The 56,706-nt window shown below is 59.3% G+C and carries 52 protein-coding genes, 2 tRNA genes and 1 riboswitch (1 of these 55 running past the window's edge); of the genes, 36 read left to right on the top strand and 18 right to left on the bottom strand.

Annotated elements, in window-relative coordinates; genetic code table 11:
• Positions 1-65: 65 nt before the first annotated feature.
• Positions 66-692 carry a guanylate kinase gene (gene gmk / locus GKO01_RS04555; protein WP_099285966.1) on the top strand — a complete coding sequence of 209 codons (627 nt, stop codon included), beginning with the start codon at positions 66-68 and terminating at the stop codon, positions 690-692.
• Here the strand turns inward: gmk and GKO01_RS04550 are convergent.
• Together GKO01_RS04550 and GKO01_RS04545 are read right to left on the bottom strand one after the other, a co-directional pair.
• Entirely contained in the window at positions 682-1,626 is a 945-nt protein-coding gene (locus GKO01_RS04550; protein ID WP_244901324.1) for a slipin family protein, read from the bottom strand. The genes gmk and GKO01_RS04550 overlap by 11 nt on opposite strands.
• A gap of 5 nt (positions 1,627-1,631) precedes the next feature.
• Positions 1,632-2,072, bottom strand: coding sequence for a GntR family transcriptional regulator (locus GKO01_RS04545; RefSeq protein ID WP_099285965.1), 441 nt, complete (start codon positions 2,070-2,072; stop codon positions 1,632-1,634).
• A gap of 160 nt (positions 2,073-2,232) precedes the next feature.
• Between GKO01_RS04545 and hisG the strand changes: the two genes are divergently transcribed.
• The 10 genes from hisG to GKO01_RS04495 all read left to right on the top strand — a co-directional run bounded on the left by hisG (position 2,233) and on the right by GKO01_RS04495 (position 9,780).
• The gene (gene hisG, locus GKO01_RS04540) at positions 2,233-2,958 is read left to right on the top strand and encodes an ATP phosphoribosyltransferase (protein ID WP_373319084.1); all 726 of its coding nucleotides are present in this window, start codon (positions 2,233-2,235) and stop codon (positions 2,956-2,958) included.
• Complete coding sequence (gene hisD, locus GKO01_RS04535) at positions 2,958-4,250, top strand: histidinol dehydrogenase (RefSeq protein WP_099285964.1); 1,293 nt, start codon at positions 2,958-2,960, stop codon at positions 4,248-4,250. The genes hisG and hisD overlap by 1 nt, the downstream gene beginning before the upstream one ends.
• Positions 4,250-4,690: a hypothetical protein gene (locus GKO01_RS04530; RefSeq protein WP_099285963.1), complete on the top strand. Its 441-nt coding sequence runs from the start codon at positions 4,250-4,252 to the stop codon at positions 4,688-4,690. The genes hisD and GKO01_RS04530 overlap by 1 nt, the downstream gene beginning before the upstream one ends.
• Positions 4,691-4,817: 127 nt before the next feature.
• A complete protein-coding gene (locus GKO01_RS04525; protein WP_099285962.1) occupies positions 4,818-6,122 on the top strand; it encodes a DEAD/DEAH box helicase in 1,305 nt (434 codons plus the stop codon).
• A gap of 166 nt (positions 6,123-6,288) precedes the next feature.
• Positions 6,289-6,507 (top strand): translation initiation factor IF-1, encoded by a 219-nt coding sequence (gene infA, locus GKO01_RS04520; RefSeq protein ID WP_007282896.1) that lies wholly within the window; start codon positions 6,289-6,291, stop codon positions 6,505-6,507.
• 13 nt (positions 6,508-6,520) lie between these two features.
• Positions 6,521-7,177 (top strand): Maf family protein, encoded by a 657-nt coding sequence (locus GKO01_RS04515; protein ID WP_099285961.1) that lies wholly within the window; start codon positions 6,521-6,523, stop codon positions 7,175-7,177.
• A complete protein-coding gene (locus GKO01_RS04510; protein WP_099285960.1) occupies positions 7,174-8,217 on the top strand; it encodes a ribonuclease E/G in 1,044 nt (347 codons plus the stop codon). The genes GKO01_RS04515 and GKO01_RS04510 overlap by 4 nt, the downstream gene beginning before the upstream one ends.
• Positions 8,214-8,393 (top strand): DNA gyrase inhibitor YacG, encoded by a 180-nt coding sequence (locus GKO01_RS04505; protein ID WP_062032836.1) that lies wholly within the window; start codon positions 8,214-8,216, stop codon positions 8,391-8,393. The genes GKO01_RS04510 and GKO01_RS04505 overlap by 4 nt, the downstream gene beginning before the upstream one ends.
• A gap of 60 nt (positions 8,394-8,453) precedes the next feature.
• Positions 8,454-8,529: transfer RNA gene (locus GKO01_RS04500), tRNA-Phe, on the top strand.
• 228 nt (positions 8,530-8,757) lie between these two features.
• Positions 8,758-9,780 carry a bile acid:sodium symporter family protein gene (locus GKO01_RS04495; RefSeq protein WP_099285959.1) on the top strand — a complete coding sequence of 341 codons (1,023 nt, stop codon included), beginning with the start codon at positions 8,758-8,760 and terminating at the stop codon, positions 9,778-9,780.
• Here the strand turns inward: GKO01_RS04495 and GKO01_RS04490 are convergent.
• From GKO01_RS04490 to GKO01_RS04475, 4 genes are read right to left on the bottom strand one after another with little or no spacing between them, the layout of a single operon-like run.
• The gene (locus GKO01_RS04490; protein ID WP_099285958.1) at positions 9,705-10,475 is read right to left on the bottom strand and encodes an ABC transporter ATP-binding protein; all 771 of its coding nucleotides are present in this window, start codon (positions 10,473-10,475) and stop codon (positions 9,705-9,707) included. The genes GKO01_RS04495 and GKO01_RS04490 overlap by 76 nt on opposite strands.
• Before the next feature lie 10 nt (positions 10,476-10,485).
• Positions 10,486-11,472, bottom strand: coding sequence for a FecCD family ABC transporter permease (locus GKO01_RS04485; protein ID WP_099285957.1), 987 nt, complete (start codon positions 11,470-11,472; stop codon positions 10,486-10,488).
• A complete protein-coding gene (locus GKO01_RS04480) occupies positions 11,469-12,284 on the bottom strand; it encodes an ABC transporter substrate-binding protein (RefSeq protein ID WP_167383429.1) in 816 nt (271 codons plus the stop codon). Before GKO01_RS04480 ends, GKO01_RS04485 begins: the two co-directional genes overlap by 4 nt.
• Positions 12,285-12,318: 34 nt before the next feature.
• A complete protein-coding gene (locus GKO01_RS04475) occupies positions 12,319-14,277 on the bottom strand; it encodes a TonB-dependent receptor plug domain-containing protein (protein ID WP_244901323.1) in 1,959 nt (652 codons plus the stop codon).
• A 107-nt stretch (positions 14,278-14,384) separates the two neighbouring features.
• Positions 14,385-14,591: riboswitch (cobalamin riboswitch) on the bottom strand.
• 158 nt (positions 14,592-14,749) lie between these two features.
• On the opposite strand from GKO01_RS04475, the gene GKO01_RS04470 reads away from it, so the two are divergent.
• The 6 genes from GKO01_RS04470 (at position 14,750) to GKO01_RS04445 (ending at position 24,706) form a co-directional block, all read left to right on the top strand.
• Entirely contained in the window at positions 14,750-15,517 is a 768-nt protein-coding gene (locus GKO01_RS04470) for a sulfotransferase family protein (RefSeq protein ID WP_244901322.1), read from the top strand.
• Positions 15,518-15,742: 225 nt separating this feature from the next.
• Entirely contained in the window at positions 15,743-18,259 is a 2,517-nt protein-coding gene (locus GKO01_RS04465) for a TonB-dependent receptor (protein ID WP_099285955.1), read from the top strand.
• A 157-nt stretch (positions 18,260-18,416) separates the two neighbouring features.
• A complete protein-coding gene (locus GKO01_RS04460; RefSeq protein WP_099285954.1) occupies positions 18,417-18,920 on the top strand; it encodes a DUF892 family protein in 504 nt (167 codons plus the stop codon).
• A 49-nt stretch (positions 18,921-18,969) separates the two neighbouring features.
• On the top strand, positions 18,970-20,220 hold the full coding sequence (locus GKO01_RS04455) for a metallophosphoesterase family protein (RefSeq protein ID WP_099285953.1): 1,251 nt from the start codon (positions 18,970-18,972) through the stop codon (positions 20,218-20,220).
• Complete coding sequence (locus tag GKO01_RS04450; RefSeq protein ID WP_099285952.1) at positions 20,220-23,630, top strand: AAA family ATPase; 3,411 nt, start codon at positions 20,220-20,222, stop codon at positions 23,628-23,630. Before GKO01_RS04455 ends, GKO01_RS04450 begins: the two co-directional genes overlap by 1 nt.
• A gap of 209 nt (positions 23,631-23,839) precedes the next feature.
• Positions 23,840-24,706: a helix-turn-helix domain-containing protein gene (locus GKO01_RS04445; RefSeq protein WP_174694232.1), complete on the top strand. Its 867-nt coding sequence runs from the start codon at positions 23,840-23,842 to the stop codon at positions 24,704-24,706.
• Here the strand turns inward: GKO01_RS04445 and rfaE1 are convergent.
• The 5 genes from rfaE1 to flgE form a co-directional block, all read right to left on the bottom strand.
• Positions 24,692-26,131: a D-glycero-beta-D-manno-heptose-7-phosphate kinase gene (gene rfaE1 / locus GKO01_RS04440; protein ID WP_099285951.1), complete on the bottom strand. Its 1,440-nt coding sequence runs from the start codon at positions 26,129-26,131 to the stop codon at positions 24,692-24,694. The two genes, GKO01_RS04445 and rfaE1, sit on opposite strands and share 15 nt — an antisense overlap.
• Positions 26,132-26,260: 129 nt before the next feature.
• Positions 26,261-28,132 (bottom strand): molecular chaperone HtpG, encoded by a 1,872-nt coding sequence (htpG, locus tag GKO01_RS04435; RefSeq protein ID WP_099285950.1) that lies wholly within the window; start codon positions 28,130-28,132, stop codon positions 26,261-26,263.
• Positions 28,133-28,210: 78 nt separating this feature from the next.
• On the bottom strand, positions 28,211-29,272 hold the full coding sequence (locus tag GKO01_RS04430; protein ID WP_099285949.1) for a flagellin: 1,062 nt from the start codon (positions 29,270-29,272) through the stop codon (positions 28,211-28,213).
• Between the two features lie 2 nt (positions 29,273-29,274).
• Positions 29,275-30,807 carry a flagellar hook-associated protein FlgK gene (flgK, locus tag GKO01_RS04425; protein WP_099285948.1) on the bottom strand — a complete coding sequence of 511 codons (1,533 nt, stop codon included), beginning with the start codon at positions 30,805-30,807 and terminating at the stop codon, positions 29,275-29,277.
• Positions 30,808-30,832: 25 nt separating this feature from the next.
• Positions 30,833-32,140 carry a flagellar hook protein FlgE gene (gene flgE / locus GKO01_RS04420; protein WP_244901321.1) on the bottom strand — a complete coding sequence of 436 codons (1,308 nt, stop codon included), beginning with the start codon at positions 32,138-32,140 and terminating at the stop codon, positions 30,833-30,835.
• A gap of 246 nt (positions 32,141-32,386) precedes the next feature.
• On the opposite strand from flgE, the gene GKO01_RS04415 reads away from it, so the two are divergent.
• The 5 genes from GKO01_RS04415 (at position 32,387) to GKO01_RS04395 (ending at position 38,933) form a co-directional block, all read left to right on the top strand.
• Positions 32,387-33,685 carry an MATE family efflux transporter gene (locus GKO01_RS04415; RefSeq protein ID WP_099286102.1) on the top strand — a complete coding sequence of 433 codons (1,299 nt, stop codon included), beginning with the start codon at positions 32,387-32,389 and terminating at the stop codon, positions 33,683-33,685.
• A gap of 312 nt (positions 33,686-33,997) precedes the next feature.
• Positions 33,998-35,689 (top strand): aspartate-alanine antiporter, encoded by a 1,692-nt coding sequence (gene aspT / locus GKO01_RS04410; protein WP_099285947.1) that lies wholly within the window; start codon positions 33,998-34,000, stop codon positions 35,687-35,689.
• A 23-nt stretch (positions 35,690-35,712) separates the two neighbouring features.
• Positions 35,713-37,302 carry a bifunctional aspartate transaminase/aspartate 4-decarboxylase gene (locus GKO01_RS04405; RefSeq protein WP_099285946.1) on the top strand — a complete coding sequence of 530 codons (1,590 nt, stop codon included), beginning with the start codon at positions 35,713-35,715 and terminating at the stop codon, positions 37,300-37,302.
• Between the two features lie 80 nt (positions 37,303-37,382).
• Positions 37,383-38,375 (top strand): hypothetical protein, encoded by a 993-nt coding sequence (locus GKO01_RS04400; protein ID WP_099285945.1) that lies wholly within the window; start codon positions 37,383-37,385, stop codon positions 38,373-38,375.
• A gap of 210 nt (positions 38,376-38,585) precedes the next feature.
• Positions 38,586-38,933: a hypothetical protein gene (locus GKO01_RS04395; RefSeq protein ID WP_099286101.1), complete on the top strand. Its 348-nt coding sequence runs from the start codon at positions 38,586-38,588 to the stop codon at positions 38,931-38,933.
• Positions 38,934-38,952: 19 nt separating this feature from the next.
• Here the strand turns inward: GKO01_RS04395 and GKO01_RS04390 are convergent, their stop codons facing one another.
• Entirely contained in the window at positions 38,953-40,872 is a 1,920-nt protein-coding gene (locus GKO01_RS04390; RefSeq protein WP_099285944.1) for a dipeptidyl-peptidase 5, read from the bottom strand.
• Between the two features lie 150 nt (positions 40,873-41,022).
• Here GKO01_RS04390 and GKO01_RS04385 point away from each other — a divergent pair, with 150 nt between their 5' ends.
• Both GKO01_RS04385 and GKO01_RS04380 read left to right on the top strand, forming a co-directional pair.
• Complete coding sequence (locus GKO01_RS04385; RefSeq protein ID WP_174694244.1) at positions 41,023-41,622, top strand: DedA family protein; 600 nt, start codon at positions 41,023-41,025, stop codon at positions 41,620-41,622.
• A 24-nt stretch (positions 41,623-41,646) separates the two neighbouring features.
• Positions 41,647-42,618, top strand: a complete 972-nt coding sequence (locus GKO01_RS04380; protein WP_099285943.1) for an SDR family oxidoreductase — start codon at positions 41,647-41,649, stop codon at positions 42,616-42,618.
• Between the two features lie 102 nt (positions 42,619-42,720).
• Here GKO01_RS04380 and hemJ read toward each other — a convergent pair whose 3' ends face one another.
• Genes hemJ through hemE form a run of 3 tightly spaced genes read right to left on the bottom strand, consistent with a single transcriptional unit; the run spans position 42,721 to position 44,938 of the window.
• A complete protein-coding gene (gene hemJ / locus GKO01_RS04375; RefSeq protein ID WP_099285942.1) occupies positions 42,721-43,167 on the bottom strand; it encodes a protoporphyrinogen oxidase HemJ in 447 nt (148 codons plus the stop codon).
• Positions 43,164-43,868 carry an HAD family hydrolase gene (locus tag GKO01_RS04370; protein ID WP_099285941.1) on the bottom strand — a complete coding sequence of 235 codons (705 nt, stop codon included), beginning with the start codon at positions 43,866-43,868 and terminating at the stop codon, positions 43,164-43,166. The genes hemJ and GKO01_RS04370 overlap by 4 nt, the downstream gene beginning before the upstream one ends.
• Complete coding sequence (gene hemE / locus GKO01_RS04365; RefSeq protein WP_099285940.1) at positions 43,865-44,938, bottom strand: uroporphyrinogen decarboxylase; 1,074 nt, start codon at positions 44,936-44,938, stop codon at positions 43,865-43,867. Before hemE ends, GKO01_RS04370 begins: the two co-directional genes overlap by 4 nt.
• Before the next feature lie 353 nt (positions 44,939-45,291).
• Between hemE and GKO01_RS04360 the strand changes: the two genes are divergently transcribed.
• The 5 genes from GKO01_RS04360 (at position 45,292) to galE (ending at position 48,982) form a co-directional block, all read left to right on the top strand.
• Complete coding sequence (locus GKO01_RS04360) at positions 45,292-45,903, top strand: Maf family protein (protein ID WP_099285939.1); 612 nt, start codon at positions 45,292-45,294, stop codon at positions 45,901-45,903.
• Positions 45,904-46,007: 104 nt separating this feature from the next.
• A tRNA-Ala gene (locus tag GKO01_RS04355) sits at positions 46,008-46,083 on the top strand.
• Between the two features lie 57 nt (positions 46,084-46,140).
• Complete coding sequence (locus GKO01_RS04350) at positions 46,141-47,355, top strand: AGE family epimerase/isomerase (protein ID WP_244901319.1); 1,215 nt, start codon at positions 46,141-46,143, stop codon at positions 47,353-47,355.
• 111 nt (positions 47,356-47,466) lie between these two features.
• Positions 47,467-47,904, top strand: coding sequence for a DUF2501 domain-containing protein (locus tag GKO01_RS04345; RefSeq protein WP_099285937.1), 438 nt, complete (start codon positions 47,467-47,469; stop codon positions 47,902-47,904).
• Positions 47,905-47,992: 88 nt separating this feature from the next.
• Complete coding sequence (galE, locus tag GKO01_RS04340; protein ID WP_099285936.1) at positions 47,993-48,982, top strand: UDP-glucose 4-epimerase GalE; 990 nt, start codon at positions 47,993-47,995, stop codon at positions 48,980-48,982.
• On the opposite strand, the gene GKO01_RS04335 is transcribed toward galE, so the two are convergent.
• Positions 48,979-49,455: a YbaK/EbsC family protein gene (locus GKO01_RS04335; protein ID WP_099285935.1), complete on the bottom strand. Its 477-nt coding sequence runs from the start codon at positions 49,453-49,455 to the stop codon at positions 48,979-48,981. The two genes, galE and GKO01_RS04335, sit on opposite strands and share 4 nt — an antisense overlap.
• A 106-nt stretch (positions 49,456-49,561) precedes the next feature.
• Here GKO01_RS04335 and GKO01_RS04330 point away from each other — a divergent pair, with 106 nt between their 5' ends.
• The 4 genes from GKO01_RS04330 (at position 49,562) to GKO01_RS04315 (ending at position 52,389) form a co-directional block, all read left to right on the top strand.
• Entirely contained in the window at positions 49,562-49,969 is a 408-nt protein-coding gene (locus GKO01_RS04330) for a lytic transglycosylase domain-containing protein (RefSeq protein ID WP_099285934.1), read from the top strand.
• A gap of 75 nt (positions 49,970-50,044) precedes the next feature.
• Positions 50,045-50,920 carry a metal ABC transporter solute-binding protein, Zn/Mn family gene (locus GKO01_RS04325; protein ID WP_099285933.1) on the top strand — a complete coding sequence of 292 codons (876 nt, stop codon included), beginning with the start codon at positions 50,045-50,047 and terminating at the stop codon, positions 50,918-50,920.
• Positions 50,907-51,596, top strand: coding sequence for an ATP-binding cassette domain-containing protein (locus GKO01_RS04320; protein WP_099285932.1), 690 nt, complete (start codon positions 50,907-50,909; stop codon positions 51,594-51,596). The genes GKO01_RS04325 and GKO01_RS04320 overlap by 14 nt, the downstream gene beginning before the upstream one ends.
• Entirely contained in the window at positions 51,583-52,389 is an 807-nt protein-coding gene (locus GKO01_RS04315) for a metal ABC transporter permease (protein WP_099285931.1), read from the top strand. Before GKO01_RS04320 ends, GKO01_RS04315 begins: the two co-directional genes overlap by 14 nt.
• Here the strand turns inward: GKO01_RS04315 and GKO01_RS16460 are convergent.
• Entirely contained in the window at positions 52,376-52,504 is a 129-nt protein-coding gene (locus tag GKO01_RS16460) for a hypothetical protein (protein ID WP_264815894.1), read from the bottom strand. The two genes, GKO01_RS04315 and GKO01_RS16460, sit on opposite strands and share 14 nt — an antisense overlap.
• A 119-nt stretch (positions 52,505-52,623) precedes the next feature.
• Between GKO01_RS16460 and GKO01_RS04310 the strand changes: the two genes are divergently transcribed.
• The 3 genes from GKO01_RS04310 to GKO01_RS04300 all read left to right on the top strand — a co-directional run bounded on the left by GKO01_RS04310 (position 52,624) and on the right by GKO01_RS04300 (position 55,708).
• A complete protein-coding gene (locus GKO01_RS04310; RefSeq protein WP_167383428.1) occupies positions 52,624-54,108 on the top strand; it encodes a sugar porter family MFS transporter in 1,485 nt (494 codons plus the stop codon).
• A gap of 35 nt (positions 54,109-54,143) precedes the next feature.
• On the top strand, positions 54,144-54,587 hold the full coding sequence (locus GKO01_RS04305) for an HIT family protein (protein ID WP_099286098.1): 444 nt from the start codon (positions 54,144-54,146) through the stop codon (positions 54,585-54,587).
• A 218-nt stretch (positions 54,588-54,805) separates the two neighbouring features.
• Positions 54,806-55,708 carry a GNAT family N-acetyltransferase gene (locus tag GKO01_RS04300; RefSeq protein ID WP_167383427.1) on the top strand — a complete coding sequence of 301 codons (903 nt, stop codon included), beginning with the start codon at positions 54,806-54,808 and terminating at the stop codon, positions 55,706-55,708.
• A gap of 100 nt (positions 55,709-55,808) precedes the next feature.
• Here GKO01_RS04300 and GKO01_RS04295 read toward each other — a convergent pair whose 3' ends face one another.
• Positions 55,809-56,706, bottom strand: the 3' portion of a protein-coding gene (locus GKO01_RS04295; RefSeq protein ID WP_099285929.1) for a glycosyltransferase. It continues 41 nt past the right edge of the window; 898 of the gene's 939 nt are visible here — the last part of the coding sequence; its start codon lies beyond the right edge, outside the window; the stop codon is at positions 55,809-55,811.

Below are 56,706 nucleotides of genomic sequence, written 5' to 3'. Positions count from 1 at the left end.
GCCCCTTTCACGCTAGACGCTTCCGCAGAACAGTCCCGTCCAGTTCATTCTTCCAAGGAGACCCCATGACCCAACTGCCTCGCCGTGGCGTCTGTCTGGTGATCTCGGCCCCGTCTGGTGCGGGCAAGTCCACCATTGCCAACGCCCTGCGCGCTTCGGAGCCAACCCTGCGCCATTCCGTCTCGGTTACGACGCGCGGGCCGCGTCCGGGCGAGGTCGAGGGTGTGCATTACCATTTCCGGGATATCGCGGAGTTCCGCCGCATGGCTGCGGATGATGAGCTTCTGGAATGGGCGGAAGTCTTCGACCGGGGTTATGGCACGCCGCGCGCACCAGTTGAGGAAGCACTGGACGCCGGACATGACATGGTGTTCGATATCGACTGGCAGGGACACCGCCTTCTACGCGCGGCTCTGCCGGACGATGTGGTGAGCCTGTTCGTTCTGCCGCCTTCGCTGGAAGAACTGGAACGCCGGCTGAACAAGCGCGCTTCGGACCATCCCGAAGAAATCGCCAAGCGGATGCAGGCGGCGCTGAACGAGATTTCCCATTGGTCCGAATTCGATCACACAATCATCAATTCGGAGCTGGACACAGCGATTTCGCAGGCGCGCTCCGTCCTGACAGCCGCGCGGCTGTCAACGCGACGTCAGCGCAATCTGCCCGACATGGTCGCCAGCTTCAGCCGCTGACTTCACCGGTCGCAGCCGGGGCACCTGCATCCGGCTGGACGGTCTGCATCGCGGCGGCGAAGGCGGTTGCGGATGTCATGGCATCCGCCATGGTCGTCGGCATCAGGATGGTGGTGCCGCGGTTCTTGTTCATTTCAAAAATACGGTTGATCTGAAGGATCTGGAGCGCGATCGGCGCGGCTTCGTAAGTCTTGGCCGCCTGCGCCAGTTCATGCGCCACTTCCCGCTCCGCCGAAGCAAGGGTGACGCGGGCAGCACGCTCGCGCTCGGCCTGCGCCTGACGGCTCATGGCGTCCTGAAGGCTGTCAGGGAGCTGCACGTCGCGGATTTCGACGGACTGAACTGTAACGCCCCATTCGCGGGTCTTGCTTTCGATGAGGTCTCGCAGTTCGCCGTCAATGCGGCGACGGTCTTCCAGCAGCGTGGCCAGATCCGAACTGCCGACAACCTCGCGCAACGTCGTGAGCGCGACCATCGAGACCGAGCCCTCGTAATTGTCCAGCTCCGTGATGGCCCGCAGCGGATCATGCACCATCCAGAACACGACCGCGTCCACATCCACCGGCGTCGTATCACGCGTCAGGGTCTGACGCGTATGCACGGGCACCGTGCGGATGCGTTGGTCCACAACGGCGTCAATCTGATCGAGGAAGGGAACGATCAGGAACAGGCCCGGACCACGCAATCCCTGAATCTTTCCTGCCCGCAGGACAAGAACGCGCTGCCAGGAATTGCACATCTTGAGCGACAGATGCACGAGCAGGGCGAGCACAAAGCCACCGATAACCCAGCCGGGTTGTCGCGTCAGAGCTGTCAGCCCGGCCGAGATCAGAAAAACGACCGCTGCGATGGAGGCCGAAATCGTGTTGAGGGGCAGTTTCCGCTTCATGGATGGCACCAGCGACATGGAAGGAAGCACGGGAAAATCCGGCATGGACATCAGCCTTTGGCAGAGCCGCTCTCGGGCTCGGATGAGGTGGGAGGCAGACCGAGAAGATCGCGCATGGCGATGACGACCGCTTCGGGATCAAGCCCCGCGGCCTGACTGCGGGCGATGGTGGAGGCCGCGAGCGCCCGGGCTTCCGCGGCTTTGAGCGCGCCGTCCGGCTGTGGCGGCGTGTCGCTGACGAAACTGCCCCGGGCCCGCAGCGTCCGGATCGCGCCCATTCGTTCAAGCTCCGCATAGGCTCGCTGGACGGTGTTGAGATCCACCCGCAGATGAACGGCGAGCGCGCGCATGGTCGGCAGGCGATCTTCGGGTTTCAGCAGACCCGCACCGATGGCGGCCAGCACGCGCTCGCGGATCTGAACGCGTAGCGGCAGGGCGCTGGCCTCCGAAAGTGAGGTGGGGAAGAGTAATGTTTCTATGTCAGCAGACATGCATACAAGAGTGATCCGCTTTCGGAACGTCCGTCAAGAAGATTCCGTGTCAAAGTCCACTCAAGACCGTTTGAAACCGCGCAAGGCTTGGGAAGACTCCGGCTTCGTGATATGCGCTGCCGTTCCCAGTGCCTGCGGACAGCCAAGGACCAGACGTCGCATGACAGCGCTCCAGACCGACCCCCCGATCATGACCCGGAACGGAACGGACGCAACCGCGCATCATCATACGCCGCTGATCCTCGCCCTTCCGAAAGGCCGCATCCTCAAGGCGCTGGCTCCGGTCCTGACGCGAACGAGCATCGAGCCCGACCCGGACTGCCTGACCGAAAGCAGCCGCCGCCTGCGCTTTGGCACATCCGATCCGAATCTGGATGTCGTGCGGGTCCGTTCCTTCGATGTCGCGACGTTCGTGGCGTATGGCGGTGCGGATATCGGCGTATGCGGCGCAGATGTGCTGATGGAATTCGACTATCCGGACATCTATGCGCCGCTCGATCTGGGCATCGGGGGCTGCCGCATTTGCGTGGCGCGCCCAAAAACCATGATCGAAGATCCCGCAACGGGTCAGTCCCGTCTGCGGGTTGCCACAAAATACCCGACCATTGCCCGCCGTCACTTCGCGTCCCGCGCCATCAATGCCGAGATCGTGCATCTGAACGGCGCTATGGAACTCGCACCGACGCTGGACCTGGCGAGCGTGATTGTTGATCTGGTCGATACCGGCTCCACCCTGCGCGCCAATGGCCTGATGGAAACCGAGACCATCGCCCATGTCACGAGCCGCCTGATCGTCAACCGCGTCGCGCTCAAGACCCGGCCTGAAGAAATCAGCGCCCTGATCGAACGCTTCCGTACAGCCCTCGCCACGGAAGGTGCGGTCTGATGAAACGCCTCGATACGTCCGCAGCTAATTTTTCCGCAGACTTCGCAACACTCCTCGCCGCGCGTGGCAGCGACGAACGCAGCGTGGCCGAACCGGTCCGTGCGATCCTCGCAGACGTCCGCAGCCGGGGCGACGAGGCCCTGTGCGACTATACCGCCCGGTTCGATCGGCTGACCCTGCCTGCTGACAAACTCCGCATCAGCGCCGAAGAAATCGCCTCCGAAGCCGCGCGCGTGCCCTCGAACCTGATGGACGCCCTCCGCACCGCCGCCCGCCGGATCGAGACGTTTCATGCGGCCCAGATGCCCAAGGATCTGGACTTCACGGATGAGGACGGCATCCGCCTCGGGATGCGCTGGACCCCGCTGGATGCGGTCGGGCTTTATGTTCCGGGCGGCAAGGCGGCCTATCCGTCCTCCGTGCTGATGAACGCCCTGCCCGCTCGTGTGGCGGGTGTGAAGCGGCTGGCCATGTGTGTCCCGGCCCCGGACGGCGTGCTGAACCCGCTGGTTCTCGCGGCCGCGCAGCTTTGCGGCGTGACGGAAATCTACCGTATTGGCGGCGCGCAAGCCGTCAGCGCCATGGCGTTCGGCACGGACCTTATCGCCCCGGTGGACCGCATCGTCGGGCCGGGCAATGCGTATGTCGCAGAAGCCAAGCGGCAGGTCTTTGGGCATGTCGGCATCGACAGCATCGCCGGGCCGTCCGAAGTCGTGGTCGTCGCCGACGGGCAGAACGATCCGCGTCTGGTGGCCCTCGATCTGCTCGCACAGGCCGAACATGACGAGCAGGCTCAGGCCATTCTCGTGACAACGGATGCCGCTTTTGCCGAACGTGCCGCGGAGGCCGTCCGCAAAGAGCTGGAAACCCTGCCCCGTGCCGCCATCGCTTCGAAAAGCTGGGACGATCATGGCGCGGTCATTGTCGTACGCTCGCTTGAGGAAGCCGCCGAGATCGTGAATGCGCTGGCGCCCGAGCATCTGGAAGTCATGCTCGACGCCCCGCGTGACTTCTCGGCGATGGTCCGCCATGCGGGTGCGATCTTCATGGGCCGCAACTGCCCCGAAGCCGTGGGCGACTATGTCGGCGGTCCGAATCACGTCCTGCCGACCAGCCGTACGGCGCGGTTCGCCTCCGGTCTGTCGGTGTTCGACTTCATCAAGCGCACCACCACCATCGAAACCGACGCAGCCGGTCTGCGCCGGATCGGCCCGGCCGGTGTGGCTCTGGCGACCGCCGAAGGACTGGACGCCCATGCCCTCAGCCTGTCAGCCCGACTGGAGAAGAACTGATGGCCCGCCTGTCGATCGGTGACCGTGTTTCTGACCTCAAGGGCACGCATGACGGCAGGCTGGTCGATATCGACGGCACCACCGGCTATGTCGAGCAGGCCAATGGCGTGGAGGTCGAGTTCCCGCTGAGCCAGCTCAAGCCTTATGAAGAACCGAAAATCGCCGAAGAGCGCACGCTCTCCGGCCCCCTGCGGGACCGTCTTCTGAATCCGGCGCAGAAAGCGCTTCTGGCCTCCGTCCCCGCCACTCTGCTGGCCGCGATTGCAAAAAGCTATGACGCGGGGAGTGACGGCCCGGGGTCGCGCACGCCGTTTGCAGCCCTTCCGGAGTCCAAACGGCTTGAGGCCATCCGCATTTATCTGCCGTCCCTGCCGCAGAGGCTTCTGGCGTCACATATGAATCTTGTCGTCGCCATGCGCGATATTTCCAAACTGTCCTGACGGGCTGAGTCTGCATGCTTTTCGGTCGCGTTGACGGCGGGAAGCATCATTCGTACAAGCCCGCTTTCTGAATCCGCGAAGCCCCATCAGGCGCAGCTTTACTCAGCGCCGGAGGCGCCGCCTTATTATGTCCGTAACTTTTGCCGATCTCGGCCTTACGCCCACAATCCTTCGTGCTCTGGACGACGCAGGCTACGTCAAGCCGACGCCCATTCAGGCCCAGTCCATTCCGTTTCTGCTGGAAGGCCGCGATCTGCTCGGACTGGCACAGACCGGCACGGGTAAAACAGCCTCTTTCGCGCTTCCTTTGCTGCACCGGCTTGCCGAAACCCCGCGCCCAGCCCCTAAGAACGGCGCGCACATTCTGGTTCTGGCGCCCACGCGCGAACTGGTTTCGCAGATCGCGGACGGATTCGAGAGCTTCAGCCGTCACCAGCCCGTGCGTGTCACCACGATTTTCGGCGGTGTCAGTCAGGTCCATCAGGTCAAGGCGCTTGAAGAGGGCGTGGACATCATCGTCGCCGCACCGGGCCGCCTGCTGGACCTGATTGAGCAGGGCCTGTGCGATCTGTCGCAGCTTGAGGCGCTGGTGCTGGATGAAGCCGACCAGATGCTCGACATGGGCTTTGCCAAGCCGATCGAACGCATTGTCGCAACACTCCCCGCAGACCGGCACACGGTGCTGTTTTCCGCGACCATGCCGAAATCCATTACGGCCCTCGTCGAGAGCCTCCTGCGCGACCCGGCCAAGGTCGAAATCGCACCGCCCTCCACCACGGTGGACCGCATCGCGCAGTCGGTCATGTTCCTTGATGCGTCCAACAAGAAAGCGGCCCTCCTGTCCCAGCTTCAGACGCCGGGCATCGGTCAGGCCGTCGTCTTCACATTGCAAAAGAACATCGCCAACGAGGTCTGCACCTTCCTGACGGAGTCCGGCATCACGGCGGAAGCGCTGCACGGCAACCGGTCGCAGGGCCAGCGCGAGCGGGCGCTGAACGCATTCCGCGAAGGCGACGTTCAGGTTCTGGTGGCGACTGATATCGCGGCGCGCGGCATTGACGTCGATACGGTCACGCATGTCATCAACCACGACCTGCCGAGCCTGCCGGAGAGCTATGTCCACCGGATCGGCCGCACGGGCCGTGCGGGCCGCAGCGGTTTTGCCATTACGCTGTGCGATGCAGAACAGCGCGCCTGGCTCCATGCCGTGGAGCGTGAGATCGGCCGGACTCTGGACGTTCATGACAGCCATGAATGGCACTGCGAAAAGGCCCGGAACTCCACCATGCGCCCGCCCGTCCTCGGCGGCGGTCCGGTCAAGCAGGTCAAGCCGCAGAAGGTGCGCGAGCGCCGCGTCTGGACCGAAGAGGAAAAGATGGCCGCCCGTGCCGCGGCTCAGGGTGGAGCGCAGGCCGCTGGCAAAGCCTCCTGAAAACCACGTCGAGCCGGCATAAAAACCGCAAGAATCCCGGGACAGGGGCCGGTCGCGCTTGACCTTTCGGCTGACAGTCCGCACATAGCGGGCTGGATTTTCTGGCTCCGCACCGGAGCCACTGCCGCGCGCAGATCATTACCCTGTCCCTGAAGCAAGGATTCACATGTCAAAAGAAGACCTGATCGAGTTTACCGGCACCGTCATGGAACTGCTCCCCAACGCCATGTTCCGCGTCACGCTCGACAACGAGCACACCATCCTCGCCCATACGAGCGGCAAGATGCGCAAGAACCGCATCCGCGTTCTGGCCGGTGACCGCGTCAACGTCGAAATGACGCCCTACGACCTGTCCAAGGGACGGATCACGTTCCGCTTCAAGTAAGACAGTCCGCCGCATGACCGCATCCCCGTCTTCCGCAGAAGGGTCATCCGGCCTTTTGGACCGTCCGAAGCTCGTTCTGGCCTCCACCTCCCCGCGCCGCCTGAGCCTGCTGGAACAGATCGGCATCGTGCCCGACGCCGTCGTCAGCGCCGATATCGACGAAGAACCGCGCCCCGGCGAACTGCCGCGCCCGCTCGCGCAGCGCCTCGCCCGCCAGAAGGCGGAGCATGTGGCCGCGCAACGCACGGATGCCGCATTGGTTCTCGGCGCGGATACCGTGGTGTCCGTCGGTCGGCGCATCCTGCCGAAAGCCGAAGATGAAAAGACGGCCCGCGCCTGCCTGAAGCTGCTGTCGGGCCGTCGGCACAAGGTTCTGACCGCTGTTGTCCTGCGCCCGAGCGCGGGCTGGCCGCAAGGCAATTCCTGCGAGCGGCTGGTGGAAACCTTCGTCATTTTCCACCGCCTGACGGACGCACAGATCGACGCCCTGATCGCGCAGGGGGATTGGAAGGGCAAGGCGGGCGGTTATGCCATTCAGGGCGCTGCTGGCGCCCATATCCGCCAGATTGGTGGCAGCTATTCGGCTGTTGTGGGGCTGCCTTTGTTTGAAACCGCGCAGCTCCTGCGCGGACAACTGGTGGGTAAACCTTCGGGTGGCTGGATCGCATGACTGAAATCCGCGCAGCCTGTTCTCCGGGCGAAGTGCGGATTGCCGTTACCGACCATGACACGCTGCTGGACGTCGCACTCTGGCGTCCCGGCTGCCCGGATGGTCTGGAAGACTGGCACGTTGTCCGCGTCCAGAAGGCCGCCCCGGCTCTGGGCGGCGCATTCGTCCTGCTCGAAGACGACCAGAGTGGTTTTCTCCCCACACGCGATGCCCTGATCGAAGGCACTCTGCTCGCAGCCCGCGTCAGTCGCTCGGCACAGAACGGGAAAGGTCTGCGTCTGCGTAGGGCCGAAATGCCTGCCGAAGCCCCTTCCGCTCCGAAACTTCTGGAACGCGGCCCGACCCCGTTGGACGAACTGGCGGACCGTTATCGGGATGCGCCAATTTTCGTGGATGATCCGGGTATTGCCGCAAAACTGCCTGTGCGGCTGCGTCCGCGCCTTCAGCGCTGCCAGCGGGCGTTCGATGGGGCGCTTGAGGCCGATTTCGACAGTCTTGGCAGTTCTGAAGCCGATCTGGGCCTGCTGACCGCTAGTTTTTTTCCGACTCCCGCCCTGATCGCCATCGACCTCGACAGCACTGGCGCTCCTGACTTCAAGAGTAATGTCGCAGCCTTTCCAAACCTTGCCCGGCAGATCCGTCTGCGGAACCTCTCAGGCACGATTCTGGTAGATCCGGCGGGTGTAAAGACGCGCAAACGCCCCGCGCTGGTCGCATTCCTGCGCGAAGCCCTGTCCGACGATCCACTCAAGCCGGATGTTCTCGGCGCAACGCCGTCGGGGCTAATGGAACTGACGCGCCCGCGCCGTCGCCCGCCCCTTCATGAACTTCTATCTTCTCCACAGGGTCTGGCCCTGTCCATCCTGCGGACGATCCTGCGCGAAGAGCGCCCCGGACAGACGCTGACGGCCTCGATCAGCCTCATCAAGGCGCTGGAAAGTGATCCTGAAGCTCTCGCTGATTTCACGTCCCGGCGCGCGCGAACGTTAGACCTTGTCCTTGACCCCAACGCCTCCCCTGCAAGCTGGAGCCTGTCATGAGCGAGTCCACCTGCCCGATCTGCCACCGCCCCACAGATCCCCAGTTCCGCCCATTCTGCTCCCGGCACTGTGCAGACGTCGATCTGGGCCGCTGGTTCAGCGGAACATACCGCGTTCCGTCCTTTCGTCAGGACAATGACGAAGAACAGGACGAATATCGCGACGGAGAGGGTTGATCCCACCGCAATCATAAGCTACATCCCATCTCCGCAACGGGGTTCGCCCTGAAGCTCGGTGCCCAAGTAGCTCAGTTGGTAGAGCATGCGACTGAAAATCGCAGTGTCGGTGGTTCGATTCCGCCCTTGGGCACCATATTACTCCCTCAAAATGATTATCCTGCACAGCATTTCAGAGTGGCGGAATACGTGCGACTTCTGAGACCATTACGGTCTTGATCTGCGCCCGATACGGGGCGTCGTCATGATGAGCCTTTTCGTTCGACGCAGAGGGATAAAAACCTACAGGCGCTGGACAGACAACAAACAGGATATGACCTCCAGGACCGTTGCATGTCCGGGTCGGATGCGGACATAGTGCGGCATGAAGCGCCTTGACCCTTTCCTCTTCTCCCTGATCTGCGCGATTGCGCTGGCCTCCATCCTGCCCTGCCGCGGACAGATGGAGCATATCCTTCAGCATGTCGTGACGATCCTCATCACGTTCATGTTCTTCTTTCAGGGCGCGAAGCTCGAACGTCACGCCATTGTGGACAGCGTGAAGGACTGGAAACTTCAGGGTAGCGTTCTGCTCTGCACGTTCGCTCTGTTTCCTGTGCTTGGGGTCGGGCTGCATCTGCTGTTCCGGGCGGTTTTTCCCGATGCGCTGTTTGGCGAGGAACTGTGGTCGGGCGTGCTGTTCCTGTGCTGCCTGCCGTCCACCGTGCAGTCTTCCATCGCACTGACCTCCATTGCGAGGGGAAATGTCACGGCGGCGATCTGTGCTGCGACGGTTTCCAATATTGCGGGTATCGCAATGACGCCGCTGCTGACCGGGCTGGTGCTTGGACATGTGGGGGCGGAGCACTCGCCGCTGGGTTCCATCCTCGACGTGAGCAAAGAGCTTCTGCTGCCCTTCGCGCTGGGACAGATCCTTCAGAAATGGGTCGGGCCGATCGTGCGCAAGCACAAGATCCTGATCTCGTTTACCGATCGCGGATCTATCGTTGTCGTGGTCTATACCGCGTTCAGTTCCGCCGTGGTGGAGGGGATCTGGCATCGCGTTTCGGGCGCGCATCTTCTGGAGGTCGCATTGCTCGACAGTGCCATGCTGGCGCTGGTTCTGGGGCTGTCGCAGCTGATGGGCAAAGGACTGGGACAGACAACATCAAACTGCATCGCGCTTCAGTTCTGCGGATCGAAGAAGTCTCTGGCGTCAGGCGTGCCGATGGCGAGCGTCATTTTTCCGGCAGCATCGGTCGGCATTATCGTGCTGCCGCTCATGATTTATCACCAGATCCAGCTTTTCACCTGCACGCTGCTGGCCCGGCGCTATAGCACGCGATTCCTCGATACCAGCGACCAGGGGACGACGACCTCTCCGCAGCGCCGCACCGCCACACCGTAAACCTCAGCGAAGAGCGCGTCCGTCAGCACGTCTGACGACGTGCCGATGCTGGCGAGAGCACCTTCCGACAATACGGCGATCCGGGTGCAGAAACGGGCTGCAAGCGCCAGATCGTGCAGGACGACGGCCACGGCCTGACCCTGCGCCGCATAACGGTTAAACAGTTCCATGACCGTCAGGGCCTGCGCGGGGTCGAGCGCTGCGATCGGCTCATCCGCCAGCAGGACGGGAGCCTCCACCGCAAGCGCCCGGGCGAGCAGAACACGCGCGCGTTCGCCCCCTGACAGACTGGCGCAGGAGCGGTCAGCGAAGGCACGCATTCCCACGGCCTCAAGCGCCTGCTGAACGGCAGCTATGTCCTGTTTCGCCGAGGCTGTGCGGCGATGGGGCAGACGACCGAGCGTCACAACGTCCCGCACGCTCATGCCGATGGCGGCCGGGGCGTCCTGCGGGAGATAGGCCAGATGCCGCCCGCGCTGTTCGGGGGGCATGGAGAACAGGTCCTGTCCGTCCAACAAGACACGGCCGGTCTCGGGACGGAGCAGTCCGGCCATGACACGCAGGAGTGTGCTTTTGCCTGCGCCATTCGGGCCGATCACGCCAAGGACTTCACCGGGACGGACGTCGAGCGTGATGTCGTGCAGGAGCCTGTTCCCCTGAAGGGTCAGGCTGAGTGTGTCGGTTTGAAGGATCATGATCCGTGCCTCATACCGGCCGTCCGCGCAGGCGCCAGACCTGCCAGAAAAAAACCGGCGTTCCGATCAGGGAAGTGACGACGCCGAGTTGCAGTTCGGTGCCACTGACAGGCAAGCGCACGAACAGGTCCGCTGCCAGCAGCAGTGCAGCCCCTCCCAGCGCGGACGGCAACAACAGACGTGAGGGTCGCGCTCCGACGAGCGGACGCAGCAGATGCGGCATGACGAGGCCGACGAACCCAATCCCGCCCGCGACCGCCACACCACTTCCAACAGCCAACGCCGTTCCGATCACGACGCGCCACTGCACCGCACGCAGAGAAAAACCCATCGTGTGGGCCACATCTTCACCAAGGGTCAGGGCATCCAAAGACCGACCGGTCCCGAGCAGAAACCCCGACCCGATCAGCAGACCGGGCAAAGCGATCAGAACGTCATGCAGGCTCGCACGGGAAAGGGAGCCCATGAGCCAGTGCATGATTTCGTAGGAGGCATAGGGGCTCGGCACGAGATTGAGCGTCAGGGCCAGAAGCGCGGCACTCATGGAGCCCAGTGCCGCACCGGCCAGTACCAGAACGAGCGTCCCGCCGCGCGTCAGGGCCAGAAGCAGAAGCGTGGCCAACCCGGCGCCAGACAGCGCCGCCAAGGGGAGCGCAGGCGCCCAGACTGCCGAGACGCCGGTATAAAAGACGAGGACCGCCCCAAGCGCGCCGCAGCCCGAAATGCCCAATACTCCCGGATCGGCGAGCGGATTGCGGACCAGTCCCTGAAGCGCCGCCCCCGACAGACCGAGCGTCCCGCCAACCAGCAGGGCAAGAATCATGCGCGGCAGGCGGATCTGGCCGATGATGGTCGCAGCGATCGTCTCGCGGCCATGCAGCATATCGGACAGCCCCTGAAGGACGCCAATCCCCGCCGGACCCGCGGCCAGAGACAGGATGGCGAGGGCCAGAACCAATACCCCCAGAACAGCGACGATCAGGACATAACGGCTCATGGCGAAGGCTCCGCTGCAGTCAGGCGATCATGCACGGCGATCAGGGCCTCCAGCGCATCAAGGGTCTCGGGCGTGCCGCACATCGTCAGACGGCCGGGGAGTGCCAGACGGTGCGCGCCTGTAAATCGTCCCTGCAAGACGGGATGGTGAACAACATTTTCGGCCAAAGACGCGCCTTCGGAAATCATGCCGGTCACCAGAAGGTCTGGCGGATGGGCGATCAGGGTTTCCAGCGCGATGGTGCCGTCCGGCCGTTCGGAGGCGGAGAGACGGAACCCGGCGCGTTTGAGAAGATCGGAGATCAGCCCGCCCTCTTCTCCCGCAAGATTCGCACCGACAACCGTAACCGTCAGGATTTTTTCCGGCTGGGCGGGATGGAGGCTTTCAAGCCGGTCCGCAAAGGAGCGGATCATCTCCTCACCGCGCGCCTCTTCGCCAATGGCGTGGGCGACGGTCCGGATCTGAACGGGAATATCCGCAAGGGAGGCGATAGAGGGAAGCTGGACGAACGGAACGTGCAGGGCGTCCGTCACGAGCGCGGCGGTCGGGCGGTGCCATGTGCCGTCCAGAACAAGATCGGGATGAGTGGCGACGAGGTTCTCGCCGTCAGGACGCTGCACGGGATAAGTCTGTGCCAGTTCACAGCGGACGGATTCCGCGCAATCCGTCGCCAACGGGCTCAGGCCGAGGATATGGGATGGGTCCGCCAGTTCGAGCAGCAATTCGTCCGTACACAGATTAAGCGAGACGATACGGGTTCGCACCGGACCGGCACAGGCCGATCCGGCGAGAGCGCCCGACAGCAGAAGCACTGCCGCCGGAGCTGAAAGGACGTGAAGGAACGCCTTAAAGGCCAAACGTCACACCGCCGTAGAAAGACCGGCCCGGCTGGAGGTAGCCGACCGGGTTTTCATAATACCGGTTCCCCAGATTGTCGCCACGCGCAAACAGGGTGACAAAATTGGCCAGCTTGTATTCGGCGGCAATGTTCACCGTCACATAATCATGGCCGATCGTGCTCATGGACGTATACCGGTCGAGATCGTGCCAGCCGCTGACATACAGCAGGCTTGGTGTGATGCTCAGGCGCTTGGTCGGCGTCCAGATGACGCTGGCCGTGGCTTTGTGACGCGGGCGACGCACGAGAGCCGCACCCGTGCTGCGATCCGTGGCGTCCGTCCAGGTATAGGTGCCGCGCAGATCGACACTCTTGATGATGCGGTAATCAACGAATGCCTCAACACCATGCGTCTGGGCGCGGGCCACGTTGACATAGGTGTAGTTATAGCCCGACAGCGCGGTATTGATGAGATTGCGGACATGGTTGCCGTAATAGTCGGCACCGAAGGTCAGCTTGCCGTTCAGAAGGCGCTCTTCAAACCCGGCGTCAAAGCCCAGAAGGCGCTCGGCCCGCAGGTTCGGGTTCGCGAGGAAATAATAGGCCGGGTAGCTGACGAAAAGCTGGTTCAGGGACGGGCCGTGGAAGCCCGAGCCACCGCTGGCCTTAAGCGTCAGACCCGTTCCGGGGATTTTTACAGCCGGGGCCACACGCCATGTCACGTAATTGCCGTAACGCGAATTGTTGTCGTAGCGGATATTGGCCGAGCCGAAGAGAATGTCGTGCCAGTGCCCCTCAAGCTGCCCCCAGGCGGCGTTCGTCGTGGTCTGGGCGTCGATCGGTGTCAGGATGCGCTCGCGGATATAATCATATCCAACGAGGAAAGAGCCGTTATGACCGAGATGGGTCAGGCCCTGCCAGTCCACTTTCAACCGGTCGCCACGATTGGACGCGATGTCTGATTCCCCGGCCGTGATGTCGTGACGGCGATAGGTGACGTACCCGACGCCCAGCGTCTGCTCGAACACACCCTTGAAGGATTTCAGATGGGCCGTTCCGCGCAGGATGGCCTGTTTGAGATCGCTCTCATTCTGCTGGGCTGAGGGCAGCGTCGGGTAGGAACTGTAATCGTCGGCGACGTATTCGTAATCCGCCTGCGTCAGATGGGCCGTGAAGCCGAGATCGAAATTGTCCGTCACGTCATAGCCGAGGCGCACATTGGCGGTGCGGTTGTCGTTGCGGTTGGACGCAATGTCATGGCCGTGAACCTGTGCGCGAATGTCTTTCGGCACGGCCTGATAATCGCCGACATGGTTGTGCGAGACTTCGACCATATAATGAAAGCGATGAAGCGATCCCGAGAACCCGGCCGTCTGGTTCTTGGTGGAATAGCTGCCGCCTTCGAGCCGGACGAAACCGTGCAGCGGCCCCTGCCCCTGCTTGGTCGTCATATCGATGACACCACCCATCGCATCCGCACCATACAGGCCGCTCTGCGGTCCGCGCAGGATTTCCACGCGGGCCAGCCCATCCGTCAGGAACTGCGCCGTATCGAACGCCCCGGCCGGGGTGGACGGATCGTTGATGTCCATCCCGTCCAGCCGCACTTTCACTTCGTTGGCGTTGGTGCCGCGCATGAAGATCGACCCCGTACCACCGGGGCCACCCGTCCGCACCATGTTCAGGCCCGGCTCACGAGACAGAAGGTCCGCGAGGTCACGCCGCTGGAGCAGTTCAATGTCACGCTGGGTCACAACCGTAACCTGCGAGCCGACCTTGCTCAGATCCTGCGGGATGCGGTTCGCCGTCACCGTAACAGTCTCGGGGATGGACGATGAAACGGCTTTCGGAGCCGGAGATGCCTTGGGCTTCGGCGGCGAAACCGGCTCCTGTGCCGGCACGGACGCCAGCGCCGGAACAGCGACGAGCATGCTTGTCGCAAGAAGAAGGCGGGAGATACGGGGCATGGTGATGGTGGTGTCTCGTCGTTCTGCGTTGCCCTCAAGAAGGAGGCAGACCCGCCGTCGCGCAGTCTGACCCGGCGTTCCGATGCACCCCGCCCGGACCGTCCTTCGGACAACTCATGCTGACGGCAGGTCTCCTGGCTCATGCTCCGTCTTCAGGCCCCTTCCCGGCCTGCGCCAGTGGGTTCATGTCCTGAAATCGCGCCACCCGCCTTGTGAGGCAGCAGCCAGCATTTACAGTTGCGGGGGCAGCCGCAGTTTCACACTGCATTCCCTTTTCACCCGCGCAAACGGGCACCGTCAGCTGTCATGAAGCGCCCTGCACAGGGCAAGTCAAATACAAAAGACCTTTTGTGACAGATTTGACACAGTAAAGTCCGCAACATGGCTTTCACTCTGTTACAATCTACCCTTTGCCTCTGTTTCCTAGCGCCGCCAGTGTCCGTCTCAACAGAGACCGGATCAGGACACGCTCATGACGCCCCCTTCTGCCGTTCGGATGACTGACGAGACCCATGTCCTTCTCGCTGACCCCGTCGATCGCGGGCCAGAAGGATCCGGCCTTCCGCAGCGGATGTTGTGTCAGTTGTTCGGAGTACAGCAGTATCCCGATGTCCATGCGCGTGCCGCCGATCTGCGACTGCGGCTCCCGCTCGGTCGAAAGCGTCTTCAGCGGCTTGAACGTATCCGGGAAGCCGGGGCCATGTTCATTCATGTTCCCAAAAATGGCGGCACGTCGGTCTGTGACCTGCTCTATGGCGGGATCATGCTTCATGAGACATGGCGTTATTATCATCATGTCGCGCCAGAACTCTGTCGGACCGTACCCAGCTTTGCAATCTGGCGCGATCCTGTGAAGCGTTTCGTATCCGCATGGTCTTTTGCACGGCGCGGCGGAACGACGCGAGTCAGAATCCATCCCTCCGTCAGTGGACTCTACCGCTCATTCCACACGCTGGATGATGCCATCGATCATGTGGAATCCTGCTCCTCCGTTTATGACATGGACCATGTGTTCCGGCCCCAGAGCCTTTATGTCTGTGATCGGAATGGTCGGCTTGCGGTGGATCAGCTTATTCCGATGGACCGGATCTCGTCTCTCCCCGATCTGGTGCCCACCCTGCGTGGCCGGATCGTGCCTCATCTGAACGGCAACACCCACGATGCCGCGGCTACCCCAGCGCAGGCCAAGAGGATTCGACAGATCTACAGCGCAGATGAAGATTTGCGTCCTGCAAGATAATGTTTCGAAACGATCTTTGTTCAGAAAAACAGGATATGTCTTCCAAATGTCACAATCAGCGGGGAGTTTCCTAGCATTTATCGCCGTTCCGAAGGTGAAATGTGACTAAATTGCCATACCCCCCTCATGTCATAGTGTATCACACCACATCTGATTGAAATGAGGCATGCACTCATGCTTTTTCTCGGCCGAAAGTTCACCTGACCGAGAAAGACCGAAAACACAATGCGCCTTGCTCGCCTGCTTTCGACTTCGGCCCTGTTTGCGTTTGGTACGGTGTCGGCATTTGCCGCACCCGCAAACAGCACGGCTCCTTCCACGAAGAAGAGCCCTACGAAAGTCGCTGCTGCCGCTCCGTCCATGATGGGCAACACGGCTCCAACAGACGAACATGAAGAACATGTCTCTGTCAGCGGTCATCACACCTATTTCGATGGCGTAACACGCCGCGATGTTGGTGGTGGTCTGATGCAGAAACAGGACGCAGCGAAGTCCGTTTCAGCCATCTCGCGCGACTACATCGAAAAGCAGGCACCGGGTCAGGACCCGATGCAGCTCATCGCTCTGCTTCCGGGTGCAAACGTCACGTCCTCCGATCCGGCAGGTCTGACAGGCAGCCATATGAGCGCCCGCGGCCTCGACCAATCGCAAATGGGCTTCACGCTTGAAGGCTTCCCGCTCAACGATATCGGGAACTTCGCGGTCTACTCCCAGGAAATCGTGGACTCCGAAAACCTGCGCAAGATCAGCCTCGCACAGGGTTCTGCTGACCTCGACAGCCCTCATCTGAGCGCCACCGGCGGCGTGGTCGACATGTATATGATCGACCCAAAGATGAAAAAGGGTGGCGCATTCGACGTCTCTTACGGTTCCTATGACTACACGCGCGGCTTCCTGCGTCTGGACACCGGAAAAATCGGCAACACCAATCTGCGCGCCTACTTCTCTGGCTCCTATGCCACAGAAGACGCCATCCACTCTGAAGCAACGAACCGCAAGCTCCATGCTGAAGCGAAATTCGTGAACGACTGGGGTGATGGCAACCGCGTCTCGCTCGCCATCGTCGGAAACCGCCTCTATAACTACCTGTCACCAAGCGTAAATCTTCCATCGTGGAATGCGTATGGTTTTGGCGAGAAAACGGGTTTCGTTGCACCGTGTTATGCGGGTTCCACTTGCACTCGCCCGAATGGAACCACCTTTAAAAACACAAGCAACGCCACAATAAACAATACAGTATATAATGGAACATACAAAGAAAACAATAGTAATTACTACAAACTTCATCAAAATCCATTTACCAATATCTATACTAGTGCCCCATCGACCTTCAAGTTGACGGATCACCTCGTCCTCACGGAAACCCCTTACTTCTGGTACGGTGATGGCAGCGGCGGCGGTGCTTACACGACACCAACCAGTTGGGGCGCCACGAGCATGACTGGCACACTAAACGGCAAAAAGCCCTCTAACAGCACGCTGATGTATGAGCCCTCGCTCACCACGACCTATCGCCCGGGTGCCGTCACGAAACTGACGCTGACAACCGGCGTTAATCGCCTGATGGTCGGATACTGGTTCGAATACGCCAAGCAAATCCAGACGGCGCCTGCAACGGGCATCGCATCCAACGGTACACCCTGGAACATCTGGGGCAGTGGTCCGAACTTCATCTTCAATGACGGCACGACCTATCAGTACCGCGCCAGTTTGACCCAGACCCGCACCCACGTCATGTTTATTGGTGACAGCCTGTCGCTGCTGAACAACAAGCTGACCATTGATGCCGGTTTGAAGTATGCGATTGTCATGCGTGACGGTCACAATATGCTGCCCGATACGTCGACAGGCCCTTACATTAACAAAACATTCTACCAGCCCCTGCCAACAGCATCGATCCGCTATCAGATCAATCCGGAAATGCAGGTCTTCGTGTCTGGTGCGACAAACTTCCGTATCCCGATGAACTACTCGCTCTATGACGCGGGTACATATTATAAAAACGGCGGATACAGCACGCAGGCCAATGCAAACCAACAGCCTGAAATTTCCATTTCGGAAGAAGCCGGCTGGCGTTACACAGGCCCAACGGTCATGGCCTCAATCACGTACTTCCACTACAACTTCACAAACCGTCTGTTCTCTCAGACCGAGTGCCTGAATGCGTCGTGCAGCAACTACGCCACGACGAACATCAATGCCGGTGGCCAGAGCACGAACGGTGTGGATGCCGAAATCGGAACACGTCCGATTTTCTATCACCTGCGGCCCTATGCGTCCTTCGAGTACGTTGACGCCCGGACCACCAGTAACCTGCGTGCTGGTAGCGGTGCATCAAGCGACTACCTGCATACCGCTGGAAAATTTGCTCCTGAGACCCCCAAATACCAAGTTGGCTTCAACCTCGACTATGACGACGGTAATATCTTTGGCGCTTACAGCCTGAAGTACGTTGCCAAGCAGTATTCGACATTCATGGACGACCAGCACATTCCGGGTTACGTTAAAATGAATATCTCGGTCGGCTATCGCTTCAAAAACCTGGGCTTCCTGCAAGCACCGAACATCAAATTCAACCTGACCAACATCACCAACAACCATTACCTCGGTTTTCCGACCGGCGTTCAGACCAACGCACAAACACAGCGCGGGATATTCGGAACCACCGTCAAAGGAACAGCTCCGACGTACATGATCGCGGCACCGTTCGCTGCAACCGGTTCCATCAGCGCTGGTTTCTGATCCTTCAAATCTTGTTAACCCTGAATGCCCCATGCCGGTCTCCGGCATGGGGTTTTTTTATGCCTGCAAAAGTATTCCCAGCATGACGCTGCGCTCTTGCGCTCCATGGGGCAATATGGCCATTTAAATCCACATTAGCGACACATAAGGAAAGACGGTGGGCAGAACGAAAACGACGGACAGGTCAGCTCTGGATATCTATCTGGGCGCTCTTCGGGATCATCTGTCCATTGAATCCAAGGCCATCGAGACCGCACTTTCCGAACTGCCCGTGTGTGAGCAGTATCCGGGGCTGTGCCAGCGGATGGAGCAGGATCTGGCGATGGGGCGGAGCCATGCGCGGGAGATCACGATCCTTCTGTCGCGGCACGGGCACCCTGCCCCGGTTCCGCATGAGACGGTATCGTCCATTCTCAGCACCGTCTCGGGGCTGTTGCATGGCGGCGAAACGCGGGACGTTCTGAAGAACGTGCTGGCGGCGAGTGGATACCGGGCGCATCAGATCACGTCACTTCAGATGCTGATCGTGTTGGCGGGGCAACTTGGTTTTACGCAGGATGCAGCGACACTGGAATGTCTGAAGGACGAAGAGACAGCTTCGGTCGAGGCGCTTGAGAGCCTGATGCCGGATATCGTGTCGCAATATCTGGCGGCGGCCTGATCCTAGCGGGGCTGCTTGCAAGACATCGTGGAGGGCGTAAACTTCGCGGATGTCCTCTTTCCGATTTCTCCACGCTGCTGACATTCACCTCGACAGCCCCCTGAGGGGGCTGAGCCGTTACGAAGGGCTTCCCGAAGAGGAAATCCGGGGGGCCACACGGCGCGCGCTGGACCGGCTGGTCGAGACGGCCCTGACTGAAAAAATCGATTTCGTTATTCTGGCGGGGGACCTGTATGACGGGACCTGGCAGGATGTGGGGACCGGACTTTACATGCTCAAAGCCCTGAGCCGACTGGTTCAGGCGGGCATCCGGGTCGTGACGCTTTCGGGCAATCATGATGCGCAGTCGGTCATTGCGCGCGAACTGCCGCTGCCCGACGGAATTAAGCATTTTTCCTATGAGGCCCCGCAGACATTTCACTGGCCGGAACTCGGCGTGGCGCTGCATGGACAGAGTTTTCGCGACCGTCATGTCCCGCATGACATGACGCGGGCCTATCCCGCGCCTGTCGCGGGGTGTTTCAATATTGGGGTGCTGCATACGTCGCTGTCGGGATATGGGGAACACGAGACCTACGCGCCCTGCTCCGTCGAAACGCTATCGGCGAAGGGATATGATTACTGGGCGCTGGGGCATGTCCATGCGCGCGAAATCGTCTGTGAGCATCCGTGGATTGTGTTTCCGGGCGTGCTTCAGGGGCGTCATGCGCGCGAGACCGGGGCCTGTGGTTGTGCTCTAGTGAGCGTTGAGGATGGGGTCGTCCGCTCGGTCGATTTCGTGAACTGTGATGTCGTGCGCTGGTGTCGGCTGGAACTGGATGTCAGCGACATTCAGAGCATGGATGGTGTTCTGGGGGCCGCGCGGCGGGAGATGGAACACGCTCTTTCCCAAGCGGAGGGACGCACAGTGGTTGCGCGGATTGTGCTGACGGGACGCAGCGTTTTGCATGACCGGTTATGTGCGTCGCGAGGTTGGGAGGACGATCTGCGGGGCATTGCGGTGTCGATGGCGCAGGAGTCCGCCGACGGGACGGCACAGATTGCGCTGGAGAAAATCCGCAACGAGACGTCCGCGCCCCGTCGGCAGAGCGGCGTGGCAGAAACGCGGGAGCTTGATCTAGCGCTGGACGGACTCATGCAGGACGAGGCGTTTCTGACCTCCCTGCCCGACGATTTCGAAGGATTTTTCTCTGCCCTGCCCTCCTGTGTGGAGCGTGACAGCCTGATACCGGAGGGGCAGTTCCCGCTTGAACAGGCGCGGGCGGCATTAAGGGCGCGGCTGTTGGGGGAGACGGAATAATGCGGTTCGAACGCCTCGATCTTCTGCGTTATGGCGGATTTCAGGAGACCACGCTGAATTTTCCGAAAGGGGCGCGGGACCTGCACGTTATTTACGGTGCGAATGAAGCCGGGAAATCGACGACGCTCTGTGCGATCCGGGATTTCCTGTTCGGGTTCCCGCACCATATCGCCGGGGACTGGATGACGGCGGCATCGCTGCTGCGGGTCGGGGCCAGTCTGGAACAGGATGGAACGGTTTTTGAGGGCGTGCGGCGCCGGGGGCGGACCCAGACGCTGTTTGCAGCGGATGACAGGACGCCGTTGGAGGATCTGCCATTGCGGACCTGGCTGGGGGGACTGGATTCGAAAGGATTTGAGGCGGCCTGGGCGCTGGATCATACGCGACTGCGTGAGGGCGGCGAGGAGATGCGCCGCCTGAAAGACGATGCCGGACTTCAGATTCTGGCGGCCGGACTGGGACTTGAGGGCGTTGGAAAACTGAGTGCGCGACTGCAGGAAGATGTCGGTGCGGAATGGAAATCGGGACGCGCACGCTCGGCGTTGCAACAGGCCAGACTGAAGCTGACGGCGTTACAGACGGCACTACGGAGCGACGTCGTAACCGTCAAAAAACTTTCTGTTGCGAATAAGGAACTTTCTGAATCAGAAACAGACAAACAATCCTGCGATGCAGCAGCACAGGAACTTGGCACACGCCGCAGAACCAATTCCCGACTGAAAATGATATCCGTTCCTTTTCAGAAACTAATTCAAATTGAAACGGAAATAGGTTTTTTTTCGAACTGGAATCTAACGATTGAAGACTGTACTCGTTTTGAGAATATTCTTGAATTGTTACAACGTGAAGCTCACAACGCCTCTATTTTACGACAGCGGTTCGAAGCGTTATGCGAGAAAATTCAGGCATTTGGCGACACCTCCCCAGTTTTTGCGGAACAGGATGCCATCCAAGCGCTTCTGAAGCGCAGCGATCTGGTTGCGCTCCTTGAAACAAAGGTCGAAGAGCGGAAAATACGACTGACGCGGGATGCGATTTCGCTCGAACAGTTCTGGGCACGGCATGGTTGTGAGGCAGGTGCGTTACCCAATCGGGAAGAACTGGACGATCTGGGTCAGAGGCTTCAGGCGCGGGCGCTGTTGCGGACACAGGAACAGGATCTGCGAGCGCGGCTTCAGGAAACGGAGCAGGCGCTGAATATTCTGCATCCTCAGTCCGTTTCGGAAACGAACGAAAAAATCCGTCCTGAAAATCTGCGCCGGTTCCGATTGGAGCTGGATGAAGCCCGCAGTCTGGGCGCTCTGGACGACCGGATCGACAGTCTTGCCGCCGAAGTCTTGCGGTTGGGAGACGCCACGGCTGCGGCTTATGGGGCGCTGATGCCATGGCGCGCTAGCACGGCCGATCGCAAGGGAGAACTAACAGCACTTGCCCTGCCTGATGGAACAGCATTGGAGGACGAGGCACGGCTCTGGGCAACGTTGGACGAACAGCGGCGCGTTGCACGGGACGAGACGCAGGCGGCGGAAACGGAAGGGGCGCGTCTGGCACAGCAGTGTCGGCGTCTGGAAGAAGACGGGCAGGCCGTGTCGTGGGAGCAGCTTTCCGCAGCACGACAGGAACGCGACCGGCTCTGGCAGAGCATGGAGGATCAGTTCCACTCCGGCGGGTGCCCCGCTCCTGCGACGCGGGAGGCGTTCGGGGTTCTGATCCAGAATGCGGATAGTCTGGCGGACCGACGCCATGCCCATGCCGAACAGTCGGCGCAGCTTGCGACCCTGTTGCGTCAGGGTGAGGATCTTGCGCTTCGGGCGGAGGAAGCCCGTCGTCGGGGGATGCGGGCGCAGGACGAACTGGACCGGCGTCAGACCACGTGGAGCGCTTTGCTGGAAACATTCGGGGCGCCGGTGCTGCCGCCTGCGTCATTGCAGGTCTGGGTGGCCCGGCGACAGGAGGCTCTGGCCGCTGAAGAGGCGTTGCAGAGTGCGAAAAAGCAGCTTCAGGCCGCGACGGACAGCCGGGCCGATATGAGCCGACGATTGCGGGTTTTTGGCGTGGAATCTACGTCCGAGCAACTGGCGGCTCAGATCCGGCAGGCGACATCCTTGCTGGAGCAGGGCGAAGACGAGGCCAAGACGGCGGATGCGCGGAAAAAGGATCGCCTCCAGCGGGAAGAGGCTTTACTTAAAGACCGGGCGGCCCTGTCCGGCGTGGAGCAGAAGCTGGCGTTTTGGGAAGAAGACTGGGCACGGGCGTGTCGGGACTGTCGCTATCCGGGGCGGGCGGAGCAGGCCGATCTGCGGGATGTGGCAGAGGCGCTGACAATCCAGACGCGGCTGGAGAGCGAGCAGAAGGAACAGGACACCGAAGCGCGCGATATCGCAGCGTTCCGTACGGAACTGGGCGGGTTTCTTCAGCGCTACGGGCAGGGATCTGCGGCAGAGCTTGAGCGGTTTCTGACGCTGGAACTGGAGCGCGAGCGGGAACGGAAGTCCGTTATGCAGCAGCACGCGGCTCTTACGAACGAGATCGCGCAGGCCGATCTGCGAATTGTCGAACTGGAGCAGGGGCTGGACCCTGCGCGCCGTCTTCTGGGTCTTGGGGCAGAGGACGACCTGCGTCATGCGTTATCCCGGGCACGGGAGCGAGCAGGGCTGTGCGACAGGCGCGACGAGTTGCGGGAGCAGATTCTTCAGGCCGGGAATGGCCGCTCCCTTGAGTCGCTTTTGGACGAAGCACGTATGACGGACCCCGAGCAGCTTGAGCGGGACTTCGAGGAGATCGAAGCTGAAACGATTGCACTCGATGCCCGCAGATCAGCAGTGACAGAACGGCTATTGCAGGCGCGAAGCGTGCTGGCGGAGTTGGAAAGTGCCCGTGGAGTGCGTGAGGTCGCGGAAGATATTCAGGAAACAGAAGCGGAAATTGCCGAGCGGGCCAGCCGGTATGTTTCGCTCCGGCTCCAGCAGTTGATGCTGTCACGGCTGGTGGAGCAGGGCCGTCAGCAGGCGCATGGACCTCTTCTGTCGCGGGCGGGGGCCCTGTTCTCACGTCTGACACTTGGGCGTTATGAAGGGCTTGTGACGGAAGAGAGCGGGCCGGACGGGCTGGTTCTGGCGGGGCAGCGCATGGCGAGCACAACGCCTGTTCCGGTTCACGCCATGAGCGAGGGCACACGCGATCAGCTTTATCTGGCGCTGCGTCTGGCGTCAGTTGAGCAAGCTCTGGAGAGGGGCATTCGTCTGCCATTTTTGGCGGATGATCTGTTCGTGACGTTCGATGAAGAGCGAACGAATGTCGGATTACAGATATTGGTGGAGTTTTCAGAGAAAACGCAGGTTTTATTTTTTACCCACCATGGGTATATAACAAATAAATCAAAAGAAATTCCATACATTATAAAGCTATAATTTATTATATAAAAAATATTTACCATTTTATTCGTTAATATTTCATCAGAATAAGTGATTCCGCATCAAGACACAATATGAAATACATATCAACTATTTCCATTTGATACGATTCTTTCTATAGCCATTCCGTTATGGTTGTTTCATATGGTTTTACTACCAAAAATGGTATTTAGCGACATTCCCAAAATTTTCTCCAGAACACGGTCGTGACGGATACTGCGCCGGGAAACCTGAGTGCACAGCGGATTATTCCGTTGGCGACTCTTGCGGCACCTCCGCGTGGGATGGATCCGGCTGTCGTTCGTCTCAGCACGGCACTGTCACCCGCAATTACTGCTCTACTGGATCAGGGGCGGACAGTTCTGGTTCTATCGCGGCAATCCACAGGTAAATTGTATCTGGACCCGCATCAGTTTTCCACGCTGGCACAACCGCCTGGCATCGAACCAACTGTCGACGTCTTTTTGCTCAGCGTCACGCGTCAGGCATTGCTGCGACATCTTCCCATGCTTTCCGGGCTCCCACTGCTCTCTTTCGATCTGGTTCGGGGACCGGGAGCTTTTCTCCTGTTGGCTGCCTCCATGCTCGAAGCCGGAGCTCTGGAGAGTGCCGCTCCACAAACACGCCAGCGCCTTTTGCAACATGTCACGGATCTGCTGATTACGACGATTCTGGATTGTCTGGATCTGGAAGTCAGTGTGGCAGGGCGGCGGCGGCATCGGCAGAAGCATATCCGACGCTATATTGAATCGCGTCTGCATGAACATGATCTGACCCCGCAAAGCATTGCGGAGGCTTCCGGGATTTCGACGCGGGCGCTTTACCAGCTTTTCGACGGAGAAGAAGGCGCAGTCGCAGGCTGGATTCTCAACCGTCGGCTGGAACGCATCCACTCGGACCTGACAAGTCCGGCACATGATGCACTCCCGATTGCCCAGATCGCGCTGAACCACGGCTTTCGCAATGCCGCGCATTTCTCCCGGCGTTTCAGGCAGAAATTCGGTGCGTCTCCACGCGAAATCCGGCAGAGGGCGGCCATGCGGCCGGGGACACGGGCCTCAGGCCGGGGCTGATTGCATCCCTTTGACGAGACGTGTGGTGGACTGGCCGTCCACGAGGTCCACCAGTACCACCTTGCCACCATATCCTTTCACCACATCGGCACCGACGACCTGATCTTCCGTGTAATCCGCGCCTTTAACGAGAATATCGGGCTTCAGGATGCGGATGACGTCGAGGGGGGTGTCGTCGTCGAACAGCACGACGAGATCGACTGGACGCAGGGCGCCGATCACTCTGGCCCGGGCATCTTCCTTCTGGACCGGGCGGGTTGGCCCTTTAAGGCGGCTGACAGAGCTGTCGGTGTTGAGCGCCACGATGAGGCGGTCTCCTTCGCGGGCGGCAGCCTGAAGCAGACTCACATGCCCTGGATGGACCAGATCGAAGCACCCGTTCGTGAACACGACTTTCGCACCATGCCGGTGCCAGCTTTCCACGATACGCGCGGCCTGCTCAACCGGAACGAGCGCGCCTGTCTCGGGCATTTCCTGAAGCAGTTCACGTGACAACTCTTCGCGGGATACCGTTGCGGTGCCGAACTTGCTGACCGAAAGAGCAGCGGCGGCGGTCGCGATGACAACGGCAGTTTCCAGCGTCTGACCAGCAGACAGCACTGCGGCAACCGTGGCGACGACGGTATCTCCGGCACCGGAAACATCGAAGACTTCGGACTTGCGGCTGGCGACATGCAGCGGTTTCACATCACGCTGCCAGAGCGTCATTCCGTCTTCCGAGCGGGTGACAAGAACGTCGCCGCCGAACTGACTGGAGAGGGTTTCCGCCACCTTCAGGACGTCACCATCGGTTCGGGCGGAAAGCCCGCTGGCCTGTTCCGCTTCGATCCGGTTGGGTGTCACGAGTGTGGCGCCGGCATAAGCTTCCAGCGTGCGTCTTTTGGGATCGACGATAACGGGAATGCCTTTGGCACGACCGGCTGCGATGATAACCCGCAGGACCTCATCCGTCAGAACACCCTTGGCATAATCCGAGCAGACGAGCACGTCTGAGACGTCTATCGCGCGGAGGGCTTCGTCCATGAGACGTTTCTGGAGTATTTCGGAAAGGGGTATCAGTTTTTCGACGTCGATACGCACGATCTGCTGACGACCGCTGACAACACGGGTCTTGGTGATGGTGGTCCAGTCGGGGGAAGATACGATGCCGTCCGTCTGGATGGTGGGCCAGAGGTTCAGACTGTCTTTCAGTCGCTGGGCCGACTCATCTTCGCCGACGAGACCGACCAGATGCACCTGCGCGCCCAGAGCGGCAGCATTAACCGCGACATTTGCCGCTCCTCCGGGCACACAGCGCAGGCCATCATGAAGAACGACCGGAACGGGAGCTTCAGGAGAAATGCGGCTGACGCCGCCCGAAATATACTGATCCAGCAGCAGGTCGCCGATAACCGTTATGCGGCCAAAGCGGAAATCGTCGATCACGGCCTGCTACTCCTTCAGTCATGCGCCTGTTTTATATCTCACAGGAGCTTAGCAAAAAGAAAAGGCGAGGGATGAACTCCCTCGCCTTTGATGGACAGGAACGGAGCGAATGCTGCGTTCAGATCCCGTTCACCCGACGGCCGGACCAGCCAGCAGCGTGGCGAGCGAGCGGCCGAAACCGGTCGGGTCGGGCAGGGGTTCGCCTTCCTGCACACGCGCCAGATCCAGCAGGACGCTGGCATAGGCGGTGATGCTCTCGCCCTTTGCAACACGCTCGGCCAGAGCCTTGATGAGCGGGTGCTTCGGATTGATTTCGAGGATCGGCGGCATGGCGGGCATGGCCTGACCTGAGCGGCGCATCAGGCGCTGCATCGACAGGTCCGGGCCGCCATCGGATGTGATAACGACGGCACTTCCCGTCAGACGCACCGTGCTGCGAACATCCTTCACCTGCTCGCCAAGAGCGTCCTTGAGGGCCGGAACCAGCTTTTCGACGTCGGCGGCTTCGGTCGTATCGGCATCCGTGGACTCAAATTTTTCCAGATCGCCGTGGGAATGGGCTACGGAACGCAGCGGCTTTTCCTGATAGGAGGACAGGCGCTCCGGCCAGAAGCCGTCAACCGGATCAGACAGCAGCAGGACTTCAAGGCCACGCGCGCGGAAGCCTTCAAGCTGGGCAGAGGATTTCAGTGCGTCAAGATTGTCGCCGGTCAGATAATAGATGGCGTCCTGACCATCCTTCATGCGCGCAATATAGTCGTCCAGCGTGACGAGATCGTCGCCCTGGGTGGAATGGAAACGGGCGAAACCGGCGATTTCCGTCCGGTGCTCGGCGTCTTCCCACAGACCTTCCTTGATGACCGCGCCAAAGTTTTCCCAGAACGTGTTGAAACCGCCATCGGCCTCCTTCGCACGGTTGCGAATCTCGGTCAGGACACGCTTGGTGACCGCTTTACGGATGCGGGCCAGAACCGGGGTGGCCTGAAGCATTTCGCGCGAGACGTTGAGCGGCAGGTCTTCCGTATCGACCACGCCCTGCACGAAGCGCATCCAGTTCGGAACCAGTTCCGCTTCGTCGGTGATGAACATCCGGCGGACATGGAGATGGATCCGGCTTTCGCGGGACTGTTCCATGAAGTCGAACGGACGAGCGCTGGGCAAGAACAGGAGGGCCGTGAATTCGGTCACACCTTCCGCGCGCCAGTGCAGCGTCGCATAGGGTTCGTCAAAAGCATGAGAAATATGCCGGTAGAATTCGGCATACTGTTCCGGCGTGATTTCGGATTTCGGCTTGCTCCACAGGGCCGTGCCTTCGTTAGCAGCCTGATCTTCCGTGGTGCCGTCTTCCTTGGTTTCACGCAGGGTGATGGGCCAGGAGATATGGTCCGCCCATTTGCGGATAATGGAGCGCAGACGCCAGCTGTCGAGGAACTCGTCGGCATCGTCCTTCATATGCAGGACGATGTCGGTGCCCGGCGTAGAGCGGGATGCGGGGCTCAGCGTGAAGGCGCCCTTGCCGTCCGAAGACCAGGTCCAGGCCTGATCGGAACCGGCCTTGCGGGAGGTGACCTCCACACGGTCCGCGACCATGAAGGCTGCGTAGAAACCGACGCCAAACTGACCGATCAGATTCGGGCGGTCTTCAGGCTTTGCCGAATTCAGCTTTTCTCCGAAAGCGCGCGTGCCGGAGCGGGCGATCGTGCCAAGATTCTGGGCCAGTTCGTCATGGGTCATACCCACGCCGTCATCGGAGATTGTCAGCTCTTTCTGGCTCTTGTCCGGATTGATGCGGATGGACGCATTCTCGGGAAGCGCCAGAGCGCTGTCTGTCAGGGCTTCGAAACGGCGCTTGTCCGTCGCGTCCGCCGCATTGGCGACGAGTTCGCGCAGAAAGATTTCACGATCCGAGTAAAGGGCATGGACCACAAGGTCCAGCAGCCGTCCAACCTCTGCACTGAACTCATGCTTTTCGGCGGGCTGCTGGTTGTTCGTTTCACTCATCTCATCAATCTCCGTTTAGGAAAGTGATCTTGATATGCGATGTCACAAACGGTTTTTCAACCGGGATCAGAGGCCTGATCAGAGGTAAGAAGCCAGCGTCATGCCTTTCATGTCCGCGATCAGGGAATAGGACGCCTGAAGCTGGTTGTTTGTATCCGTCACCTGCGTGGAAACCTGTGCAAGATCAGCATCTTTCACCTGACCGAGCTGAGTCGTCAAAGCCGAGGACATCTGGGTCAGCATGGCGGTCTGGTTGGTCAGGCTGTTCTGCTGGACACCCAGCAGACCGCTCATGGTGCCCAGACCACTCGTGACCGTGTCCATGGAGCTTTGAAGACCGGAAATCAGGCTCGAATAGTCCGTGGTGCTGGTTGAAGACGAGCCGAGGGAGGCGACCACCATCAGATTGCGCATGAGATCGCGGATCGGGGAAGTGGTGGACGTGGATGTCGCGCCCTGTGTGGCGACCATTCCGACGGACACTGTCTCAGACTGACCGACGACGACGCGCGTGTTCTGCTGCTTTGCCTGATCGGGCGCTGTGGACAGCGTGGCCGAGAAAGGCTGCCCGACAGAAGTATTGGCGGCCAGATTTTCCGTTGTGCTGAGCACATCCGCTGCGTTAGTCGAGCCGAGCTGGCTGACGGCCTGGGCGATCTGGGTCGCGAGGTCCGATGTGCCCAGATCCGTGCTGACGGGGGCAATCGTATTCTGCTGCCCAGCGAAGACGTAGCTGTCGCCCTGCCGGGTGTTGAGCAGGTTGCCCAGAGAAGTCAGCGCCGACTGGGCGGCAGAGGCAGCCGTCGTGACGGTTGAATAAGACAGCGTGCTGCCGAGAGTGGAAAGCGAACTCGTCAGGTCCTGGGCGATGGTGGAAATCTGGGACAGAGCGCTTTGTGTTGTCGTCAGCGTCGTCTGGGCGTTCGTGACGTTGCTTGTCCAGGCAGAAACCTGCGTGATGGCGGGCTGAAGCGCAAGAGCCTGTGTCCGCGAAGACCCGAGATCGGCATAGCTGCTGGCGAGAACGCCGGTGCTGGCCTGAAGCTGAAGGGCGTCTTTCGCCTGAGACAGATTCTGGACGCCGAGAAGGAGCTGGCTGGAGATTCCGCCAAAGCCGAAGCTGGAGATGGTTCCGGTCATGATCAGGTTCCGATTGCGCTCAGCAGGGCGCTGAACATTGTCTGGACGGTCGAAACAACCTTGGCGTTGGCAGCGTAGGCGTTCTGGAGCGTGACGATATTCGCCATTTCCGTATCGATGGAGACGGTGGACGTTCCGGACAGATTGGACGTCAGGCTGGTCTGTGTTGTCTGCGACAAGGCAAGGCCGCTGCTTGCATCGCTGGCCGTGGCGGCCTGATTGGCGGTCAGAGAGGTCGCAAGGGAAATGATTTTCTGGTTGCCCGTGTATCCCGTGGACAGGGTTCCGGTCATTCCAAGATTGCTGCTGGGTGCGGCCGTCTGGGCGGTTCCGGAAGAGTCGGAAGTTGTGCCGAACGTATAGCTCAGGACGTTCTGGATGGTCTGGGTGCCGGACGTCGTGCTGTCGAGCAGTTTGGATGGGTCGCTGGAATAGGTGCTGGAGACGCTGATGTCCTGCGAGAAGCCGACGCTGCCGGTGGGAATAAGGTCTGTCTGGGAGGTTCCCGGAACAACGCCGTTTGTGCCCGATGTCGTGAACAGGGACATGCCCTGAGCCTGAAAGCGTGTGGCGACCGTCGAAGACAGGGAGTCCAGCTGCGCCTGCATGGTGGGGAGCGTCGTATCGCGCAGGGTGATGTTTGCGCCCAGCGTCCCGCCCGTCAGATGCGTGGTGACATCGCGACCGTTCAGGGTGATGGCGGGAATGGTGTTGCTGGACGATGTGCCGGGATAGGTCGTGCTGACCGAAATCTGAGCGGACGACGTGGTGAGCGGCCATGTGGACGAGACGGTCGCGCCACTGGAGCTGCTGGTGTCACGCGTGGGCAGGGTGATGCCGTCGGCCGTGGCGATGGTCATGTCGCCGTTTGCGGACTCGGACCATGAGACGGAAAGCTCGGAGGACAGGGAGGAGAGGGCCGTATAGCGCTGGTTTTCCAGCGCGGCCGTGTCCTGACCGGTGCTTTTGAGGTTCATGATCTTGGTGGACAGGGTGCCGATCGTGGTGAGATCGGTATTGATGTCCGAGACCGAAGAAACGACAGCATTCTGCGCTGTCTGACGCTGGGTCTGATAGGCCGAAGCCAGCGTGTTGACGGACTGGGCGAAGGTGGACGCGGCGGAGACGACCGTGCTCTGGGCCGAAGCACTATCGGGAGTGGAGGTCAGGGACGTTAGCGCCGACTGAAGATTGCCCAATTCATCCGAAAGCGTTCCGCTGCTGCCGGATGTGGCGCTGGTAGAGCCCTGAAGCGCTGTGATGTTGGACAGGGAATTGCTGGTGGCCGTGTAGGCCGCCACGTCCGCGTTCTGGGCGTAAAGCGCCTTCTGGACCTGCTGGTTGGTCGCGAGTGTGGTGGCGGCGGTGCGGACACCGTTGCCTGTATTGCCAGCCACGCTCGACTGGACGTTGGCGCTTTCCTTGATATAGCCGCTTGTCCCTGCATTGGAGACGTTGTTGGAGGCAACGGCCATAGCATTCTGAACGACATTCAGGCCGGAAGTTGCAATCGAGAGTGCGCTGTTCAGTCCCATGGAGCCGGTGTCCCTTCAGTCGTGTTTACTGGATCATCGCCAGGGTTGTCTGAAGAAGCTGATCGGCCGTGGAGACGACTTTCGTGTTCGCGCCATAGGCCTGCTGGGCCACGATCAGCTTGCTGAGATCGCCAGTCAGATCGGTTGTGGAGTCTTCGACCGAGGCCGTGCTCAGGGTGCCAGCACCATTGGTATTGACGGCGTTGATCTGCGGGGTGCCGGACTGGGACGTGGCGGTGTAGGCCTGTCCGTTCTGGGGAGACAGGTTGTTCGGACTGGCGAAGGTTGTCAGCGGGATCTTGGCGACGAGCTGGGAGTAGCCGTTGTCAAACGTTGCCATGACCGAGCCGTCCGTCTGCATGGAAATGCCGGAGAACGTGCCGGTGGTCACGCTGTCGGACACCGCTGTAACGCCGGTCGGCGTTGAGCCGTCCGTTGCGAGGCTGACGCCGCTCGTGCCGCCGATGGTTCCGAGGCTGACGGTCATGTCCTGGGGTGAGCCATCATATTCGAAGCTGGCGGTGGAGCCGGTGGCCTGGCTTTGTCCGTTGACGGAGGCAATCGCGCCGGTGGAGGAATCGAATTTCACGGTCGCGCTGTTGGTCGCGTCACTGGCGTTGCTGACGGTCCAGGTGGTGGCGTCGACCTGCGTCCAGTTCAGGGAGACGGTCTGGGCGTTGCCTTTGCTGTCATAGGCCGTGGCCGACGTGGTGGCGCTGCCGCCGCTGGATGTCGCGGTGCTACCGATCTGGCCGGTCAGGGTCAGCTTCGTGCTTTCCGTCGGCTGGAATTTGACGGTGGAGGGCACCTGAATGGGGCTGAGGGCTGTGCTCAGGGTGCCTGTGGAGGCGTTGACATTGTAGCCTTCGAGGTAATAGCCCGACGTGTTGACCAGATAGCCGTTCTTGTCCTGCGAGAAGTCACCATTGCGGGTGTAATACTGCTGTGTGCCGAGAACAGGGGTGCTGTCGTTGCTCTGGCCGGTGGCCTGCACGACGTTGAAGAAGCCGTTTCCCGAAATGGCGAGGGCCGTGCTGTTGGTCGAGGTCGTCACCATACCCTGGTTGTCGTTGTGCTGGCGGGTGGTAGCGACGACGCTGTCGCTCAGGGCTTCGCCGTCGCTGGCCAGTTCGTTGTTGGTGACGTAGTCCTCGAAGCTGGTGGTGCTGGCCTTGTAACCGGTGGTCTGGCTGTTGGCGATGTTATTGGACAGATCGCTGAAGGCGTGTGACTGCGAGTTCAGGCCGCTGACGGCAGTGTGAACTGCATTGATGATCGAGGACATGGCATACTCCCGGACATGGAACAGGCTGCGGGTCGTATGCCCGAGCATCGCTGCCGAAGATTCCACACCGGATATTAAAGAAGTCCTTACAAGCGCAAAAAGGGCGGATTCGCCTACTGTTACGAACAGAGACAGAGCCAGGATAGGGACGAAAAAACGCTGTCGGCCTCTGGTTCTCCGGGCCTGAAGCGGGCATGATGGGGGGGCATGCCAGAGCCAGACGACGATCCCCAAAAGCCCTGTATTCCTGACGATTCTCCGGTAAAACCGGCCAGATTCGTTCATGGCAACATCATGCGTCATGTGGTGACGATGGCTGGGACCGGGGCGATCGGGCTGATGGCCGTGTTTGCCGTGGATCTGCTCAATTACGGTTATATTTCACATCTGCATGACAAGACGCTGACGGCGGCGATCGCGTTTGCGACGGCTATCAGTTACGTGCAGGTATCGGTTTCCATCGGGATGACGATCGGACTTGGTGCCTGCACGGGACGGTTGATCGGGGCATGTCAGCATGCCGAGGCGCGTCGGATGGCCTCGGCATTTCTGGTGGTTATGGTGGCGATTGCCGCCGTTCTGGGCCTGCTGACGGCGACATTCGCCACGCCTCTGCTTGGTTTGCTGGGCGCGCATGGCGAGGCGCAGAAAAATGCCGCCACATTCCTGCACATTGTATCGCCAGCGTTGCCGCTTGTGTGTCTTGGGATGGCGCTGTCAGCGCTTCTGCGGGCAGTGGGAGATGCCAAACGCTCGATGCGGGTGACACTGACGGGGGCGGCTGTATCCGCCTGTCTGGACCCGATCATGATTTTCGGGCTGCATCTGGGGCTTGAAGGTGCGGCGATCAGCACGGTTCTGGCGCGGTTGGCCATTACGGCGAGTGGATTTCTGAATCTTCGGGGTCATGCCATGCTGGAATGGCCGGAGCGTTCCGCTTTCGGGCCGTCCACGCGGCTGATTGGCGGGATTGCGGTTCCGGCGATTGCGACCAATCTGGCCACGCCGACGGGCGCACTGTTCGTGACGCATGCGATGGCGCGGTTCGGGCTCAATGCCGTTTCGGGACAGGCGACCATCGACCGGATCGTGCCGGTGGCGTTTTCGCTGGTTTTCGCACTGACGGGGTCGGTCGGGCCGATCATGGCGCAGAACCTCGGCGCACGGCAGATCCATCGCGTGCAGGAGGCGCTTCTGGCGGCGCTGAAGCTGACGGCGCTGTGTGTGGGCACGACGTGGCTGGTTCTGGCAGCTGCGCACACGTACATCATCCAGCTTTTCGAGCTTCAGGGTGTGGGCGTCGATATCGTGCGGCTGTTCTGCTGCTGGCTGGTGCTGAGTTACATGTTCGTGGGGCTCCTGTTTGTGGCCAATACGGCGTTCAACAATCTGGGGCACCCGTTTTATTCCACCGGTTTCAACTGGGGACGGGCGACGCTGGGGACCATTCCGTTCGTCTGGTTCGGGTCGGCTTATGGGCCGGTCGGGATTCTGGTTGGGCAATCGCTGGGCGTGGTGCTGTTTGGCAGTCTGGCAGTGGTGACGGCGTTCCGGGTGATCCGGAAGCTGGAGCCGGATATTATGAAGCCGTAGCGTCAAGACCCATTGGTTTTCTGGAAAATATCCAGCTTGGACGGCCCGTCCATCCCTCTCTGAAAAGAGAGCCCTGAATCAAATTGGTTTATTACGCTTCCCCCCCTTTGACCAAGCAATGCGAGGGGGATTGATTTTATTTAAATAATCCGGTTGACTCCAATATAGAATACAATAGATTTCTATATGCACAGAAATTATTATTCCAAATTCGGAATGGGTTTTAACATTTATATTTGTTGATTGATCTGAGTCATTTACATATTTTCTTGGATATCTACCTTGGGAAACAGCTTTCCGGGAGCTCTCATTGTGCAAACACTCACTACTTTTCTTTCCAGTATTTTTAGTGCGTGTCCGGAAATCGCCCTGTTCCTCGCCCTGGTTCTGGGCTGTTGGATAGGGCGTTTTCGTTTCGGGTCATTTCAGCTTGGTGGCGTGGCAGGCTCGCTTCTCGCCGCCGTCCTTATCAGTCAGATCGGTGTGCATATCGACTCTGGTATCAAAGCCGTTCTCTTCGCACTTTTCATCTATGCTGTTGGTTATCAAAGCGGCCCTCAGTTTTTTAGGTCTCTAGGACGCCAATCCGTTAAAGAAATTCTAATGGCTGTTGTGCTGGCTGTTACGGGATTAATCACCGTTGTAGCCGTTGCACGCATGTTCCATCTTGATAAAGGCCTTGCAGCGGGGCTTGCGGCGGGGGGCCTTACCCAGTCTGCCATTATCGGCACAGCGGGATCATCACTGGAGAAAATCGGCCTGCCGATTGCACAGGTCCAGCAACTTCAGGGCAATGTCGCGGTCGGATATGCGGTAACTTATATTTTTGGGTCCATTGGCCCCATTCTTCTTTGCGTCAATGTTTTGCCCTGGTTCATGAAACGCAGCATTCGTGAGGATGCTATCCGGGCCGAAGCTGAGCAGGCGGGTGGCGTGCATATCGTCGGTGAGGGGGAAGTTTCTGCTTTTCCTCATCTGGTTGGACGCGCCTACCGTTTGACCCAATCCGAGCTGACCATTGAAGCGATTGAAAAAATGGCAGCCGGGATCACGGTCGAGAAAGTGATCCGGGATGACAAGCCGATTGGAATAGAGAGCACGACACCACTGATTTCGGGAGACAGGGTGCTGCTGGTTGGCCATCGTTCAGAGGTGCTGGCTGCGGGACAAAAAATTGGTCAGGAGATCGGTGAATCGCCTGATCTGGACCTTTCCCTAATCCGCCGGGATGTTGTTCTGTCTCGCAAGGATTTTGTGGGACAAACGATCGATCAATGTGTGCAGTCTATTTCGGCAGCTGTCCGGCATGGCGTTTATCTGGTTGCCCTTTCCCGTGCCGGAAAGGCTGTTCCAGTTACAGGCTCCTTGAAGATTATGGCCGGGGACGTTGTTACGCTTTTGGGCACGTCCGCAGACGTGGAGCGGGCCGTAGCAGAAATCGGCACCCCACTTGTTCCAAGCCTCAAAACCGATCTGGTGTTCCATGGGCTGGGTGTGGCCGTCGGGTTGTTAATCGGTTTGGGCGTGGTTCATTTGGGTTCAGTCCCGCTCACACTTGGAAGCGGTGGGGGCGCCCTTCTCTCGGGGCTCCTGTTTGGCTGGTATCAAAGCCGTCATCCCGCGACCGGGAATATGCCCCGCGCGGCGTCAACATTTCTGGTCGATTTCGGATTGGCTGGTTTTGTGTCCGTAACGGGACTGCAAACAGGTCAGCAAGCGATTGCCACGATCATGCAGCATGGCGTGACGCTTTTTCTTCTGGGTGTTGTGGTAACGCTGGTGCCACTGATCCTGACAATGCTCTTTGGACGTTATGTGCTTCGCTACGACAATACGGCCATTTTCGCCGGGGCTCTGGCGGGATCACGCAGTGCCAATCCAGCTTTTGGTGAGGTTCTGAACAAGGCGGGGAACGCCGTTCCCACGACGCCTTTCGCCATTACATACGCAGTTGCAAACGTTCTTCTTACTCTTCTTGGACCCCTTGTGGTCGCATTTTCCTAAATCTTTAAAACGGATATTTAATTATGACTTACGATTATTCAAAACTTCGCAATCTCAGCCCTTTTGAGCTCAAAGATACACTCATTGAGCTTGCCTCATCAAAAGCTGACCGGGTGATGCTGAATGCCGGGCGTGGTAATCCTAATTTTCTGGCAACTCTCCCCCGCGCGGCTTTCTTTCTTCTCGGGCAATATGCTTTGTCAGAAGCACGCCTGTCTCTCTCCTATCTTTCCCCTGATCTTGGTGGAACGGTTCGGATTGAAGGCATTGAGGGGCGTTTTGACCATTTTATCGCCAGCAATCAGGAACAGAAGGAAGCACAGCTTCTCGGGCAGGCTTTGAGCTATGTTCGTGACCAGATGGGGCTTCCAGCCGATACATTTCTTGTTGAAATGGTGGAAGGCATTCTCGGCTGCTATTATCCGACACCTCCGCGTATGCTGGCATTAAGCGAAAAAATTGTTGGCCAGTATGTGCTGCGTGAAATGGTCGGCGGCCGGGTTTCCCTGGACTCCACAGACTTCTTTGCGACCGAAGGCGGCACGGCTGCCATGGCCTATGTGTTCAATTCGTTCAAACAGAACAAACTGATCAAAAAAGGAGACAAGGTGGCGATCGGTATGCCGATCTTTTCTCCATATATTGAAATTCCACAGCTTGAAGAATACGGCCTTGAAGTTGTTGCCATACAGGCAGATCCGGCGCTGGATTGGCAGTATCCAGACAGCGAACTGGAAAAATTGCGTGACCCTGCCGTAAAGATATTTTTCTGCGTTAATCCCAGCAATCCGCCATCCGTCAAAATGAATGATGCATCGTTGGAAAAGATTGCTTCCATCGTGCAGGATCGCCCTGATCTGATGATCCTTACGGATGATGTTTATGGCACGTTCGCTGATGGTTTTCGTTCGCTTTATGCCATCTGCCCCCGTAACACGATCCTCGTTTATTCCTTCTCAAAATATTTTGGAGCAACCGGCTGGCGTCTGGGCGTTATCGGCATGCACAAGGACAACGCAATCGATGCCCATCTCCGGCAGTTGCCTACGGATGCAAAAGACGCCCTGACAACGCGCTATTCCAGCCTGACGACAGATACTGCGGGTCTGAAGTTTATTGACAGACTCGTTGCAGACAGTCGTGCCGTGGCGCTGAATCACACGGCCGGACTGTCTACCCCACAGCAGGTTCAGATGGTGCTCTTTTCCCTGTTTGCACTGATGGATCATGAAGGACGTTACAAAGCGACACTGAAAAGCCTTATCCGTCGTCGCGAAGCCGCGCTGTATCAGGAACTGGGTGTCGCGCCGTCGGAAGATGCGAACGCTGTTGATTATTACACGCTGATCGATCTGGAGGACACCAGTCGCGCCCTTTATGGCGAGGACTTCACGCAGTGGATGCTCAAGCGCGCCAGTTCGGGAGAAATCCTGTTCCGAATTGCAAATGAAACCGGCATTGTCTTACTGCCCGGGGCCGGTTTTGGAGCGACCAGACCGTCTGCCAGAGCGTCCCTCGCAAACCTGAATGAATTTCAGTATGCCGCGATTGGCCGTTCATTACGCCAGATGCTGGATGAATATCATTCTGAATTTCTGAAGTCACAGAACTGAATTCAGTCCGATGCCGAAAGGGAAATCCCTTTCGGCATTACCGGATTTTCTGATTATGAAAAACAAAAGCAGGTCAATAAATGATAGCCCGTATTCAACATAAGGTCTGCGGGACAAGCACATCGTTCATAAGAAAATCAGGTTTTTGCCTTCTTCTTGCGACAGGCGTTTTCGTATCTCCTGCTTACGCAGATCAATGGTACACTGGATCACTGGTTTCACCGTCAGGCACTACGCAAAAAGGTGTTCTGAATGTTGAACCTTATTCTTCCTATAGCCAGCCGCTGGGACGGTTCGGTTCACACGGACAGACATTACCCGCCACGCATCCAATGCAGCGCATGTTTACCAATTCCACGCTCTGGAAATATGGCATTTCCGAAAATTTCAGCATTCAGGTTCATACCATCGTCAACTACGGATGGAAGCATAATGACGGGCATTCTCATGGTCCTCAGGCAGGCGATATGCCTGTCGATCTGATTTATCGTCTTATTCGACCTGATCCCACGCGTTATATTCCGGCTTTTAATCTTTTTGCGGGCATGATTTTCCCCACAGGAAATTATACAAAACTTGGCAGTTCTCAGGACGGTATGGGAAGCGGTGCTTATGTTTTCCGCTTTGCTTTGACTGAACAATCAACCTACACCCTGCCAGGTCATCATGAACTGCGTCTTCGAGTTTGGAACTGGTTTCGGCGCGCTGTTACGTCAGCAAAACTAACTGATATGACAAGTTACGGAACGACAAATGGCTTTCGCGGCTACGGTCAGCCTGGGATGAGCGGACAGACAGGGTTTTCATTAGAATATGGAATAAACCAGAAATGGGTTCTGGCCATGGACCTTGCGCGGGACTGGGCGAATGGTTCCACTTTGCGCGGGCACGACCAGAGCGGCGCTTACATCCATAAAACTGGAGCTTCTGAAACGGATTGGCAGATTTCTCCGGCGATCGAATATAACTGGAACGCGCGTTGGGGAATAATTGTTGGTTCGCCTTTTTATTTTGCGGGGCATAACAAGAATATTCAGGCGTCACCACAATTTGCTATTAATGCCGTGTTTTAAAATTTTCTCCCGTCTGCTGCGGTAATTTTTTATATCCGGTGCCAGAGGCAAAATTGGCAAAAAATCGACTCTGGAAGAGCGGTTCGTTATAGAGACGGCACTCTATTTAACGTGATCTTCAGGAGACAGTCTGTGCAGTGCGAATGGCGTAGGTCTTACGACAGACTGGTTCCGATGCTGATTAAAGAACATTTTGGAGATCCGGGTGTGATGACCCGGCAGTTTCCCTACATGAAATCGACCTTCCTCTGGAAAGGGGATGATTTCATTCTTACGCCCGAAGCGCTCGCCAATCCGAAGAATAAATATCATGGGCTTGAGCGTCTGGCGCTGGAGCATCATGAGGCCGGGGACTGGCGACTGGCCGGGGAATACTGGCTGATTGCGGCGGGCTGGCGCCGGAACATGATGGACCCGGCCGACGAGCGGCATGTGGAAGCGCTGCAGTTCGCCCTGCGTCATGTCGAATATGACAGGGCGTTAGCGGACTGGAAAAAGAAAAAGCTCGGCCGCAACGCCATGCCCTATCCCAGCCAGTTCGGACTCTCCGACGACTGAAACCGGGATCTGCCAGGATCTATGCACTAAAAACCTGCTGATAGAAGGCGAGTTCCCGTTGCAGGGCGTCTTCTATGGTTTCTCGGGCGCGGAAGCCGTGGGCTTCTTCGGGATAGACGTGCAGGGCGGAATGTTCGAGTTTTGTGCGCATGGACTCCGCCTGTGACAGGGGAACGACCTTATCTGCGCCGCCATGCAGGAACAGGACAGGAACGGTAATGCCCTCGGCTTGCGTGATGGGAGAACGTTTCAGATACACGGCCTCATCTTCGAGATAGGGGCCGATCAGGCCGTCCAGATAGCGCGCTTCGAATTTGTGGGTTTCTTCGGCGAGAGCGCGCAGATCCGTGACGCCGTAGAGGGAGGCTCCGGCGGCGAAGAGGTCCGACTGTGCGAGGGCGCCGAGGACCGTCAGGCCGCCGGCGCTGCTGCCACGGATGACGCAGCGGGCGGGGTCAGCGAGACCGCGATCAAGCACCGCCTGCACGCCAGCGAGGCAGTCTTCGATATCCGCGACACCCCATTGTCCGTCCAGTGCTTCGCGGTAAGCGCGGCCGAAGCCGGTTGAACCGCGATAATTGACGTCGAGGACGGCAAAACCGCGCGAGGTCCACCACTGCACCTTGAAGGCGAAGGACGGATTGGCGCGGCCGGTCGGGCCGCCATGCGCCATGACGACGAGCGGGGGTTTTTCGCCTTCCCGCAGGGCGCTGGTGCTGCTGGCGGGGGCGTAGAACAGGGCATGGGCCAAAGCGTGAGCTTCTGCGCCGTTTGCAGTTGGGAAGCTCAGGGGGATGGGGGTTGCGATATCGGCTTTCGTGACGCCGTGCGGGAGGGTGACGCTGATGCGGAAGCGGTCGCAGGCTTCGCCGGGGCGGCCGAAGGCGATGGCGGCGGGGACGTCTGTTGGGGCGTCGATCCATGCGAACTGTCCGTTTCCGAGAGGTTCGGGGACGTTGACGGGCGTGCCGAGCGCAAGGTCGGTCCAGTGTCCGTTGTCTTCCAGCAGGACATGGTTGAGGCCGTGGCGGATGCCGAGGGCCAGCAGGCGGTTTCCGGGCAGCGGGGCCATGCTGCGCTGTCCGAACACCCAGTGCGGCAGGCCGATTTCGGCGTTGGCGCCGTCGAGGGAGTGGGAGTGCCAGCCTGTTTCGTCATGGGAAAAGCGGATGGGAGTCCAGCGGCCCGAGGCGTCGGACGTGGCGTAGAGCGTGCCGTTGGGGGTCCAGCAGGGTTCGATGATGCTGCAGGGTTCGGGTCCGGTCAGGTCGGTAACGGGGCCGAGAGTGCCGGTTGTGCGGTCAAAGGGGGCGACGGAAAGCGTCGTGGCGGTCCAGGGCATGGCCGGGTCGTTCCAGCTGAACCAGGCCAGAAAACGTCCATCGGGTGAGGGCCGGGGAGCGGCGTAGAAATCCGCGCCTTCGACCAGCACGGTTTCGCGTCCGTCGGCCTGAACGTGAACGAGGGCTGCGACGGGCACGCCGTCGCCGTGGCTTTCACGCACGCAGAATACGGCATCGGCAGCGGGATCGAATGTCAGGTCGGCGTAGCGGTGTTCGGGACTTTCACCCGCCGTCGCCCATTGCGTGGCGGTGGTGCCGTCGCTGAACCAGACGCCGCCGCGTTTGCGATCGCTGAAGACGACCTGCGGGGCGTTGTCTTTCAGGCGCACGTCCCATGCGCCGCCGCCATATTCATGCACACGAGTGCCGACCGAGTATTCTGGCGGGATCAGGTCGTGGATGTGGCCTTCAGGGTCGCGGGCCGTGATGACGGAGCGGCCCTGTTCGTCCGGGCGACTTTCAAGCCAAAAGATCCACTCCCCAGCAGTGCGCAGTTCGGAGAAGGACAGGGTGCGTCCGGCCACGAGTTCGGGCGTGACCCAGGACGGCCAGTGTCCCGATAAGGCTGCGGAAGATGCGGGGGAAGGGGGCGTCATTTTTCATCCTGTCTCCGATGCCGTAGTATCGTAGCCCGTGGCACTCTCTTCCGCCACAGCTTGAACAGGACCAAACCGCTGTTTCATCTCAGTCATTTTCTCGATCACATGCTGATGCAGTATGGCTATGGCGTCGTCGGCATCACCGTCATGTTCGAGAGCATGGGACTTCCACTTCCGGCGGAGAGCGTCATTATCGCCGCTTCGCTTTATGCAGGCAGCACCCATCATCTGGAAATCCGCTGGATCGCGCTGTCAGCCGTGCTCGGCGCCATTATGGGCGACAATATCGGCTATCTGATCGGCCATCACTTCGGTTACGGCATTCTGAAAAAGCACGGCCAGAAAGTTGGTCTGACCGAAGAGCGGCTGATGCTGGGGCGCTATCTGTTCCGTCGGCATGGCGGGATCGTCGTGTTTCTGGGGCGTTTCGTCGCGGTGCTGCGCGTGTTCGTCGCATTGCTGGCGGGAGCGAACCGGATGCCCTGGCATTCGTTCCTGTTCTTCAATGCGCTCGGTGGCATCTGCTGGGCCGGTGGCTATGCCTTTGTGACCTATGAGCTTGGCAAGCAGATCGAGAAGATCACCGGGCCGGTCGGGATCGCCATGGCGGTCGTGGGGGTCTGCTGTCTGATCGGAGCACTCGTTTTTCTCAAGAAGAACGAGAAGCGCCTGACGGATGAGGCGCTCCGGCAGGCCGAGGAAGACGAAAAGCGCGAGGAATCGCGTATGGACAAAAAACCGAGCTGACACAGACTTGGAAGGACAGACGTCATGACACAGCCCTCCGCTCCCGCATGGTCCACGGACTCTCTTGAACGTCTGGACGGAAAGACGGCGCTCATCACCGGATCGACCGGGGGGCTGGGGTTCGAGGTCGCCTGCGGGCTGGCGAAACAGGGTGCTGCGATCGTGCTGAGCGGTCGCAGTCATGACAAGGGACAGGCGGCGTTAGCACGGCTTCATGAACGGGTGCCGTTCGTCAAATCGCGGTTCGAGCTGCTGGATCTGGCGTCTCTGGCCGGGATCGAGGCTTTTGCCTCCGCGATGCACAGCCGGGGCGAGCCGATCCATCTTCTGGCGAACAATGCCGGGGTTATGGGGCCTGCGACGCGTCTGACGACAAAAGACGGGTTCGAGTTGCAGTTCGGGACCAACCATCTCGGGCATTTTGCTCTGACCGGACGGCTGCTGCCGTTGCTGGCGGCGGGGAATGCGACGGTCATGACGGTGGCGTCTCTGGCGGCGCTGAAGGGCGAAGTCCCGTTCGGCGATCTGAATGCGCGGCATTCTTACAATCCGATGGTGCGGTATCGTCAGAGCAAGCTGTCCAACCTGCTGTTTGCGCTCGAACTGAACCGCCGGGCGGCAAAAGCGCCCTGGCCCATTCATTCGCGTGCGGCGCATCCAGGCTGGGCGGCGAGTGATATCGTCGCGAATAACGGCAGTCTGGACCAGTCCGCCAACAAAGCCGCGCGGTTCATGCGCAGTCTGGCGCGCAGTGTCGCCGGGCCGGTGTTTCATGCCATGGGGCAGACGGTCGAGGAAGGCGCGTGGCCGCTGCTCTATGCTCTTGCCAGTCCGCAGGCGCATGACGGCAGCTATTATGGCCCACAGGGGCCGGGAGAACGCCGTGGCGTGCCGGGGATCGCCGGGCTTCCGGCTCTGGCGCACGTACCCGAACTGGCCGCGCGTCTGTGGACCGTCTCGGAACAGATGACCGGCGTAAAATACGGCCTGATCTGAAAGTGATAAAAGTTTTTTGGTGTCGCCTTTTTTCAAAAAGGTGACGGTCTTTTGAAGCTTTTTAGAAAAAGCTTCACCAAAAACTTTTATTCGGGATCTTTCTCAGGGGCGGACGATGATCATGATGACGATGATCATCATCAGGATGGTGGGGACTTCGTTGGCGATCCGGTAGAATTTTTCCGGGTGCTGGTTGCGGTCTTCGGCGAAACCGCGACGCCATGTGCCGCAGGCACCGTGGAATCCGGCGAGACCGAAGACGCAGATCAGCTTTGTCCACCACCAGCCTGCGTTCCAGTCGATCAGTCCGGGAATGGAGGCGAGGGCGCCCCCTGCGAGGAATGTCACGATCATGGCGGGCGTCATAATCTGGCGCAGGAGTTTGCGCTCCATGACCTTGAACCGCTCGCTCTCGACAGAGCCCGGTACCGCCTGACAGTGATAGACATACAGGCGCGGGAGATAGAACGTCCCGGCCATCCAGGCGATGAACGCCATGATGTGCAGGGACAATATCCAGCTCTGATACGTCGCGAGAAAGTCGGTCATGCGTGTTTCTGGCTTTCAAGCGTCCGGCGCAGCAGCGGTACCAGCTCATCCAGATGGGCGATGCGGACCGAGCCTTCGACGGGCCAGAAGGGCGGTGCAGGCATGTCTTCAGGACGAAGCAGCACACAGGCCATGCCAGCCTTCCAGGCGGCTTCTGCTCCAGTATCGCTGTCTTCGATAACGACACAGCTTTCTGGCAGGACGCCCTCTACTTTTGCCGCGTACAGATAGACGTCCGGGGCGGGCTTGGGGCAGCCCATATCGTTGGCGGAGTGAACGCGGTTTTCTTGGAAATACTGCGACATTCCGGTTTTTTCGAACTTGATTTCCATCTCACGGACGGAAGAGTTCGAACCGACGCGAACCGGCAGTCCCAAAGACCGTACGCCTGCCAGCATTTCGGGCGCACCGCCTACAGGTTCTGCGATTTTCTGCATCATCTGTACGAGATTTTCGCGTAGCATGACTGCCGTTTCTGCCGGGAGGGCATGACCGATTTCGTGTTCGAGTTCGGTTACGATCTGCGGCAGGGCCATACCTGCGAAACGCTGATGCGCCTCTTCGTCGGAGATGGACATTCCCTTGGAGCGGGCGAATTCCGCCGTGGCGCGGCAGGACGGACCTTCACTGTCCACGAGAACGCCGTCACAGTCGAAAATGACCAGTTTCAGCTGGCCTGCTGGATCCAGGGCGGTTGTCATATGGACCGTACCGCCTCGACGAGGGCCGCCACGTTTTCAGGGGGCGTATGCTGCATGACGCCGTGTCCGAGATTGAAAACATGAGGTTTTCCGCGCATGGCGTCACGGATGGCCTGAGCTTCGCGGATCATTTTTTCACCGCCGGAGAACAGGATCATCGGGTCCATGTTGCCCTGAAGGGTGAGGCCCGGGACGGCTTCGGACAGCAGTTCGGAAATCTGGGCGGGGTCAGCGACCGTGTCGAGCGCCAGCGTGTTGATGCCGGTTTTCTGCGCGTATTCGCGGACCATGATGCCGCCGAGGCGTGGGAAGCCGATGAGCGGGATGTTGGGGTGACGGGCGCGGATGTACGCGACGATCTGGCGCGTCGGTTCGATCACATAGCGGCGGAATGCCGAAGGCGGCAGGATTCCAGCCCAGGAATCGAACAGCATTACGGCTTCTGCGCCCGCTTCGATCTGACCGCAGAGCATCTCGGCGGTACTCGAAGTCAGGGTGTCGATCAGGCGATCGAACAGCGCCGGGTTGGTCTGCATCATGCGGCGGGTTTCAGCGAAATCCCGCGATCCACCGCCCTCAACCATGTAGCAGGCGACCGTGAACGGGCTGCCTGCGAAGCCCAGAAGGGTCGTGACGTCGGGAAGCTCTTTGGCGAGGCGGGACAAGGTCTCGCGCACGGGTGCGACGGCGTCCTGTACGCGCTTGGGATCGAGCCGGGCGAGATCGGCTTCGGAGCGAATGGCACCGAGGACCGGGCCGCGGCCTTCGATGAAGTCCAGGGACTGACCCATGGCCCAGGGCAGGATCAGGATGTCGGAAAACAGGATCGCGCCGTCCATGCCGTAGCGGCGGATCGGCTGGATCGTCAGCTCGGTAGCCATGTCCGGGGTCATGCACCGGGTCAGGAAGTCGGCCTTATCGCGCATAGCGCGGAATTCGGGGAGATAGCGGCCTGCCTGACGCATGAGCCAGACCGGAGGCGGCCAGACGGCTTCACCACGGAGGGCTCGAAGAAGAGGCTTCGAAAGCGGTTTCGACGAGGGTGAGGAAGATGCGTTTTCCGAAATCATGCCGCCCACTAATCATAAAAGAAAAAAGAAAGAAATGCTGGAGGTTAAGATGATCCCTGTGGATACCGGGGTACCCGGCTTTCTGAAAATGTACCCCGTCTTGTTCACACTGTGTACAACTCTGAAGACCGCAGTCTGCAAGGGAGTCGTTGATTCTATCCCGAATTGCCCACAGAGAGGCTGTGTACAACCCCCAGTTCCGGCTGGTGTACCGTACAATCCACGGTACTCGGTACTCCTTTCGGGAGGGCAGGTACTATCCCCATGTACCCCAGTACTGACGCAATGCCTTCACAGGGTTTCTTGCAGTACTCGTCCTTCTTTCCGCAGTCGATAGTACGGAGTCGTACATCATGATGTCTTTCAGTACTTCCCTGATTCTTGCCAGCGGGTCATCAGCCCGGCGCATGTTGCTCGAAAATGCAGGTCTTACGGTGCAGGCGAGACCGGTCGATCTCGATGAGGAAGCGCTGCGGCGATCCTGCGAGGCGCAGGGACAGACGCTTTCGGAAACGGCGATCGCTCTGGCGGATGCAAAAGCCAATCTCGCGACACGGGATCTGGGCTTCGAGGATCTGACGGTTGCGGCGGACCAGATTCTCGATCTGGACGGTGTGGCGTTTGCCAAGCCGGACTCTGTTGCTGAGGCAGGGGAGCATCTGCGCCGGCTGCGGGGGCGGACGCATGTTCTGCGCACTGCGGTCGTTCTCTATAAAGGGGGCGAGAAAATCTGGGAGCATCTGGCGTCGCCGCGTCTGACGATGCGGGCGTTTTCGGAGGCGTTCCTTGAGGCCTATCTGGAGCGGGAAGGGGCTGCCATCTTGTCCTGTGTGGGGGCGTATCGGCTGGAAGGCCCTGGAATACAGCTTTTTTCGGCAGTTGACGGGACGCAGGACGCCGTTCTGGGGCTGCCGCTGCTTCCGTTATTGGGGGAACTGCGGAGGCTGAAGGCGATTTCTACGTGAAAAACTGCTGCTAAAATCTGTTTTTCAGGCTTGTCAGGGCGAAATCATGACGATATACCGCCCTCATCCGGCTCCGTCCCAAAGGGGCCGCAGATGAAACATGTGGGGCCATAGCTCAGTTGGGAGAGCGCCTGAATGGCATTCAGGAGGTCGTCGGTTCGATCCCGATTGGCTCCACCAGTTTCCTTCCGCCTTAAAAATTTGAAATTTTCGGTCCGGCTTTGCTGTGGCTGATCTGTGTCTGTTGACGCGGGCGTTCAGCTCTCATACGGCAGTCGGATGCAGACCGGAACGCCTTACGCCTCTTTGCCGCCCCTCATGGATGCTGATCAGCGGTCGCTCTGGGGCGGCTGGCTGACGCGGACGGTGCTGCCATTCTGGAGCGATGCCGGGTTTGATCGCACAAAGCGCCTGTATCACGAGCGTCTGACGTTTGCCGGGGAGCCTCTGGTTCTGGAAGCGTCGCGGCTGATGGTGCAGGCGCGGCAGATTTCGACATTCTGTCGGGCGGCGCTGGACGGGCTGCATGAGGCGTCCGGACAGGCGTTGATGTGTCTGGAAGAGGTCGAGCGGCTTTATCGCCATCGGGACGGGCAAGCGGGGTGGATCTTTTCCGTCGCACCGGACGGAACCCCGGTCGGGACGAAGCGGGATCTGTATGCGCATGCCTTCATTCTGTTTGCCTATGGCTGGGCATATCGCCTGAGCGGCAATCCGGATTATCTGGTGGTGGCGCGGCAGACCGTGCTGGAACTGCATCAGATTTTCCGAGCGGAGCATGGCGGGTTTCTGGACGAGGTGCCGTTGATAGGGGCGGTCCGGCATCAGAATCCGCATATGCATCTGCTTGAGGCGTTTCTGGTGCTGTTCGAGGTCTCGGGGGATAGCTTTTATCTGGACGAGGCGCGGTCTCTGGTGCGGCTGGCTCTGGGGAAGCTCATCCAGCCCGGATCGGGAGCGCTCCTTGAAGATTTCATGACAGACTGGCGCCCGACAACTCCCGTAGGGAGTAATCGTGTGGAGCCGGGGCATCTTTTCGAATGGTCCTGGCTGCTGCGGGACTATCTGCGTTTGGAGCCTGGGACGCCGGAAGCCGGGGCGATTGGCCGGGCGGCGGAAGGGCTGTTCGCGTTCGGAATGGCGCATGGCGTAGCGCGGGTCGGGGAGGGCGCCGTCGTGCGGGATGCCGTGACGGATGGAGGGCAGACCGTTGAAAACGCAACACGGATCTGGCCGCAGACCGAGCTTTGCCGTCTGCTGGTCTGTCGCAATGAGAGACCGGATATTCTGCGGGGGCTGACGGAGCATTTCTTTGGAACCTTCAGTTCCGACCAGAAAAGCGCCTTGTGGATGGACCGCTTCGACGCCTTCGGAAATGCGACAGTCCCGGACGTTCCGGCCAGTTCGCTCTACCATATTTATGGTGCGGCGCGGGAGTTCTGCGGACGTTAGACGGATGAACCCGTTGCAATCCTATGTTACCGTCACTTTCGGTAAACATGTCGGCAGCGACGGTGACTTCTGACAGGTGCTGCCCTGAGCGTCTTCTGAAGGAGAAATAGGATGCGTTACTCGAACGGTCTTTTCGCGGGTCTTGTGGCCGCTGCTCTTGTTGTGTCTTCGGCCCATGCCCAGTCCATTCCGGGTGTTGGCAGTGCGGGCAATGCCATGAGCGGCATGTCGGGTATGAGTGGCATGACCGGGGGCACCGGCATCATGGGCAGCATGCTGCCGAACGTGTCTTCTGCCAGCACGGGCAATGTTGCGGGTGTTCTGAGCTATTGTGTGCAGAACAACTATCTGAGCGGCAGCAGCGCTACTTCGGCCCTGAGCAGCCTGACGGGCAAGCAGGGCGTGACGTCCACCAGCGATTATGCGGCAGGACAGCAGGGGCAGCTTCTGACGGGAGGCAGCGATCCGCTGTCGCTGTCGAGCCTCAAGGGCCAGCTGAAGCAGAAACTGTGCAGCATGATCCTTAGCCGCGCCCAGAATCTTCTCTAACCTGATCTGGTCTTCTCTTACTTGAGCCGGCCCGTCATGGATCAGCCGTGACGGGCCGGGTATTTCTGGAAAAAGGACAACTGTATCAGTGAAGTATCTCGTTACGGGTGGGGCCGGGTTTGTCGGAAGTCATCTGGCACAGGCTCTGGTGGATGGCGGGCATGAGGTTGTTGTTCTCGACAATCTGAGCACCGGTCATCGGGCCGCCGTGCCGCAGGGCGCACAGTTCATTCATGTCGATCTGGCGGATGCGGAAGCGACAGACCGGGCGGTAGCTTCGGGGCAGTGGGATGCGGTTCTGCATTTCGCGGCGCTGTCTCTTGTGGGCGAAAGCATGAGCCAGCCTTTCCTCTATCTGCGCCGGAACTACATCACGGCTCTGAACCTGATCGAGGCCTGCACGCGGCATGGCGTAAAGCGCTTCGTGTTCTCCTCGACGGCGGCTTTGTTTGGTGGCGATGATCGTCCGCCGCTGATTTCGGCGGATGCGCCGGTTGATCCGGGGTCGCCTTATGGCGAGAGCAAATATCTGATCGAGCGGGCGCTGGTCTGGGCGGACCGGATCTGCGGTATGAAGAGCGCGTGCCTGCGTTATTTCAATGCGGCGGGTGCGGATGCACAGGGACGTCTGGGTGAGGATCATCGGCCGGAGACGCATCTCATTCCGTTGACGATCGACGCGGCGCTGGGACGTCGAACTGGGCTGAAGCTGTTCGGGAATGACTATCCGACGCGCGATGGCACCTGTGTGCGCGACTATATCCATGTGACGGATCTGGCCGATGCGCATATCCGCGCCATGGGGCAGCTCGATGAGCGGTCCGTGACGTATAATCTGGGCAATGGGCTGGGCTTTACCAATCTGGAAGTCGTCCAGAGTGTCGAGCGTGTCAGCGGCCGGAAAGTGCCTTGGGAATGGGCGCCGCGCCGTGGGGGAGACCCGGCGGTTCTGGTGGCGGATTCCTCGCAGATCCGCAAGGAAACGGGCTGGGACCCGAAGTTCAGTCAGCTTGATGATATCGTCGAGACGGCCCTGCGCTGGCGTGTGGACCATCCCGACGGATACGGCGCTGCTTAAAGGGGTTTGACCAGATCGGCCACAAGGCCACCGGTGGCGGTCAGGGCGTCCTGCGGGGACAGTTCGATCAGGAGGCCCTGGCTTCCGCCATTGATGACCACGGGTGGGCCGTCCATGCCGCATTGCTCGAAGGCCGTGGGGACGGCGCTGCGCTGTCCGAAGGGGCTCACGCCGCCGATGCGGTAGCCGGTGCGCTGTTCGGCATCGGGGCGGGAGAGCATCTTGGCTTTCCGGCCTCCGAAGGCCTGTGCCACGCGGGCGAAATCCAGTTCGCGATCCGCAGGCAGCACCACGCAGGCGGGGCGTCCGTCGATCTGCACCATCAGGGTCTTGAGGACGTGATCCGGCGACAGGCCCAGCGCTGCGGCGGCGGCCACGCCAAGTTTTCCTGCTGAGGGGTCATACTCATAGACATGGCGTTCATAGGAAATGCCGAGAGCGTCCAGTGTCAGGGTCGCGGATGTGTCCTGCACGTGTCCTCCTGTCCTTTGCGGTCATCACGAGGGGTTCAGGATGGCAGGCAGGCGCGTCTGATGCTAGGGTCCGGGGCATGATTCACCCTGTGGTCCGTTCATAACCATGGCTGGCGGTCTGCTGGCCTGCATGCTGGCTTCGGCTTTACATTACCATCTGCCGCCGCGCATCCTGCCTGCAATCCAGCGGGTCGAGGGCGGGACGATGGGGCATGTCAGCACCAATACGGACGGTTCGGTGGATATTGGGCTCATGCAGATCAATTCGCGCTGGATTTTGCCGATCGCCTCCATGACCCATCAGCCGGTGTCGCAGGTTGCGGCGCGTCTGGCGCTGGAGCCGTGTTTCAATATCGCGGCGGCGGCGATGATCCTGCGCAGGGCGCTGAATGAGGAGCATGGCAATCTGATGAAGGCGATCGGGGATTATCATTCCCGCACACTGCCGCTCAATCTGGATTACCAGCGCAGGGTTGTGGCCGCGGCGGCGGCACTTTATCTGCGTCAGGGATAAGGCGTTCCGGGGAGGATGGTCAGGTCGTAAATGTTACTTTATAACACCTGATCCTTGACCCCTGCCCCGAGGACCATGATGCGTTTTTTTCCAGCTTTGTTGCTGGCTGCACTGATTTCAGGAGGTGCAGCCGCTGCTCAGGCCGAGCCGTCGCAGCCCCCTGTGCGTGTGGTGTGCGTTGAAGCGGCCTGGTGCGATGTGGCGGCGCAGATCGGGGGAGCGGATGTGCAGACGCAGGCCCTTCTGGCGACGCCGGGGATTGATCCGCATGATTTGACGCCCTCGCCCTCCATGGCGCGCGCTATGGCGGGGGCGACCATCGCGGTCGTGAATGGTGCGACCTATGACGACTGGGCGCTTCCCTTTACGGCTTCCGTGCCGGAGCGGATCGTGGTGGCATCTCTCGCGGGGTGGCGGCCCGGCGACAATCCGCATCTCTTTCTCGATCCGGCGGCGGTGGGGAAAGTCGCGCAGGTTTTTGCGGACAGGCTGTCGCATCAGCCGGGAATTTCCGCACCGGCCGTGGCGGAGAGGCTGGCGATATTCCGGAAGGAACTGGACGGCGTGACGGATCGTCTGGCGGCGATGAAGGCGCGTCATGAGGCCGTGCCCGTGGCGGCGGTGGAGCCGGTTGGGGAGACGTTGCTTCGGGATGCGGGGCTGGCGGTTTTGGATGAGAATTTTGCGCTGTCGATCATGAACCATGCGGAGCCCTCGCCGCGCGATGTGGCGCAGGTCGATATGTTGATTGACGGGCGTAAGGTGCGGATGCTGATGACCAATCCGGCCATTCATTCGCCGCAGATCGACCGGCTGGTGGATCGGGCGCGGGCTGTGGGCTTGCCGGTCGTGGCGATTGGGGAGACTTTGCCACCGGGGCAGTCCTGGCAGGGCTGGGTTCATGGCATTCTTCAGACGGTGGAGCAGGCGCTGGGTGATGGCGGAAAATAAACGGGTCTGCTGTCAGCCGGAGCGTGGGTTGGTTTTGCGGGATGTGACGCTCACGGCGGGATCGACCTGTGTGTTGCGGGAGGCGTCTCTGACGGTGCCGCTTTCGGGCATGACGCTTCTGTCCGGGCGGAACGGGGCGGGGAAGTCCACGCTGCTGCGGGCGATGTTGGGGCTGATTCCACTTCAGGCGGGCGAAATTCTCACGCATGGTCTGTCGCCGGCGCAGGCCCGGCAGCATATCGGTTACATGCCGCAGAGTGTGACGGATGCGGCGCTGCTGCTTCCGGCGGTCAGTCATGTGCGGGCGGCGGTGGACGGTGTGCGTTGGGGACTCCCGTTGCGTCTGTGGGCTCGGCGGGAGGAAGCGGACCGGCTTCTGGCGCTGACGGGGGCTGCGTCATTTGCGCACCGTCCTCTGGGATTGCTGTCCGGCGGGGAGCGTCAGCGGGTTGGGCTGGCGCAGGCTCTGGCGGGCAGCCCGGATCTGCTGTTGCTGGATGAGCCGCTGGCGGCGCTTGATCAGGCGGGGCAGGAGCGGACGGTGCGTCTGTTGCGGGATCTGACGGAGCGTCTGGGGATTGGGATTGTTCTGACGTCTCATGAAACCGAGGCACTGTCGGGAGCCGTGACGCGAGTTGTGCAGCTTGCGGACGGGGGGCTGCATGTTCGAGTTTGATTTCATGCGCCATGCCTTTGTGGGCGCGGCGGTTGTTTCTGTTCTGGCGGGGACGGTGGGCTGGTTCCTGATGCTGCGGCGTCAGGCGTTTGCGGCCCATGCGCTGTCGCATATCGGATTCAGCGGGGCGGCCGGGGCGGTTTGGCTTGGCTTTCCGCCGCTTTCGGGAATGGTGGTGTTCAGTCTGATGGCGGGGTTCGTCATCGGGGCTGAGCGCGAAGGGGAGCGCGGTGTTCCCGCTCAGCGGGACAGCACGATCGGGCTTGTGCTCGCGGCCAGTCTTGGTCTTGGGGCATGGTTCCTGCACATGAGCAACCGGGGCTCCAGCCTTGCGACCACGCTGCTGTTCGGTGACGTTCTAGGCATTGATGTGCCGACGCTGGAGGCGCTGTGTGGGGTGGCCGTGCTGTGTCTTGGACTGCTGGCGTTTCTGGGACGTCGGCTGCTGTTTGCCAGTCTGGCGCCGGAAGTGGCGCGGGCGCGGGGTGTGCCGGCGCGGCTGGTGTCGGTGGTGTTCATGGTCGTGGCGGCGCTGGCCTGTGCGGCCTGTGCGGAAGTGGCGGGCGCGCTTCTGGCGTTCAGCCTGATGATCGGGCCTGCTGCGACAGCGTTGAAGCTTGGGCTTGGGCCGCTCGCCGGGATTGCCGTTTCGGTCGGGCTGGCGCTGGGATTGTCGTGGGGTGGACTAATGCTGTCCTGGGTGACGGATGCGCCGGTTCCGTTTTGGATCGGGCTTGGGGCTGCCCTCTCCTATGCGTTGGCCGATCTGTGGCGGCGGTTCAGAAGTCCGTAGCGCTCGTCAGCTTGAAATGCACCAGAGCGATGAATGCAACCAGCATCACATGCATGATGATCAGCGCTTTTGTGCCAATAACGGGAACATCGTTGGTTGTATCGGGTGTCTGCATAATGCGTATCCTGACGGTTTTGTGGGACGATAGTCAATCCTGAACGTATTTTGAGTGTATTTTCGGCTGTTTTCCGCCGAACCCGAAAAACCAATCGTTTCGTGATATGTTATCCTCCTATGGAAAACGATACGAAAACAGTCCGAACCGGACGGGAGCATATTGATCCCGCGTCCATCGAAGTTTCTCCCAATGCCAAGCTGATGCTGATTCTGGCGGCTGTAGTCGCTGCGATCTGCGGTGGTCTGTATGGTTATGACACCGGCATCATCTCGGGAACGCTGCCTCTGATCGGGGATGATTTCCATCTGAATGCCACCATGAAGGAATGGGTGGCGTCCGCGATCCTTCTGGGGGCGATTTTCGGGGCCTTTGGTGCAGGAAGTCTGTCGGAGAAGTTCGGACGGCGGAACACCACCTGTTTGGTCAGCGGCGTGTTTGTGGCGGGGGCGACGGCCTGCTCGCTAGCGCCGGATGTCTGGAGCCTGATTGCGGCACGGTTTGTGCTGGGGCTGGCGGTTGGCGGTTCGACGCAGGTCGTGCCGATGTATATTTCCGAACTGGCGCCGCAGGAACGTCGCGGCACGCTGGTGACGCTGTTTAATGTGGCGATCGGTCTGGGCATTCTGATTGCCAACATCATCGGCTTTACCCAGCGTGTGGCCTGGGGCTGGCGCCCGATGGTGGGTATTGCGGCCATTCCGGCGGCGATCGTGTTCGTTTCCATGTTCTTCATGCCCAAGAGCCCACGCTGGGTGGCTGAAAATGAAGGCATGAAGAGTGCCATCATTCAGCTTGGGCGCATCCGCACGACCAAGCGGGCCATCCGCCGGGAAGTCCAGACCATTCGCGAAAATGCGGAAGGGATCGAGCCGCAGAACCGGGGTTGGCGCGGTCTGTTCCAGCCGTGGGTGCGTCCTGCGCTTGTCGCCGCCCTTGGTGTTGCGTTCTTTACGCAATGCGGCGGGCTGGAGATGATGATCTACTATACCCCGACCTTCCTGAATGATGCGGGTTTCGGCACGTCTTCCGCCCTTCTGGCGTCGCTGGGTGTGGCGGTGATTTACTGCATCATGACATTTCTGGGCTGCATGTTCGTGGACCGGATCGGCCGTCGTCGCCTGATGCTCATCATGGGGCCGGGGGCTGCGCTGTCGCTCGTCGGGCTTGGCGTGATGTTCCTGAGCCATCCGGCTCCGGGCAGCACGGGGGCTTATCTGATCGTGGTGTTCCTGCTGCTGTTCATGATGTTCAATTCCGGCGGTATCCAGGTGTGTGGCTGGCTGCTGGGGGCGGAAATGTTCCCGCTCTCGATGCGTGGACAGGCGACATCGCTTCATGCCGCGACGCTGTGGGGGGCTGATCTTCTGGTGACCAGCACGGCGCTGAGCATGGCCGAAGCCATCGGGCTGAGCTGGACGATGTGGTTCTATGCGTTCGTCAATATTGCTTCCGTAGTCTTCGTGTTCTTCTTCGTGCCGGAAACGGCCGGGGCTTCGCTTGAAGATATTGAAGAGGCGCTGGTTGAAAAGCGCTTTCGCCCCACGCGCGGGAATACGCGGATCGTGCAGAGCGAAGACGAGGACGTCGAAGCCGCTGCATGATACGCTTTCCCCTTCACGCAGAAGGGGAACCGACCATGACGGATGTTATCGCACAGAGGGTTGCTGCCGCACGACGTGGCAGCAACCCTTCTGTTATCGGGCGGATGAAATCGGGCTGGCTGGTGATCGGGGGGACGCAGCCTTTGCCGGGATACTGCCAGCTTCTGGCTGATCCGGTCGTGCCGACGATCAATGACCTGCACGGCGAGGCGCGGGCGCAGTATCTGGCCGATATGGCGGCGGTCGGGGATGCGTTGCTGGCGGTCACTGACGCAGTGCGGATCAATTACGAGACCTGGTGTAATCTGGCACCGTCCCTGCATACCCATATCGTGCCGCGCTATGCGTCCGAAGATCCTGAAAAGGCCACGCGCCCGGCGGGGACGGTCTATGATTACGATGCGGCGCGACCGTTCAGCTTGGAGCAGGATGGTGCGTTTATGGAAATCATCCGTCAGTATTTGAAGTTAAAGGTCTGAGATTAATAAAATAGAAATCGTATCGGCTGGCAGATGAGCGGACGGGGCCGTCTGCAGCCATTTTCTCAAAACCCACTCTGGAAAATATTGAATAGACAGTATAGAAATTATAATAACTAATTTTTAACGAAAAGTATGAAAATTATCACACTACAATTTGTTTAGAGTTGTGTACCAATATCTAGAGACGATGAATAATGCATTTCGGGAACAGGACAATGAAAAAGAACAGTATTTTCATGGAGGAATGGTGGCTTGATTGTGTAACGGAAGGAAAAATAGAGTTTATAAATTATACTCATAGCAATAAATTAAATATAAAACTTCCAATATACAAAATAAAAAATCTGGGCATGACAAGTATTTCGATGCCTCCATATACAAGAACTCTCTCTCCCCAGTTCGATATTCCAGAGTCAAAGCCCTTTAAAAAAGGACAGAACATACGACGTCTGGTGGAAGGGGTGGTTCAAAATATACCGAACTATAGTAATTTTAGATTGTCATTTGATCCTCACGATGAAACTCTTTTCGCATTCGAATTAGAGGGATTTAACATATCCAATCAATCTACATTTCAATATGATTTTAATGTTGATTTAGAAGATGTGTGGAATAATCTCGATCAAAAAACTCGAAATTTAATTCGAACTACTGGTAAATTGTTGGAAATTCGAATTGAGAACTCAATAGATTCCTTCTTTTATTTGTCAAAAAAACAAAGAAATGAGGAAAGCACACATAATTATAAATTATTGGAAGAAATTTGTAGGCAATGTCTGCTTAGAGATCAATTGGTAACGGTTGTCGCGTATAAAGGACATATTCCGGTTGCAGCATCAATTGTAATATGGGGAGAAAATATTATGTACTTCTGGCAATCAGCAAGAGATACAAATTTTTCTTATGCAGGAGCAAATTCATTATTGCTGTGGGAATGTATGAAATTGGCTTCTTCAATGGGAAAAATTTTGGACTTTGATTGCTATGGAAGTGTTTCAAGCGCTAAATTTTTGGCTGGATTTGGTCTTTATCCCATATCTAGGCCTACAGTTTATAAGTATACACCTTGTTATGGGATAATGAAAGAAGTAAAAAGATTATTTCCTGGGTGTAAGTAAAAGCAAAATATTCCATATGTAAATTATAATTATTTTGTTTTATTATCAGAATTTATTATTCATGCGAAGGTACGCGCCATTACATTTCGGAAATAGACATCTAACGTGAGAACAGGAACCAGAGCCGAAAAACTACAGTTTCGGAGAAGCGCTGTCGTCGGAGGGACGAGTATCTGAAAAGGGTACGGAGCCGGGCGGGGAACGTCCGAGCCGCGGCGATGGCCTTAAGCAGGCGCAGGGCTGGGGGGGACAGGTTTTCCGGCTGGTTCAGAAGATGCGTCACGTTGGAGCGGAAGATCGTCATGAAGACTTTTGGTCCACGGCGGCAGGCCGCCCAACCGCGTTTGATGAAAGAGTCGGTTGCACCGATGGTGTTGTGCGCGTGCTGGCGATAATAGCTGACGCAGCGGCTGTCGAAAATGACCTCCCCTCCCGCTGCGGCCGTCAGGAGATAGGCCCACCAGTCATGTAGGATGGAAGGGGGTGGCGGATTGTTGCGCAGGAGGGTGTGTGTTGCTGCATTCAGTAGCACTGTGTGGCCAGTTGCGATGTTCTGCGTCAGGGCCGTGGGAAAATTGGGTTTGCGGCGAAGGGGAGCAGATTCCTGAAAAATTACGAGATCTGCGTTCGTCAGGTATTGCCGGGCACAATATAGCGTCGGCTTGTGGGATGGGCAGCGTGCGACGGTGTCTAGCGCCCATTCCAGCTTTTGTGGCTCCCAGATGTCGTCCTGATCGGCGAAAGCGACATAGGGTGTGGACGGGACGACATCGAGCAGATGGGCATAGGAGCCCGCAACGCCGAGACGTTCCTGACGGCTGGTAATCTCGATACATCTTCCCTGTCCGGGGCCTTGGGCAAAAGCCTGCATCCGGCTTCTTGAGAAATCAGAGGAAGCGTCGTCTCGCCAGTATAGTGTCCAGTCTGGGTGTGTTTGGGCCAGGATGCTCGTGAGCTGCGCATCGAGATAGGCTTCTCCATTATACAGTGACAGGAGA

Source organism: Gluconobacter kondonii (genome assembly GCF_002723995.1).
In the GTDB taxonomy this organism is placed as follows: Bacteria; Pseudomonadota; Alphaproteobacteria; order Acetobacterales; family Acetobacteraceae; genus Gluconobacter; species Gluconobacter kondonii.
The sequence above is the reverse complement of the archived record's forward strand: the minus strand, read 5'-3'. Positions and strand labels throughout refer to the sequence as shown.

Excerpts from the sequence above, each read along its gene's own strand:
- hisD (WP_099285964.1), top strand. The coding sequence starts at position 2,958 with ATGAAACGCCTCGATACGTCCGCAGCTAATTTTTCCGCAGACTTCGCA.
- GKO01_RS04530 (WP_099285963.1), top strand. The coding sequence starts at position 4,250 with ATGGCCCGCCTGTCGATCGGTGACCGTGTTTCTGACCTCAAGGGCACG.
- GKO01_RS04300 (WP_167383427.1), top strand. The coding sequence starts at position 54,806 with ATGAAAAAGAACAGTATTTTCATGGAGGAATGGTGGCTTGATTGTGTA.
- GKO01_RS04470 (WP_244901322.1), top strand. The coding sequence starts at position 14,750 with ATGACGCCCCCTTCTGCCGTTCGGATGACTGACGAGACCCATGTCCTT.
- GKO01_RS04325 (WP_099285933.1), top strand. The coding sequence starts at position 50,045 with ATGATGCGTTTTTTTCCAGCTTTGTTGCTGGCTGCACTGATTTCAGGA.
- GKO01_RS04345 (WP_099285937.1), top strand. The coding sequence starts at position 47,467 with ATGCGTTACTCGAACGGTCTTTTCGCGGGTCTTGTGGCCGCTGCTCTT.
- GKO01_RS04545 (WP_099285965.1), bottom strand. The coding sequence starts at position 2,072 with ATGTCTGCTGACATAGAAACATTACTCTTCCCCACCTCACTTTCGGAG.
- GKO01_RS04495 (WP_099285959.1), top strand. The coding sequence starts at position 8,758 with ATGAAGCGCCTTGACCCTTTCCTCTTCTCCCTGATCTGCGCGATTGCG.
- hemE (WP_099285940.1), bottom strand. The coding sequence starts at position 44,938 with ATGATTTCGGAAAACGCATCTTCCTCACCCTCGTCGAAACCGCTTTCG.
- GKO01_RS04525 (WP_099285962.1), top strand. The coding sequence starts at position 4,818 with ATGTCCGTAACTTTTGCCGATCTCGGCCTTACGCCCACAATCCTTCGT.
- flgE (WP_244901321.1), bottom strand. The coding sequence starts at position 32,140 with ATGCTCGGGCATACGACCCGCAGCCTGTTCCATGTCCGGGAGTATGCC.
- GKO01_RS04315 (WP_099285931.1), top strand. The coding sequence starts at position 51,583 with ATGTTCGAGTTTGATTTCATGCGCCATGCCTTTGTGGGCGCGGCGGTT.
- GKO01_RS04550 (WP_244901324.1), bottom strand. The coding sequence starts at position 1,626 with ATGCCGGATTTTCCCGTGCTTCCTTCCATGTCGCTGGTGCCATCCATG.
- GKO01_RS04415 (WP_099286102.1), top strand. The coding sequence starts at position 32,387 with ATGCGTCATGTGGTGACGATGGCTGGGACCGGGGCGATCGGGCTGATG.
- gmk (WP_099285966.1), top strand. The coding sequence starts at position 66 with ATGACCCAACTGCCTCGCCGTGGCGTCTGTCTGGTGATCTCGGCCCCG.
- GKO01_RS04515 (WP_099285961.1), top strand. The coding sequence starts at position 6,521 with ATGACCGCATCCCCGTCTTCCGCAGAAGGGTCATCCGGCCTTTTGGAC.
- GKO01_RS04370 (WP_099285941.1), bottom strand. The coding sequence starts at position 43,868 with ATGACAACCGCCCTGGATCCAGCAGGCCAGCTGAAACTGGTCATTTTC.
- GKO01_RS04310 (WP_167383428.1), top strand. The coding sequence starts at position 52,624 with ATGGAAAACGATACGAAAACAGTCCGAACCGGACGGGAGCATATTGAT.
- GKO01_RS04395 (WP_099286101.1), top strand. The coding sequence starts at position 38,586 with ATGACCCGGCAGTTTCCCTACATGAAATCGACCTTCCTCTGGAAAGGG.
- GKO01_RS04405 (WP_099285946.1), top strand. The coding sequence starts at position 35,713 with ATGACTTACGATTATTCAAAACTTCGCAATCTCAGCCCTTTTGAGCTC.
- GKO01_RS04320 (WP_099285932.1), top strand. The coding sequence starts at position 50,907 with ATGGCGGAAAATAAACGGGTCTGCTGTCAGCCGGAGCGTGGGTTGGTT.
- GKO01_RS16460 (WP_264815894.1), bottom strand. The coding sequence starts at position 52,504 with ATGCAGACACCCGATACAACCAACGATGTTCCCGTTATTGGCACAAAA.
- hisG (WP_373319084.1), top strand. The coding sequence starts at position 2,233 with ATGACAGCGCTCCAGACCGACCCCCCGATCATGACCCGGAACGGAACG.
- GKO01_RS04450 (WP_099285952.1), top strand. The coding sequence starts at position 20,220 with ATGCGGTTCGAACGCCTCGATCTTCTGCGTTATGGCGGATTTCAGGAG.
- GKO01_RS04455 (WP_099285953.1), top strand. The coding sequence starts at position 18,970 with ATGTCCTCTTTCCGATTTCTCCACGCTGCTGACATTCACCTCGACAGC.
- GKO01_RS04380 (WP_099285943.1), top strand. The coding sequence starts at position 41,647 with ATGACACAGCCCTCCGCTCCCGCATGGTCCACGGACTCTCTTGAACGT.
- infA (WP_007282896.1), top strand. The coding sequence starts at position 6,289 with ATGTCAAAAGAAGACCTGATCGAGTTTACCGGCACCGTCATGGAACTG.
- GKO01_RS04360 (WP_099285939.1), top strand. The coding sequence starts at position 45,292 with ATGATGTCTTTCAGTACTTCCCTGATTCTTGCCAGCGGGTCATCAGCC.
- flgK (WP_099285948.1), bottom strand. The coding sequence starts at position 30,807 with ATGGGACTGAACAGCGCACTCTCGATTGCAACTTCCGGCCTGAATGTC.
- GKO01_RS04390 (WP_099285944.1), bottom strand. The coding sequence starts at position 40,872 with ATGACGCCCCCTTCCCCCGCATCTTCCGCAGCCTTATCGGGACACTGG.
- GKO01_RS04465 (WP_099285955.1), top strand. The coding sequence starts at position 15,743 with ATGCGCCTTGCTCGCCTGCTTTCGACTTCGGCCCTGTTTGCGTTTGGT.
- GKO01_RS04505 (WP_062032836.1), top strand. The coding sequence starts at position 8,214 with ATGAGCGAGTCCACCTGCCCGATCTGCCACCGCCCCACAGATCCCCAG.
- GKO01_RS04485 (WP_099285957.1), bottom strand. The coding sequence starts at position 11,472 with ATGAGCCGTTATGTCCTGATCGTCGCTGTTCTGGGGGTATTGGTTCTG.
- GKO01_RS04510 (WP_099285960.1), top strand. The coding sequence starts at position 7,174 with ATGACTGAAATCCGCGCAGCCTGTTCTCCGGGCGAAGTGCGGATTGCC.
- GKO01_RS04385 (WP_174694244.1), top strand. The coding sequence starts at position 41,023 with ATGTTCGAGAGCATGGGACTTCCACTTCCGGCGGAGAGCGTCATTATC.
- GKO01_RS04490 (WP_099285958.1), bottom strand. The coding sequence starts at position 10,475 with ATGATCCTTCAAACCGACACACTCAGCCTGACCCTTCAGGGGAACAGG.
- GKO01_RS04475 (WP_244901323.1), bottom strand. The coding sequence starts at position 14,277 with ATGCCCCGTATCTCCCGCCTTCTTCTTGCGACAAGCATGCTCGTCGCT.
- hemJ (WP_099285942.1), bottom strand. The coding sequence starts at position 43,167 with ATGACCGACTTTCTCGCGACGTATCAGAGCTGGATATTGTCCCTGCAC.
- GKO01_RS04400 (WP_099285945.1), top strand. The coding sequence starts at position 37,383 with ATGATAGCCCGTATTCAACATAAGGTCTGCGGGACAAGCACATCGTTC.
- htpG (WP_099285950.1), bottom strand. The coding sequence starts at position 28,132 with ATGAGTGAAACGAACAACCAGCAGCCCGCCGAAAAGCATGAGTTCAGT.
- GKO01_RS04305 (WP_099286098.1), top strand. The coding sequence starts at position 54,144 with ATGACGGATGTTATCGCACAGAGGGTTGCTGCCGCACGACGTGGCAGC.
- GKO01_RS04330 (WP_099285934.1), top strand. The coding sequence starts at position 49,562 with ATGGCTGGCGGTCTGCTGGCCTGCATGCTGGCTTCGGCTTTACATTAC.
- GKO01_RS04430 (WP_099285949.1), bottom strand. The coding sequence starts at position 29,272 with ATGACCGGAACCATCTCCAGCTTCGGCTTTGGCGGAATCTCCAGCCAG.